At 59.0% G+C, this 56,926-nt stretch carries 52 protein-coding genes and 2 pseudogenes (1 of these 54 cut by a window edge); 35 read left to right on the forward strand and 19 right to left on the reverse strand.

All coding sequences use genetic code 11. The annotated features are described in order from the left end of the window. Positions 1-470, reverse strand: partial view of a bifunctional diguanylate cyclase/phosphodiesterase gene (locus tag AC07VR_RS02115; RefSeq protein WP_495010344.1) — the start only. It extends 1,819 nt beyond the left edge of the window; only the first 470 of its 2,289 coding nucleotides appear in the window; it begins with the start codon at positions 468-470; its stop codon lies beyond the left edge, outside the window. 443 nt (positions 471-913) lie between these two features. Then, complete coding sequence (rapA, locus tag AC07VR_RS02120; RefSeq protein WP_495010345.1) at positions 914-3,760, reverse strand: RNA polymerase-associated protein RapA; 2,847 nt, start codon at positions 3,758-3,760, stop codon at positions 914-916. A 220-nt stretch (positions 3,761-3,980) separates the two neighbouring features. On the opposite strand from rapA, the gene AC07VR_RS02125 reads away from it, so the two are divergent. The 3 genes from AC07VR_RS02125 to ccoM all read left to right on the forward strand — a co-directional run bounded on the left by AC07VR_RS02125 (position 3,981) and on the right by ccoM (position 4,977). Beyond that, the gene (locus AC07VR_RS02125) at positions 3,981-4,322 is read left to right on the forward strand and encodes an aspartate-semialdehyde dehydrogenase (RefSeq protein ID WP_494992649.1); all 342 of its coding nucleotides are present in this window, start codon (positions 3,981-3,983) and stop codon (positions 4,320-4,322) included. Between the two features lie 233 nt (positions 4,323-4,555). Continuing rightward, positions 4,556-4,717: a hypothetical protein gene (locus AC07VR_RS02130; protein WP_392886021.1), complete on the forward strand. Its 162-nt coding sequence runs from the start codon at positions 4,556-4,558 to the stop codon at positions 4,715-4,717. A gap of 143 nt (positions 4,718-4,860) precedes the next feature. Then, a complete protein-coding gene (gene ccoM, locus AC07VR_RS02135) occupies positions 4,861-4,977 on the forward strand; it encodes a cytochrome c oxidase subunit CcoM (protein WP_494992650.1) in 117 nt (38 codons plus the stop codon). Here the strand turns inward: ccoM and AC07VR_RS02140 are convergent. From AC07VR_RS02140 to AC07VR_RS02150, 3 genes are all read right to left on the reverse strand, one after another. Then, complete coding sequence (locus AC07VR_RS02140; RefSeq protein WP_495010377.1) at positions 4,940-5,119, reverse strand: hypothetical protein; 180 nt, start codon at positions 5,117-5,119, stop codon at positions 4,940-4,942. The genes ccoM and AC07VR_RS02140 overlap by 38 nt on opposite strands. 436 nt (positions 5,120-5,555) lie before the next feature. Beyond that, positions 5,556-7,031: an inorganic phosphate transporter gene (locus AC07VR_RS02145; protein ID WP_494992651.1), complete on the reverse strand. Its 1,476-nt coding sequence runs from the start codon at positions 7,029-7,031 to the stop codon at positions 5,556-5,558. 377 nt (positions 7,032-7,408) lie between these two features. Beyond that, on the reverse strand, positions 7,409-7,609 hold the full coding sequence (locus AC07VR_RS02150; protein WP_494992652.1) for a hypothetical protein: 201 nt from the start codon (positions 7,607-7,609) through the stop codon (positions 7,409-7,411). A gap of 717 nt (positions 7,610-8,326) precedes the next feature. Between AC07VR_RS02150 and pcaR the strand changes: the two genes are divergently transcribed. The 11 genes from pcaR to pcaC all read left to right on the forward strand — a co-directional run bounded on the left by pcaR (position 8,327) and on the right by pcaC (position 19,377). Continuing rightward, the gene (gene pcaR, locus AC07VR_RS02155) at positions 8,327-9,169 is read left to right on the forward strand and encodes a pca regulon transcriptional regulator PcaR (protein ID WP_494992653.1); all 843 of its coding nucleotides are present in this window, start codon (positions 8,327-8,329) and stop codon (positions 9,167-9,169) included. A gap of 307 nt (positions 9,170-9,476) precedes the next feature. After that, on the forward strand, positions 9,477-10,823 hold the full coding sequence (gene pcaK, locus AC07VR_RS02160; protein WP_494992654.1) for a 4-hydroxybenzoate transporter PcaK: 1,347 nt from the start codon (positions 9,477-9,479) through the stop codon (positions 10,821-10,823). Between the two features lie 297 nt (positions 10,824-11,120). Continuing rightward, positions 11,121-11,978, forward strand: coding sequence for a CoA transferase subunit A (locus tag AC07VR_RS02165; RefSeq protein WP_494992655.1), 858 nt, complete (start codon positions 11,121-11,123; stop codon positions 11,976-11,978). Continuing rightward, entirely contained in the window at positions 11,975-12,757 is a 783-nt protein-coding gene (locus tag AC07VR_RS02170; protein ID WP_495010376.1) for a CoA-transferase subunit beta, read from the forward strand. The genes AC07VR_RS02165 and AC07VR_RS02170 overlap by 4 nt, the downstream gene beginning before the upstream one ends. Beyond that, on the forward strand, positions 12,754-13,959 hold the full coding sequence (gene pcaF, locus AC07VR_RS02175; protein ID WP_494992777.1) for a 3-oxoadipyl-CoA thiolase: 1,206 nt from the start codon (positions 12,754-12,756) through the stop codon (positions 13,957-13,959). Before AC07VR_RS02170 ends, pcaF begins: the two co-directional genes overlap by 4 nt. Positions 13,960-13,997: 38 nt before the next feature. Beyond that, positions 13,998-14,702 (forward strand): protocatechuate 3,4-dioxygenase subunit beta, encoded by a 705-nt coding sequence (gene pcaH / locus AC07VR_RS02180; protein ID WP_494992656.1) that lies wholly within the window; start codon positions 13,998-14,000, stop codon positions 14,700-14,702. A 1-nt stretch (position 14,703) separates the two neighbouring features. Next, positions 14,704-15,270: a protocatechuate 3,4-dioxygenase subunit alpha gene (gene pcaG / locus AC07VR_RS02185; protein WP_495010346.1), complete on the forward strand. Its 567-nt coding sequence runs from the start codon at positions 14,704-14,706 to the stop codon at positions 15,268-15,270. A 183-nt stretch (positions 15,271-15,453) separates the two neighbouring features. Further along, positions 15,454-16,749, forward strand: a complete 1,296-nt coding sequence (locus tag AC07VR_RS02190; protein ID WP_494992658.1) for an MFS family transporter — start codon at positions 15,454-15,456, stop codon at positions 16,747-16,749. A 48-nt stretch (positions 16,750-16,797) separates the two neighbouring features. Beyond that, positions 16,798-18,162, forward strand: coding sequence for a 3-carboxy-cis,cis-muconate cycloisomerase (locus AC07VR_RS02195; protein WP_494992659.1), 1,365 nt, complete (start codon positions 16,798-16,800; stop codon positions 18,160-18,162). 11 nt (positions 18,163-18,173) lie between these two features. Further along, the gene (pcaD, locus tag AC07VR_RS02200) at positions 18,174-18,974 is read left to right on the forward strand and encodes a 3-oxoadipate enol-lactonase (protein ID WP_494992660.1); all 801 of its coding nucleotides are present in this window, start codon (positions 18,174-18,176) and stop codon (positions 18,972-18,974) included. Positions 18,975-18,984: 10 nt separating this feature from the next. Next, positions 18,985-19,377, forward strand: a complete 393-nt coding sequence (gene pcaC, locus AC07VR_RS02205; protein ID WP_150803589.1) for a 4-carboxymuconolactone decarboxylase — start codon at positions 18,985-18,987, stop codon at positions 19,375-19,377. A 133-nt stretch (positions 19,378-19,510) separates the two neighbouring features. Here the strand turns inward: pcaC and AC07VR_RS02210 are convergent, their stop codons facing one another. Together AC07VR_RS02210 and AC07VR_RS02215 are read right to left on the reverse strand one after the other, a co-directional pair. Next, complete coding sequence (locus tag AC07VR_RS02210) at positions 19,511-20,773, reverse strand: OprD family porin (protein ID WP_495010347.1); 1,263 nt, start codon at positions 20,771-20,773, stop codon at positions 19,511-19,513. Positions 20,774-21,127: 354 nt separating this feature from the next. Then, a complete protein-coding gene (locus tag AC07VR_RS02215) occupies positions 21,128-21,472 on the reverse strand; it encodes a pilin assembly protein (protein ID WP_494992662.1) in 345 nt (114 codons plus the stop codon). Positions 21,473-21,674: 202 nt separating this feature from the next. Between AC07VR_RS02215 and ppc the strand changes: the two genes are divergently transcribed. The 6 genes from ppc to AC07VR_RS02245 all read left to right on the forward strand — a co-directional run bounded on the left by ppc (position 21,675) and on the right by AC07VR_RS02245 (position 28,339). After that, positions 21,675-24,305: a phosphoenolpyruvate carboxylase gene (ppc, locus tag AC07VR_RS02220; RefSeq protein WP_495010348.1), complete on the forward strand. Its 2,631-nt coding sequence runs from the start codon at positions 21,675-21,677 to the stop codon at positions 24,303-24,305. 288 nt (positions 24,306-24,593) lie between these two features. Further along, positions 24,594-25,244 carry an adenylate kinase gene (gene adk, locus AC07VR_RS02225; protein ID WP_494992664.1) on the forward strand — a complete coding sequence of 217 codons (651 nt, stop codon included), beginning with the start codon at positions 24,594-24,596 and terminating at the stop codon, positions 25,242-25,244. 88 nt (positions 25,245-25,332) lie between these two features. Beyond that, positions 25,333-26,007, forward strand: coding sequence for a tRNA (adenosine(37)-N6)-threonylcarbamoyltransferase complex dimerization subunit type 1 TsaB (gene tsaB / locus AC07VR_RS02230; RefSeq protein WP_494992665.1), 675 nt, complete (start codon positions 25,333-25,335; stop codon positions 26,005-26,007). Between the two features lie 318 nt (positions 26,008-26,325). After that, on the forward strand, positions 26,326-26,625 hold the full coding sequence (locus tag AC07VR_RS02235) for a hypothetical protein (RefSeq protein WP_494992666.1): 300 nt from the start codon (positions 26,326-26,328) through the stop codon (positions 26,623-26,625). Then, positions 26,625-27,485 carry a DUF72 domain-containing protein gene (locus tag AC07VR_RS02240; protein ID WP_495010349.1) on the forward strand — a complete coding sequence of 287 codons (861 nt, stop codon included), beginning with the start codon at positions 26,625-26,627 and terminating at the stop codon, positions 27,483-27,485. Before AC07VR_RS02235 ends, AC07VR_RS02240 begins: the two co-directional genes overlap by 1 nt. Positions 27,486-27,517: 32 nt before the next feature. Continuing rightward, the gene (locus tag AC07VR_RS02245) at positions 27,518-28,339 is read left to right on the forward strand and encodes an isocitrate lyase/PEP mutase family protein (protein WP_495010350.1); all 822 of its coding nucleotides are present in this window, start codon (positions 27,518-27,520) and stop codon (positions 28,337-28,339) included. Between the two features lie 49 nt (positions 28,340-28,388). On the opposite strand, the gene AC07VR_RS02250 is transcribed toward AC07VR_RS02245, so the two are convergent. Continuing rightward, positions 28,389-29,009 (reverse strand): energy transducer TonB, encoded by a 621-nt coding sequence (locus AC07VR_RS02250; RefSeq protein WP_495010351.1) that lies wholly within the window; start codon positions 29,007-29,009, stop codon positions 28,389-28,391. 93 nt (positions 29,010-29,102) lie between these two features. On the opposite strand from AC07VR_RS02250, the gene AC07VR_RS02255 reads away from it, so the two are divergent. Next, positions 29,103-29,885 carry a class I SAM-dependent methyltransferase gene (locus AC07VR_RS02255; protein ID WP_494992670.1) on the forward strand — a complete coding sequence of 261 codons (783 nt, stop codon included), beginning with the start codon at positions 29,103-29,105 and terminating at the stop codon, positions 29,883-29,885. A gap of 147 nt (positions 29,886-30,032) precedes the next feature. On the opposite strand, the gene AC07VR_RS02260 is transcribed toward AC07VR_RS02255, so the two are convergent. Continuing rightward, complete coding sequence (locus AC07VR_RS02260; RefSeq protein ID WP_494992671.1) at positions 30,033-30,668, reverse strand: TetR/AcrR family transcriptional regulator; 636 nt, start codon at positions 30,666-30,668, stop codon at positions 30,033-30,035. Between the two features lie 94 nt (positions 30,669-30,762). Here AC07VR_RS02260 and AC07VR_RS02265 point away from each other — a divergent pair, with 94 nt between their 5' ends. The 3 genes from AC07VR_RS02265 (at position 30,763) to AC07VR_RS02275 (ending at position 36,529) form a co-directional block, all read left to right on the forward strand. Then, positions 30,763-31,863, forward strand: a complete 1,101-nt coding sequence (locus tag AC07VR_RS02265) for an efflux RND transporter periplasmic adaptor subunit (RefSeq protein WP_495010352.1) — start codon at positions 30,763-30,765, stop codon at positions 31,861-31,863. A 6-nt stretch (positions 31,864-31,869) separates the two neighbouring features. Then, positions 31,870-34,941, forward strand: coding sequence for an efflux RND transporter permease subunit (locus AC07VR_RS02270; RefSeq protein ID WP_495010353.1), 3,072 nt, complete (start codon positions 31,870-31,872; stop codon positions 34,939-34,941). Between the two features lie 232 nt (positions 34,942-35,173). Next, positions 35,174-36,529, forward strand: coding sequence for a Fic family protein (locus AC07VR_RS02275; protein ID WP_494992674.1), 1,356 nt, complete (start codon positions 35,174-35,176; stop codon positions 36,527-36,529). 94 nt (positions 36,530-36,623) lie between these two features. Here the strand turns inward: AC07VR_RS02275 and AC07VR_RS02280 are convergent, their stop codons facing one another. The 4 genes from AC07VR_RS02280 to AC07VR_RS02295 form a co-directional block, all read right to left on the reverse strand. Further along, a complete protein-coding gene (locus AC07VR_RS02280; protein WP_495010354.1) occupies positions 36,624-37,313 on the reverse strand; it encodes a DUF4197 domain-containing protein in 690 nt (229 codons plus the stop codon). Positions 37,314-37,340: 27 nt separating this feature from the next. Next, complete coding sequence (locus AC07VR_RS02285; protein WP_495010355.1) at positions 37,341-37,739, reverse strand: YbaY family lipoprotein; 399 nt, start codon at positions 37,737-37,739, stop codon at positions 37,341-37,343. 50 nt (positions 37,740-37,789) lie between these two features. Beyond that, positions 37,790-40,294 carry a glycerol-3-phosphate 1-O-acyltransferase PlsB gene (plsB, locus tag AC07VR_RS02290; protein ID WP_495010356.1) on the reverse strand — a complete coding sequence of 835 codons (2,505 nt, stop codon included), beginning with the start codon at positions 40,292-40,294 and terminating at the stop codon, positions 37,790-37,792. 241 nt (positions 40,295-40,535) lie between these two features. After that, a complete protein-coding gene (locus AC07VR_RS02295; RefSeq protein ID WP_494992678.1) occupies positions 40,536-40,913 on the reverse strand; it encodes a hypothetical protein in 378 nt (125 codons plus the stop codon). Between the two features lie 343 nt (positions 40,914-41,256). Between AC07VR_RS02295 and AC07VR_RS02300 the strand changes: the two genes are divergently transcribed. Further along, a complete protein-coding gene (locus AC07VR_RS02300; protein WP_494992679.1) occupies positions 41,257-42,201 on the forward strand; it encodes a YihY/virulence factor BrkB family protein in 945 nt (314 codons plus the stop codon). 2 nt (positions 42,202-42,203) lie between these two features. Then, positions 42,204-42,743 (forward strand): peptide deformylase, encoded by a 540-nt coding sequence (gene def / locus AC07VR_RS02305; RefSeq protein ID WP_494992680.1) that lies wholly within the window; start codon positions 42,204-42,206, stop codon positions 42,741-42,743. A gap of 55 nt (positions 42,744-42,798) precedes the next feature. Here def and AC07VR_RS02310 read toward each other — a convergent pair whose 3' ends face one another. Next, positions 42,799-43,248 carry a GNAT family N-acetyltransferase gene (locus AC07VR_RS02310; RefSeq protein WP_495010357.1) on the reverse strand — a complete coding sequence of 150 codons (450 nt, stop codon included), beginning with the start codon at positions 43,246-43,248 and terminating at the stop codon, positions 42,799-42,801. A 392-nt stretch (positions 43,249-43,640) separates the two neighbouring features. Between AC07VR_RS02310 and AC07VR_RS02315 the strand changes: the two genes are divergently transcribed. From AC07VR_RS02315 to AC07VR_RS02330, 4 genes are all read left to right on the forward strand, one after another. Continuing rightward, entirely contained in the window at positions 43,641-44,582 is a 942-nt protein-coding gene (locus tag AC07VR_RS02315) for a fatty acid desaturase (protein ID WP_495010358.1), read from the forward strand. Positions 44,583-44,774: 192 nt separating this feature from the next. Next, complete coding sequence (locus AC07VR_RS02320; protein ID WP_495010359.1) at positions 44,775-45,566, forward strand: phosphate/phosphite/phosphonate ABC transporter substrate-binding protein; 792 nt, start codon at positions 44,775-44,777, stop codon at positions 45,564-45,566. Between the two features lie 282 nt (positions 45,567-45,848). Next, positions 45,849-46,412: a sigma-70 family RNA polymerase sigma factor gene (locus AC07VR_RS02325; protein ID WP_495010360.1), complete on the forward strand. Its 564-nt coding sequence runs from the start codon at positions 45,849-45,851 to the stop codon at positions 46,410-46,412. Continuing rightward, entirely contained in the window at positions 46,409-47,422 is a 1,014-nt protein-coding gene (locus AC07VR_RS02330; RefSeq protein WP_495010361.1) for an ABC transporter substrate-binding protein, read from the forward strand. The genes AC07VR_RS02325 and AC07VR_RS02330 overlap by 4 nt, the downstream gene beginning before the upstream one ends. 260 nt (positions 47,423-47,682) lie before the next feature. On the opposite strand, the gene gstA is transcribed toward AC07VR_RS02330, so the two are convergent. Beyond that, the gene (gstA, locus tag AC07VR_RS02335) at positions 47,683-48,285 is read right to left on the reverse strand and encodes a glutathione transferase GstA (protein ID WP_495010362.1); all 603 of its coding nucleotides are present in this window, start codon (positions 48,283-48,285) and stop codon (positions 47,683-47,685) included. Between the two features lie 99 nt (positions 48,286-48,384). Here gstA and AC07VR_RS02340 point away from each other — a divergent pair, with 99 nt between their 5' ends. From AC07VR_RS02340 to AC07VR_RS02350, 3 genes and pseudogenes are all read left to right on the forward strand, one after another. Next, entirely contained in the window at positions 48,385-49,251 is an 867-nt protein-coding gene (locus AC07VR_RS02340; RefSeq protein ID WP_495010363.1) for a LysR family transcriptional regulator, read from the forward strand. A 540-nt stretch (positions 49,252-49,791) separates the two neighbouring features. After that, a pseudogene (locus AC07VR_RS02345) lies at positions 49,792-50,454 on the forward strand (PAS domain-containing protein); the annotation flags it as partial. Positions 50,455-50,577: 123 nt separating this feature from the next. Next, a pseudogene (locus tag AC07VR_RS02350) lies at positions 50,578-51,006 on the forward strand (methyl-accepting chemotaxis protein); the annotation flags it as partial. A 75-nt stretch (positions 51,007-51,081) separates the two neighbouring features. On the opposite strand, the gene AC07VR_RS02355 reads toward AC07VR_RS02350, so the two are convergent. From AC07VR_RS02355 to gntR, 4 genes are all read right to left on the reverse strand, one after another. Beyond that, a complete protein-coding gene (locus AC07VR_RS02355; protein ID WP_495010364.1) occupies positions 51,082-51,591 on the reverse strand; it encodes a hypothetical protein in 510 nt (169 codons plus the stop codon). Positions 51,592-51,798: 207 nt separating this feature from the next. Beyond that, positions 51,799-52,536: an NAD-dependent epimerase/dehydratase family protein gene (locus AC07VR_RS02360; RefSeq protein WP_495010365.1), complete on the reverse strand. Its 738-nt coding sequence runs from the start codon at positions 52,534-52,536 to the stop codon at positions 51,799-51,801. A 47-nt stretch (positions 52,537-52,583) separates the two neighbouring features. Beyond that, the gene (locus tag AC07VR_RS02365) at positions 52,584-53,216 is read right to left on the reverse strand and encodes a glutathione S-transferase family protein (RefSeq protein ID WP_495010366.1); all 633 of its coding nucleotides are present in this window, start codon (positions 53,214-53,216) and stop codon (positions 52,584-52,586) included. A gap of 140 nt (positions 53,217-53,356) precedes the next feature. Beyond that, positions 53,357-54,388, reverse strand: a complete 1,032-nt coding sequence (gene gntR, locus AC07VR_RS02370; RefSeq protein WP_494992691.1) for an HTH-type transcriptional regulator GntR — start codon at positions 54,386-54,388, stop codon at positions 53,357-53,359. Between the two features lie 213 nt (positions 54,389-54,601). Between gntR and AC07VR_RS02375 the strand changes: the two genes are divergently transcribed. Both AC07VR_RS02375 and AC07VR_RS02380 read left to right on the forward strand, forming a co-directional pair. Next, positions 54,602-55,135, forward strand: coding sequence for a gluconokinase (locus tag AC07VR_RS02375; protein WP_494992692.1), 534 nt, complete (start codon positions 54,602-54,604; stop codon positions 55,133-55,135). 84 nt (positions 55,136-55,219) lie between these two features. Then, the gene (locus AC07VR_RS02380; protein ID WP_495010367.1) at positions 55,220-56,572 is read left to right on the forward strand and encodes a GntP family permease; all 1,353 of its coding nucleotides are present in this window, start codon (positions 55,220-55,222) and stop codon (positions 56,570-56,572) included. Positions 56,573-56,926: the final 354 nt, after the last annotated feature.

Consider the following 56,926-nt stretch of genomic DNA (forward strand, 5'->3'; position numbering starts at 1 on the left):
TGGTAGTAGGCAGTCGCATTCGAGTTCATCGCTGCCATGCCTGTGTAGTGCATGGTGCTGATCCCCAGGCCCATCCACACCGACGCTTGCACGTACTGCCTGATACGCAGGTGCGCGTGACTGAGGGTATTCATCGCCAGCAACGATGCAATCAAGGCGATCAGTAGCGAGAAAAGGGTAATCGGCAGATCGTAATGGATTTCAATCGGTGCCTGGAACGCCAGCATGCTGATGAAGTGTGTGGCCCAGATACCACCGGCCAGACAGCATGTTCCGACCCCGCGCCAGAGTCGTTGGGAGGCGGGTTTTTCCACGTGGCCAACCCGTTCGGCCACGTCCACAACGGCGAAGCTGGCCGCACATGCGACCAGGTAAGCGAACAGCACCAGAAAGGGGTTATGAGTGCAATTAAGTACTACCTGTCCACTCTCTGGAAGCTCGGCAATAAAATGCAAACCAAGCCAATCCATAGCATGCCCCGTCACTGTGTCATCCCGCGTGAGTGCCATAGCCACTGGCGAATGCCTGGAGTATAGAGGGCGTGCACAGACCGCAAGCGGTAGTGGCACATTAATGTCAATGATTTTGTAATGGGCTCAAGAGCGTTTAGGAATAAGCCGGTGCGAGGCCTGCTGCGGCAGAAGCCGTTCCGGTTTCCCAGGCGCGGGTTGATCGGCCGATTCGCCGGGTGCTGGCGATCCCGACCTTTCTTTGGCTGGTGTCTTAGATCGTTCCCACGCTCCTGCGTGGGAATGCCGCCATGGACGCTCTGCGTCCGCTTTGGGGGTGACGCAGAGCGTCACGAGATGCATTCCCACGCAGAGAGTGGGAACGATCTACGGACGGTTTTTCACTGGTAATAAAAAGGCCCGCATTACGCGAGCCTGTTTTTTCGGGGGGAGAAGAGGGCTAATTAGCCCGCCACCAACACCCGAATCGCTTCCAGACGCAATGCCGCTTTGTCGAGCATGGCCAGGCCTTGCTCGCGTTGCCGGCGCAGGGCGACCAGCTCGCTGTCGCGCACAGTCGGGTTGACCGCTTGCAACGCGGTCAGACGCGCCAGTTCTTCGTCGGTATCGGCAGCCAGACGACGTTGCGCTTCAGCAACCCGTTCGGCGTGGCGAGGCGTGATCTTCTCTTCGCCAGCGTTGATCCTTGGCGTCAGCTGATCGCGCTGGGCCTGGACAAACTTGTTGGCGCTGGCTCGTGGCACGCTTTCCAACTGGTCGTTCAAGGTCTCGAAGGAAACCCGGGTCGACAAGTCATTGCCATTGGTATCGAGCAGGCAGCGCAGGGCGGCCGGGGGCAGGTAACGACCCAGTTGCAGCGAGCGTGGAGCAACCACTTCGCTGACGTAGAGCAGTTCCAGCAACACGGTGCCTGGTTTGAGCGCCTTGTTCTTGATCAGCGCGACAGCGGTGTTGCCCATCGAACCGGACAGCACCAGGTCCATGCCGCCTTGCACCATCGGGTGTTCCCAGGTAATGAACTGCATGTCTTCGCGAGACAGTGCCTGGTTGCGGTCGTAGGTGATGGTCACGCCTTCGTCGTCGCCCAGCGGGAAGCTGGCGTCGAGCATTTTTTCGCTTGGTTTGAGGATCAGGGCGTTTTCCGAATGGTCTTCGCTGTCGATGCCAAAGGCGTCGAACAGGGTTTCCATGTAGATCGGCAGGGCGAACTGATCGTCCTGTTCGAAGATCGCCTCGACCAGCGCATCACCTTCGCCGGCGCCACCGGAGTTGAGCTCCAGCAAACGGTCGCGACCGGTGTGCAGCTCGCTTTCCAGATGCTCACGAGCTGCGCGCGCTTCGTCGATCAGGACTTGCCATTCGCCGTCATCGGCGCTTTCGAGCAGCGGCAGCAGGCGCGGGCCGAACTGATGCTGCAGGGCGTTGCCGGTCGGGCAGGTATTGAGGAAGGCATTCAGCGCTTCGTGGTACCACTGGAACAAGCGCTCTTGCGGACTGGTTTCCAGGTATGGCACGTGCAGCTCGATGACGTGTTTCTGGCCGATCCGGTCCAGACGGCCGATCCGCTGTTCCAGCAGGTCCGGGTGCGACGGCAGATCGAACAGAACCAAATGATGGGAGAACTGGAAGTTGCGGCCTTCACTGCCTATTTCCGAACAGATCAGTACCTGAGCGCCGAACTCTTCATCGGCGAAGTAGGCCGCAGCGCGGTCACGCTCCAGGATATTCATGCCTTCGTGGAAGACCGTGGCCGGGATGCCGGAGCGCACGCGCAGGGCGTCTTCCAGGTCCATTGCGGTTTCGGCATGGGCGCAAATCACCAGTACTTTGGTGCGCTTGAGCATCTTCAACGTGTCGATCAGCCATTCGACCCGCGGGTCGAAGCGCCACCAGCGCTCTTCTTCGTTGGCGTCCGGCTGGGCCTGGAAGCTGACTTCCGGGTACAGCTCGGCGTGTTCGCCCAGCGGCAGCTCGAGGTATTCGTCCGGGCACGGCAGCGGGTATGGATGCAGCTTGCGCTCCGGGAAGCCCTGTACGGCGGCGCGGGTATTGCGAAACAGTACGCGGCCGGTGCCGTGGCGGTCCAGCAGCTCACGGACCAGACGGGCGCTGGCTTCAGCGTCTCCATCGTTGACGGCAGCGAGCAGGGCTTCACCTTCGTCGCCGAGGAATCCTTGAATGGTTTTGTGCGCGGCCGGGGACAAACGGCCATGATCCAGCAGCTCCTGAACGGCTTCGGCCACCGGGCGATAGTTATCGCTTTCGGCGCGGAACGCGTTCAGGTCATGGAAGCGGTTCGGATCGAGCAGGCGCAGACGAGCAAAGTGGCTGTCCTGACCCAGCTGCTCCGGGGTTGCGGTGAGCAGCAAAATGCCGGGAATGACTTCAGCCAGTTGCTCGACCAGTGCGTATTCCGGGCTGACCTGGTCTTCGTGCCAGACCAGATGGTGGGCTTCGTCGACTACCATCAGGTCCCAGCCGGCAGCGAACAGCGCGTCCTGAGCCTTCTCGTCTTCAACCAGCCACTCCAGCGCCACCAGCGCCAGTTGAGTGTCTTCGAACGGGTTGGCAGCATCGCTTTCGATAAAGCGTTCAGCATCGAACAGCGCAACCTGCAGGTTGAAGCGGCGTCGCATTTCCACCAGCCACTGGTGCTGAAGGTTTTCCGGAACCAGGATCAGCACACGATTGGCGCGGCCCGAGAGCAGTTGACGATGGATCACCAGACCGGCTTCGATGGTCTTGCCCAGGCCTACTTCGTCGGCCAGCAGAACCCGCGGCGCGATACGGTCAGCGACTTCACGGGCGATGTGCAGCTGGTGCGCGATCGGTTGCGCACGCACGCCACCCAGGCCCCAGAGCGACGATTGCAGCTGGCGGCTGGTGTGTTCGAGGGTGTGGTAACGCAGGGAGAACCACGCCAGCGGGTCAATTTGCCCGGCGAACAGCCGGTCGCTGGCCAGGCGGAACTGGATGAAGTTCGACAGTTGGGTTTCCGGCAGGGTAACCACTTCGTTCTGCGCGTTGAGCCCGTGGTAGACCAGCAGGCCGTCGAGGTCGTCGACTTCGCGCACGGTCATTTTCCAGCCTTCGAAGTGAGTGATCATGTCACCCGGCGAGAACCTCACGCGAGTGAGGGGCGCATTCCGAAGCGCATACTGACGAGTGTCGCCAGTGGCCGGATAGAGCACGGTCAGCAAGCGACCGTCCTGTGCCAGAACGGTGCCTAAACCTAGCTCGGCTTCGCTGTCACTAATCCAGCGTTGCCCCGGTTGATACTGCTGCGCCATGCTGCCTGACTCCCGCCTTGAAAAAGCCGACTATCTTAACGGATCGACGCCTTCAGAGCCAAAGGACTCTCATAAAAACTAATAAGCGTGGAAGGTAGCGCATTAAGGCATTCGCCGAGATGCAGGGCATGAGTGGCGACGACCGGGTCACAAGTTTGCGACCGATGGCTCAAGTCGTTACCCCGGCGGCCGACAGCCTGCTGACAGGAGACTATTAATTATGCTGCCACCGATGCTCCCCTTGAGTTCCGTGCCGATCACCTCTCAACAGGATCCTGTCCGGCCCAGACCGGATATTGCGCCTGTCGTGCCGGTGGAACCGAGCTCCAGTGAAAGCACCATCGACCTGCCGAAGCGCGATGCCGAGCATTCAGCTATGTTGTTGCGCGAAGAACAGCGGCGCCAGCAAGAGCGAAACAAGCGCCGCCGTGAAGCCGAAGAAGATTCTGACGAGCACTTGGCGGTGCCTGGCAATGAACTGAATGCGGACAACACCGTCCCCGTAGTGCCGTTGATGGACGAACAACCGCGTCAGGGTTTGTGGGTGGATGTCGAGGTTTGACCTGTTGCGCTTGGAGAGCAATCTGCCATTGATCATCCCGCTCGCCTGCCTGATATCGCAGGCGCGGGTCGAAAACATCTTGTCGACACATCTATTATTGAGCTCATGTCAATCTCTCGACTGGTCAGCGCCCGCATCACACCGCATTATTGGCAGACCCCGGCGTGCAGTGCGGTTATTGCGTCACTGCTGCGCCTGAATTCGACCGACAGCCAGACGATGCAATCAACGCCATGAGCCAAGACGACAAGCTGATAGACCTGAACTCCGAACGTGCCAAACGCGTGCATGACCTCAATGAAAAGCGTCTGAACGAAGTGCGCCAGGCATTCGAGCAGGCCATGCCGTTGGGGAAACCCAAGAAAAAGCCAAAAAACAAACCGAAGAAGCGTTGAAACACCCAGCATCCATTGATGCAGGTCATTTATTTCCCTCCTTTACGCCCTGTTTCGGGCGCTATTGATCCCGGTCAATTTTCTCCTGCGCCCGATTGGTTAACTTAGCCCCATCGCAACAGGGCAAGTGCAGGAGGCCAGTCATGTTTTTCGACAATGTAGTGATCGCCGGAGTGTCGACAGTCGGCCTCATGGTTCTGTTTTTTGCCGGTTTTGGATTTTTCATCTGGAAAGACGCACATAAGCGCAAAAAGCCTTAAGTCTTTCCGGTACACGAGCACGCAAGGCATTTTGGGCGACTTCGGTCGCCCTTTTTTTTTTGTGCGCGATACACCGATCAATGTAGAAGCCGAGCTTGCTCGCGGCGGCCTGACAGCCGGTCTGGCTCTTGCTGGTGTACATATCCATTTCTGCGGTAACAGCCACTTAGGGTTCCGCCCTTACGGCGGGTCACTTTGGAAAATCCGGAGTGCCGGCCCAGTCCAAAGTAACCAAAGCGCTCTTGCCCCTTTCGTTCGGTGCCTCGCCTAGGCTCGGCATACCCTCGCTCCGGTCCTGCTCCGTGGGCCCGCCGCCATCGGCCATCCATGGCCGGGGGCGGCTAACCCGGCATCCATGCCGGGTTGCCCACTGCGCAGAACCTCCTCTCGGCCTCTCGAGGGGGCGGTGCATCAAGATCAAAAGCGAGGCGGCCTGCCGGCCGGCCTGATCTCAAATGCACGCGCTCCCCTGTAGGAGCTGCCGCAGGCTGCGATTTTTCAGGGCTGAACACATTCCCATCGGCATAAAAAAAGGTGCGATCCAAACGGATCGCACCTTTTTTGCAGCAGGTTGAAAATCAGCTGCCGAGGACTTTCGAGGCCAGCCAGAACAAACCGGCCGACAGGGCCACCGTCGCAGGCAGGGTCAGGACCCAGGCCAGCAGGATGGTCTTCACCATTCCGCTTTGCAGACCGCTCTTGTTGGCGACCATGGTCCCGGCAACCCCTGAGGACAGCACATGGGTAGTCGACACTGGCAAGGCGAAGATGTTGGCCATGCCGATGGCGCAGGCAGTGGTGATTTGCGCCGACATGCCCTGGGCATAGGTCATGCCTTGCTTGCCGATCTTCTCACCAATGGTCAGCACCACACGTTTCCAGCCGATCATGGTGCCCAGGCCCAAGGCCAGTGCAACCGCGAGAATCACCCAGAAAGGTGCGTACTCGGTGGTGGCGGTCAGGTCTTTACGCAGTTTGTCCAGGTCGGCTTTTTCACGGGCATCGAGGCTCGGCAACTTGCCGACTTTCTTCGCCGTATCGTCCAGGCAAAGCAGGTAGCGGCGTACTTCGATGCGGCTTTCGGCCGGCAGCGAGTGATAGTCAGCGACACCTTTGAGAGTGCTCAGGAGGGCGGAAATGGTCGGTTCGGTCTGTTGCGGGTTGCAGCGGAATTCCCCCGGCAAGTCGTCTTTAACGCTTTTGCCCAGCGCCAGGAATTCCCCCAGAGAATCGCTGTTGCGCTGATAGAACTGGCTCAGGTGCAAAGTCGCGTCACGGGTGCGTTCGATCTGGTAAGTGGTGCTGCCCAGATCGAGAACGAACTGGCTCGGAACGATGCCGATCAGCACCAGCATGATCAGGCCTATGCCTTTTTGACCATCGTTGGAGCCGTGCACAAAACTTACAGCCATCGCGGAAACGACCAGTACCAGACGGTTCCAGAACGGCGGATGCTTCTTGTCATCGATCTGGCGGCGTTGGTCCGGGGTCTTGTGCATCTTTGACAGCGGACGCCACCATTTCAGACCTACCAGCACCAGGCCGGCCACGATGAAGCCGGCTACGGGCGAAAACACCAGCGATGAGCCGATATCAATCGCTTTCTGCCAGTTCACGCCATCCGCCAGCGGGATATCGTTGAGCAGTGCGTTTGCCACGCCCACACCGAGGATCGAACCGATCAGGGTATGCGAGCTGGAGGCCGGGATACCGAAGTACCAGGTGCCCAGGTTCCAGGTAATGGCGGCGGCGAGCAACGAGAACACCATCGCCAGCCCGTGGCCGGTGTTCACATTGATCAACAGCTCCACCGGCAGTAAGTGGACGATTGCATAGGCCACGCCGACCCCGCCCAGCAATACACCGAAGAAGTTGAATACACCGGAAAAGAATACTGCCAGATGGGGCGGCATGGCTTTGGTGTAGATGACAGTGGCCACCGCGTTAGCGGTGTCATGAAAGCCGTTGATGAACTCGAAGGCGAGGACAAAGGCCAGGGCGAGCAAGAGGCTCACAAGCACCCAAGCATCCAGTCCGCTGAATAAATCGATCATGAAGGTTTTCTGACCCGGTCGTAAGGGGGCGCGATTATGCCAGAAAACACTGGTAATCAATGCACTAGCTGCTCATCGGCAACATTCTTCAACGAATTAGTGTGTAGGAGGACCCTAAAACCGTGGTTTTTGCAGGGCTAGGCAAGCCATTGATTTTGTTGGCGATGATCGAATGGCTGGAGGTTTTCTTGAGTCAGTGAGAAGCCGAAAAAGTTATATGAAATTTCAGCTGGAGGGCTAGCCATGAGCCATTTGCCTCATCCGGTTGGGCTGAGGTGGCAACCGCTTGCTTGTAGCGAGCAGTATAGGGGCGACGATCCGGCCAGCTTTTATCTGGCAGGGACGTGACCAGCCCTGAAGGATTCAAGCCTGAGCGGTCATCGCTCTTCGGCTTTGAGTTCCTTTTCCATTTTCTGCAGTTCTTGAGTAAACGCCTGGTCGAGAATGCTGGCGCGTTTACGCCATGGCTTGCGTTCTGGTTCAGGCTGGGCGGCGTAGGTGGTGACCTCCCCGCCGTAAACATCCTTGTAACGTTGTTCCTGGCGCTCAAGTTCCGCGCGCAGTTCGTCTTTCGTCACATTGTTACCTAATCGAGTTGAGATAAATTCTGGTGATACGCAATACAACGTTGATGTTTATCAAATCCTGTCACAGATCCGGCCAATAAAGGTCTCGGCTTTGGCAGCGATCCGCTAAACAGCGTCCTTGTTGCATGCGGCCACGGCACCAGAGAAGAACAGCTGCCGTGAAACAGTTTTCTTTTTTTTTTTTGCAAGCGCCGCGGCTGATATTTGAATGAGCCGCCAGGCGGTTGCTACAGGATACGCCATGGGACCGTGCGTAGCCTGATGATTGAATCCGATGGCGTAGAGAAACCGCGCGCCACACAGAATGCATTATAACGGTCGATCTGAATAACACTATCGCCAAGAAGTTAAAAACCGTCAACTTTGTATGATGGTTTTGTTACTGGGAAGTTTTATCGGCAAGTGGACTCTTTGCTGGCGCAGTGTTGCTTTCTGTTTTCTGACGACAACAAAACGTACAAGTTGTAAGGGGGGCAAGAAGCTGGCTTCCAGGGGGGATGCCGGCTCATCCAGAAAGTGTGAGCTCCTGTAAATCAGCGGTTCCCGGCATGACTGTGCCTGAGAAGAAATCCGTCGCTTCGGCGATAGGGTGCAATTGCGATTATCGATTGATGGTTCGATAATCGCCCAACGTTGACTGCCCGTAGCTTGTATATGCACTGCGCAGCAGCCTGTAATAGAAGCCGATCCAGGTGAAAAGGACCTGAAATGAACGATCAATTGCGCAATTCTTTCGCTTCAGTGGCCCCGCCAATCGTTGCCTCACCGGCCAAGCGGATCCAGGCATTTACCGGCGACCCGGATTTCATGACCTCACTGGCGCGTGGTCTGGCTGTGGTGCAGGCCTTCCAGGAGCGCAAACGCCATCTGACCATTGCCCAGATCAGCCATCGCACGGAAATTCCCCGGGCGGCGGTGCGCCGTTGTCTGCATACCTTGATCAAGCTCGGTTATGCGACCACCGATGGGCGCACCTATTCGCTGTTGCCCAAGGTGCTGACCCTGGGCCACGCCTACCTGTCCTCGACGCCGCTGGCGGTTTCGGCCCAGCCTTATCTGGACCGCATGAGCGAGCAGCTTCATGAGGCCTGCAACATGGCCACGCTGGAGGGCGATGATATTTTGTATATCGCCCGCTCGGCAACGACTCAACGACTCATCTCCGTTGATCTGTCGGTGGGCGGACGTCTGCCGGCCTACTGTACCTCCATGGGACGGATCCTGCTGGCAGCGCTGGACGACGCTTCGCTTCACGACTATCTCGATCATGCCGAGTTGCAAGCCAAGACCAGTCGCACCTTGCACACCCCCGAAGCGCTGTTCGAATGTCTGCAACAGGTCCGTCAGCAAGGCTGGTGCATCGTCGATCAGGAGCTCGAGCAGGGCCTGCGTTCCATCGCCGTACCGGTGTACGACGCTTCCGGGCAAGTACTTGCCGCGTTGAACGTCAGCACCCACGCCGGACGCGTGAGCCGCAATGAGCTTGAACAGCGTTTTCTGCCTGGCCTGCTGAGCGCCAGTCGCGATCTGAGCGCGCAGTTGTTTGCCTAGGTTCTACAGGTCCGTATCTGTGCGTTTACCGAACAGATACGGGTTTGGCGAATTGACGCTGTTTCCCTTGCTTCATTAATGTCGCGGCAGCGTCATCCGGCGTTGTTGGTCATCTGCCATCAGCCGGACGACGACCCAATAATAATGAAGAGGCCACCCCCGCCATGAGCACTTTCTCCGCCTGCCGTTGCCTGCACCGGTTCTGCCTTCGAGCCCGGGTCGCCTGACTCCGGTATTGCTCCATTTGTGAAATCGCTGACCGTTGTCGGCATCTGTTCGCCTGCGCATCCTGTGTGGAATAAAAATAATGAATCAGCCTCAGTCTGCTGTAGGGAACTGCCTTGATGTGCAGTCCTTTATCAATACCCAACCGCTGTCTCGCTACCAGTGGCGGGTGGTGATCCTGTGTTTTCTGATTGTCTTTCTCGATGGCCTGGACACCGCGGCCATGGGCTTCATTGCGCCAGCGCTGTCGCAGGATTGGGGGATCGATCGCGCCAGCCTCGGCCCGGTGATGAGCGCTGCACTGATCGGCATGGTCTTCGGCGCTCTGGGCTCCGGCCCGCTGGCCGACCGCTTTGGTCGCAAAGTCGTTCTGGTGGGGGCGGTGCTGTTGTTCGGCGTGTTCAGTCTCGCATCGGCCTACAGCAGCAATGTTGACCAACTGTTGATACTGCGCTTTTTGACCGGGTTGGGATTGGGCGCGGGTATGCCGAATGCCACCACGCTACTGTCCGAATACACCCCCGAGCGGCACAAGTCGCTGTTGGTCACCAGCATGTTTTGCGGGTTCAACCTGGGCATGGCCGGTGGCGGTTTCATTTCGGCGAAACTGATTCCGGCGTTCGGCTGGCACAGCCTGCTGATGCTCGGCGGGATTTTGCCGTTAATTCTGACCGTGGTCCTGTTGCTCTGGCTGCCGGAGTCAGCGCGGTATCTGGTGGTGCGTAATCGCGGCACCGACAAAGTCCGCAACGCGCTGGCGCCAATCGATCCGGCCACCGTCGCTCAGGCCGCCAGCTTCAGCGTGCCAGAACAGAAAACCGTGAAAGCCCGCAATGTGTTCGCGGTGATTTTTTCCGGTACCTACAGCACTGGAACCTTGCTCTTATGGCTGACCTATTTCATGGGGCTGGTCATTGTCTATCTGTTGACCAGTTGGCTACCGACGCTGATGCGTGACAGCGGCGCGAGTATGGAGCAGGCCGCGTTCATCGGTGCGTTGTTCCAGTTTGGCGGAGTGCTCAGCGCGGTTGTCGTGGGCTGGGCGATGGACCGCTTCAACCCGCACAAAGTCATCGGCATTTTCTACTTGTTGGCCGGGGTCTTTGCCTACGCTGTTGGGCAGAGCCTGGGCAACATCGCACTGTTGGCGACCCTGGTGCTAGTCGCCGGCATGTGCGTCAACGGTGCCCAATCGGCGATGCCGTCGCTGGCAGCGCGCTTCTATCCGACCCAGGGTCGGGCGACCGGTGTGTCGTGGATGCTCGGTATCGGTCGTTTTGGCGCAATTCTCGGTGCCTGGATGGGCGCGACGCTGTTGGGCCTGGGCTGGAACTTCGAACAAGTGCTGACGGCACTGGTGATTCCGGCAGCGTTGGCGACGACGGCGGTGGTGATCAAGGGCATGGTCAGTCATGCGGATGCGACCTGACTGCAGGGTTTTTCAGATCGTTCCCACGCTCTGCGTGGGAATGTCGCCATGGACGCTCTGCGTCCGCCGTTATGTGACGCAGAGCGTCACGGGATGCATTCCCACGCAGAGCGTGGGAACGATCAATCTGATCAAACGCGTAACCGATAGCTAGGCAACAATATGTTCGATTATCGAACGCTTAGTCGATTATCGGATTGTTTGGCGTTTTTTAGAGGCTTAATCTTCAGTCACTCCGGCGCTGCTCATCGCGCCTTTTCTTCCACGTCGGTTTACTGAATTCGGGAGTCCACCCCCATGGCTGAAATCCTTTCGCTGCACGAAGCGGTGAAGCAATTCGTCAACGACGGCGATACCGTCGCGCTCGAAGGCTTCACTCACCTGATTCCAACGGCGGCAGGTCATGAAATCATTCGCCAGGGCAAGAAAGACCTGACCCTGGTGCGGATGACGCCTGACCTGATCTACGACCAGTTGATTGGGGCCGGTTGTGCTCGCAAGCTGATTTTCTCCTGGGGTGGTAACCCGGGCGTCGGTTCTCTGCATCGGTTGCGTGACGCGGTCGAGAAGCAGTGGCCGCATGCGCTGGAAATCGAAGAACACAGTCACGCCGACCTTGCCAATGCCTACGTTGCTGGCGCCTCCGGCCTGCCGTTCGCGGTATTACGGGCCTACGCCGGTTCCGACTTGCCGAAGGTCAACCCGCTGATTAAAAGCGTGACCTGCCCGTTCACCGGAGAAGTGCTGGCGGCGGTGCCTTCGGTGCGCCCGGACATCACGGTGATCCATGCCCAGAAAGCCGACCGTAAAGGCAACGTCCTGCTCTGGGGCATCCTCGGCGTGCAGAAAGAAGCGGCACTGGCGGCCAAACGCTGCATCGTCACCGTCGAAGAAATCGTCGACGACCTGAAGGCACCGATGAATGCCTGTGTCTTGCCGACTTGGGCCCTGAGCGCTGTGTGCCACGTGCCAGGCGGCGCACATCCGTCCTACGCCCACGGTTACAGCGAGCGTGACAACCGTTTCTACCAGGCCTGGGACCCGATTGCCCGCGACCGTGAAACCTTCACCGCCTGGATCAACGAATACATCCATGGCAGCGCTGACTTCAGCGAATTCCAGGCCAAACTGGCCCGCGCTTCGGAGGCTAAATAATGGCTTACACCACCAATGAAATGATGACCGTCGCCGCCGCCCGCCGTTTGAAGAACGGCTCTGTGTGCTTCGTCGGCATCGGTCTGCCTTCCAAAGCAGCCAACCTGGCGCGGTTGACCTCCTCGCCGGACGTGGTGCTGATCTACGAGTCTGGCCCGATTGGCGCTAAACCCACTGTACTGCCGCTGTCCATCGGTGATGGCGAGCTGGCGGAAACCGCTGATACCGTCGTGCCGACCGGTGAGATTTTTCGCTATTGGTTGCAGGGTGGGCGCATCGACGTTGGCTTTCTCGGTGCCGCGCAGGTTGACCGCTTCGGCAACATCAATACCACCGTGGTGGGCGACTATCACCAGCCAAAAGTCCGCCTGCCCGGTGCTGGCGGTGCGCCAGAAATCGCCGGTTCCGCGAAAAGCGTGCTGATCATCCTCAAGCAATCGGCCCGTTCGTTTGTCGACAAACTCGACTTCATTACCTCGGTCGGCCATGGCGAAGGCGGCGATTCGCGCAAACGCCTCGGCTTGCCGGGCGCCGGGCCGGTGGGGATCATTACCGACCTGTGCATCATGGAACCGGAAGCTGTCAGCCACGAATTCGTGGTCACCGCACTGCACCCTGGCGTGACCCGTGAGCAGGTGATCGCGGCTACCGGTTGGGCCATTCGCTTCGCCGATCAGGTTGAACACACCGCCGAACCGACCGAGGTCGAGCTGACCGCCTTGCGCGATCTTGAAGCGCGTACCGCAGCCGCCCACGGCCAAACACCGGGAGAAGCCTGATGCGCGAAGTCTTTATCTGTGACGCGATCCGTACCCCCATCGGCCGTTTCGGTGGTGGTCTGTCGGCCGTGCGCGCTGACGACCTGGCCGCCGTGCCGATCAAGGCGTTGATGGAACGCAACCCCTCGGTAGACTGGAGCGCGGTGGACGAAGTGTTTCTCGGCTGCGCCAACCAGGCTGGCGAAGACAACCGCAACGTCGCACGCATGGCCTTGCTGTTGGCCGGTTTGCCGGAGAGTATTCCGGGCGTGACGCTCAACCGTCTCTGCGCTTCGGGCATGGACGCCATCGGTACGGCCTTTCGGGCGATTGCCAGTGGCGAGATGGAGTTGGCGATTGCCGGTGGCGTCGAGTCGATGTCCCGCGCACCGTTCGTCATGGGCAAGGCTGATGCGGCCTTCTCGCGCAACATGAAACTGGAGGACACCACCATCGGCTGGCGCTTTATCAACCCGTTGATGAAGGCTCAATACGGCGTCGATGCGATGCCGCAGACCGGCGACAATGTCGCCGATGATTACCGGGTTTCCCGCGCCGATCAGGACGCCTTCGCCCTGCGCAGTCAGCAACGTACTGCGGCGGCACAAGCCGCCGGATTCTTCGCTGAAGAAATCGTCCCGGTGCGTATTGCCCACAAGAAGGGCGAGACTGTGGTCGAGCAGGACGAGCACCCACGTGCCGACACCTCGCTGGAAACCCTGAGCAAACTCAAACCGGTGAACGGTCCGGATAAAACCGTCACCGCGGGCAACGCTTCGGGTGTCAATGACGGTGCGGCGGCATTGATTCTGGCCTCGGCCGAAGCTGTAAAGAAACATGGTCTGACTGCTCGGGCCCGGGTGTTGGGCATGGCCAGTGCCGGTGTCGCACCACGGGTAATGGGCATCGGCCCGGTGCCGGCGGTGCGCAAATTGACCGAGCGCCTGGGTCTGGCCGTCAGCGATTTTGACGTGATCGAGCTCAATGAAGCCTTCGCCAGCCAGGGTTTGGCGGTGTTGCGTGAACTGGGTCTGGCCGATGACGCTGCGCAGGTCAACCCAAACGGCGGTGCTATCGCTTTGGGCCATCCGTTGGGCATGAGCGGTGCGCGATTGGTGCTGACGGCTTTGCATCATCTGGAAAAGACCGGCGGCAAAAAAGGCCTGGCGACCATGTGTGTCGGCGTGGGTCAGGGTCTGGCCTTGGCGATCGAGCGCGTTTGACAGGTCGCTGCTGACTTACAAGAAAAGAGGAATGATCGATGACTGACAAGCCTGGTTACCGTCGCCCCCAAGCGGGCACCCAGCCGGAGTATCTGCACCCGGCTTACAAATCCACCAACAGTCGCTCGCCGTCCAAACCGTTGGTGTTTTTGCCTCATTCGTTGTCGGAAATCACCGGCCCGACTATCGGTGCTGATTACCTGCAAGACCAGGATAACGACCTCACCGCCCAGCACCAGGGCGAGCCACTGGGTGAGCGGATCATCATTCACGGTCGCGTACTGGATGAAGATGGCCTGCCGGTGCCAGGGATCTTGCTGGAAATCTGGCAGGCCAATGCCGCCGGTCGCTACAACCATGAGCGCGATCTGCACGATGCACCGCTGGACCCGAACTTCACCGGCACCGGACGCACCGTCACCGACGCGGATGGCTGGTACCAGTTCCAGACCATCAAGCCTGGCGCCTACCCTTGGGGCAACCACCACAACGCGTGGCGCCCGGCGCATATCCATTTTTCGCTGTTCGGCCCGAGCATCCTCACCCGCCTGGTGACCCAGATGTATTTCCCCGGCGATCCGCTGCTGGCCTATGACCCGATCTACAACTGCGTACCCGATACCCGCGCCAAAGAGCGCTTGATCGCCAGCTTCGACCTGGAAAAAACCATCCCTTCCTATGCCCTCGGTTATCGCTGGGACATCGTTTTGCGCGGCCGCGAAGCCACGCCGATGGAGAAATAAGATGACGCTCAATGCGACCACTTCACACACCGTCGGCCCGTACTACCACATCGGTCTGACCTGGCTGAACCGTGAGGACATGACGACGCCCGAGACATTGGGCGAGCGCGTGGCGATCACCGGGCAGGTCGTCGATGGCAATGGCGATTTCGTCAATGACGCGATGCTGGAAGTCTGGCAAGCCAACGCTGCCGGCAAGTACGACCATGTCGAAGACGATCAGGACAAAGCCCTGGACCCGAATTTCGAAGGTTTTGGCCGGGTGCCGGTGGATGCCGAAGGGCGCTTCCGTTTCACCACCATCAAACCAGGCACGGTACCGGGCCTCAATGGCACGACCCAGGCGCCGCATCTGGTGGTGCTGGTGTTCGCTCGCGGGCTGGTCAAACACTTGCTGACGCGCATCTACTTCGACGGCGAACCGGCCAACGCAGCCGACCCGCTGCTCGAATGTGTCCCGGCAGAGCGTCGCCGTACGCTGCTGGCCAAGGCGGATGCGTCAGGCACTTATCAGTGGAACGTGATCCTGCAGGGGACGGATGCCGAGACGGTGTTTTTCGATTACTGAGTGATCGTTCCCACGCTCTGCGTGGGAATGCCGCCATGGACGCTCTGCGTCCGCTCTTGTAACGCAGAGCGTCACGGGAATGCATTCCCACGCGCGAGCGTGGGAACGATCTCTCAGCCAATACGGAATGGGGCTGTTGCAAAGTATGTCTAGACTCACACTGTCCCCAAAGAGTGAAAAACCATGACAACAATGACTAGCTACTACACGGGCGAAGAACGCAACAAAAGGATCTTTGCGATCATCGGTGCCTCTTCCGGTAACCTGGTCGAATGGTTCGACTTCTATGTCTACGCTTTTTGCGCGATCTATTTCGCTCCGGCATTTTTCCCGTCTGACGACCCCACGGTGCAGTTGCTCAATACCGCTGGCGTGTTTGCCGCCGGGTTCCTGATGCGTCCTATCGGCGGCTGGCTGTTCGGTCGAGTGGCTGACAAGCACGGGCGCAAGAATTCCCTGATGATCTCGGTGCTGATGATGTGTGCCGGTTCATTGGTCATCGCTTTTCTGCCGACTTACCACTCGATCGGCGCCTGGGCGCCAGCGTTGCTGCTGGTGGCTCGATTGTTTCAGGGGTTGTCGGTGGGCGGTGAATACGGCACCACCGCGACCTATATGAGTGAAGTCGCGCTCAAGGGACAGCGCGGCTTCTTCGCGTCATTTCAGTATGTGACCTTGATCGGCGGACAACTGTTGGCGGTCTCGGTGCTGGTGATCCTGCAGCAGATCCTCAACGAAGACGAACTGCGCGCCTACGGCTGGCGGATTCCGTTCGTGATCGGTGCGATTGCGGCGCTGATTTCTCTATTCCTGCGTCGCTCGTTGAAAGAGACCACCAGCAAGGAAATACGCGAAGACAAGGACGCTGGCAGCATCGCCGCGTTGTTCCGCAATCACACAGCGGCTTTTATTACAGTGCTCGGTTACACCGCCGGTGGCTCGCTGATTTTCTACACCTTCACGACCTATATGCAGAAGTACCTGGTCAACACCGCCGGTATGCAAGTCAAGACGGCCAGTTACATCATGACCGGCGCGCTCTTCCTTTATATGTGCATGCAGCCGTTTTTCGGCATGCTCGCCGATAAAATCGGCCGGCGTAACTCGATGCTCTGGTTCGGCGCGCTGGGCACGCTGTTCACCGTGCCGATTCTGTTGACCCTGAAGACTGTCACCAACCCGTTCCTGGCCTTTGTGCTGATCACCCTGGCGTTGTCGATTGTGAGTTTCTACACCTCCATCAGCGGATTGGTTAAAGCCGAAATGTTCCCGACCCAGGTTCGGGCGTTGGGAGTAGGGCTGGCGTATGCAGTGGCGAACGCGATTTTCGGTGGCTCGGCGGAATACGTTGCCCTGGGGTTGAAAACCCTGGGCATGGAAAACACCTTCTACTGGTATGTCACGTTGATGATGGCGGTGGCCTTCCTGTTCAGTTTGCGCCTGCCGAAACAGGCGGCTTATTTGCATCACGATCTTTGATCTGTCCGCGTGTGCCCGTTTCGGGTGCACGCCTCGAAGGGATTGTCTATGAGTGAACGACCGAGCAATCAATTGTTCGATGCCTATTTCACTGCCCGCGATATGCGTGAAGTGTTCTGCGATCAAGGCCGGGTTCAGGCCATGCTCGATTTCGAAGCCGCATTGGCCCGGGCCGAGGCGCGGGTTGGACTGATTCCTCAGTCCGCTGTCGCGCCGATTGAAGCGGCGTGCCGCGCTGAACATTACGACTTCTTCGCACTGGGAGAGGCGATTGCCACCGCGGGGAATTCGGCGATCCCGCTGGTCAAGGCATTGGGGAAACAGATCGCCGCCCATGACGCCGATGCTGAGCGTTATGTGCATTTGGGTGCCACCAGTCAGGACGTGATGGACACCGGTTTAGTGTTGCAGCTGCGCAGCGGCTTGCAGCTGATTGACCGCGAATTGGCGCTACTCGGCGAAATCCTGGTGGCCCAGGCCGAACGTTATGTCGCCACACCGCTGGCTGGGCGCACTTGGCTGCAACACGCGACGCCGGTGACCCTGGGCATGAAAATCGCCGGTTGGCTGGGGGCCGTGACCCGTAGCCGGCAACGTTTGCAGGAACTCAAGCCGCGCCTGCTGGTGCTGCAATTCGGCGGTGCTTCCGGGACCCTCGCGGCCCTGGGTGAGCAGGCCATGCCGATTGCCGAGGCGCTTGCGCAAGAGCTGCAGCTGACGCTACCGGAACAGCCTTGGCACACCCAGCGCGATCGTCTGGTGGAGTTCGGGGCGGTGCTGGGGCTGATCGCTGGCAGTTTGGGCAAGCTCGGTCGCGATATCAGTCTGTTGATGCAGACCGAGGCTGGCGAAGTGTTCGAACCGGCGGCGCCGGGCAAGGGCGGTTCATCGACCATGCCGCACAAACGCAATCCGGTGGGGGCTGCGGTGCTGATCGGTGCCGCGACTCGCGTGCCGGGTTTACTGGCGACGCTGTTCAGCGCAATGCCCCAGGAACATGAGCGCAGCCTGGGGCTGTGGCATGCCGAATGGGAAACCCTGCCGGAAATTTGCTGCCTGGTATCCGGTGCCTTGCAGCAAGCCTTGCTGGTGGCCGAAGGGTTGGAGGTCGATGCCAGGCGAATGGCGAAAAACCTCGACCTGACTCAGGGCCTGGTGCTGGCCGAAGCGGTGAGTATCGTCCTCGCCCAGCGTGTGGGCCGCGATAAGGCTCACCATCTGCTTGAACAATGCTGCAAACGGGCGGTAGCCGAGCAGCGTCATTTGCGCGCGGTGCTCGGCGATGAGCCGCAAGTGACCGCTGAGCTCTCGGCCGATGAACTTGATCGTCTGCTGGACCCTGCCCATTACCTCGGTCAGGCCCGTACCTGGGTCGAGCGAGCGGTGGCTGAACATTTTGCTTTGAGTGCCTGAAGGAGACTGCTGTGGGATTCGTACAACTCGCCGATGGCGAACTGAACTACCAACTCGATGGCCCGGAAGATGCGCCGGTGCTGGTGCTGTCCAACTCGCTGGGCACCGATCTGCACATGTGGGACATCCAGATCCCGGCCTTTGCCGAGCATTTCCGGGTGCTGCGTTTCGACACCCGCGGCCACGGTCGTTCGCTGGTCACGCCAGGGCCTTACAGCATCGAACTATTGGGCCATGATGTGTTGGCGCTGCTGGATGCGTTGCATATCGAGCGTGCGCATTTCTGTGGTTTGTCCATGGGCGGGCTGATTGGCCAGTGGCTGGGGATCAATGCCGGTGAGCGTCTGCGCAAACTGGTGGTGTGCAACACCGCAGCGAAAATCGGTGATCCTTCGGTGTGGAACCCACGGATCGAAACCGTGCTGCGCGACGGCCCGGCGGCGATGGTTGCTTTGCGCGATGCCTCGATTGCCCGCTGGTTCACTCCTGACTTCGCTGAGGCTAATGCGCAGCAGGCCAAACAGATCACCGACATGCTCGCCGCCACTTCACCGCAAGGCTATGCAGCCAACTGCGCGGCGGTGCGGGATGCCGATTTCCGCGAGCAGTTGTCGTCGATCAAGGTACCGACGCTGGTGATTTGCGGCACTGAAGATGCGGTTACGCCGCCGTCGGGCGGGCACTTTATTCAAGAGCAGGTGCAGGCTGCCGAATACGCCGAGTTCTATGCCGCGCACCTGTCCAACGTCCAGGCTGGCGCTGCGTTCAGTGACCGGGTATTGGCCTTTCTATTGGCCGAAAAGCGTATCTGAGGAGCTGCTCGTGGACGAGAAACAACGTTATGACGAAGGCCTGCAAGTGCGTCGCGCGGTCCTCGGCGATGCCCATGTCGACCGCAGCCTGAATGCGCTGACAGAGTTCAACTCGGAGTTTCAGGAAATGATCACCCGCCATGCCTGGGGTGATATCTGGACCCGCCCGGGCCTGCCTCGGCATACCCGCAGTCTGATCACCATCGCGATGCTGATCGGTATGAATCGCAATGAAGAACTCAAGCTGCATCTACGCGCCGCCGCGAGCAACGGCGTGACCCGCGCCGAGATCAAGGAAGTGCTGATGCAGAGCGCGATCTATTGCGGCATTCCAGCCGCCAACGCGACTTTTCATCTGGCTGAATCGGTGTGGGATGAGTTGGGGGTTGAATCGCGGGAATAGCCCGGGATTTGATTGAGCGGTAAATCGCTATCGCGGGCGAGCCTCGCTCCTACATGATCGGCATCGACACACGCCTGTGTGAACGAACGAATCCCTGTAGGAGCGAGGCTTGCCCGCGATAGCGTTTTGGGTCTTACAGCAGACTGATCGGATAGCTGACGATCACTCGGTTCTCGTCGAACTCGTTGTTACTGAAATCGCGACGGATGGTCGAGTTGCGCCATTTGAGGTTAAGGCTTTTCAGGGCTCCACTTTGCACGGTATAGCCCAGTTCGGTCTCGCGACCCCATTCCTTGCCATCGGTGATGGTCCCGGTATGCACATTGTCGCCGCTGATGTAGCGGTTCATCAGGGTCAGGCCGGGCACGCCGAGGGCGGCGAAGTTGTAGTCGTGGCGCAGCTGCCAGGACTTTTCCTTGGCGTTGTCGTAGCTTGAGTTGTAGCTGTCGTTGGCCAGGGTGCCACCGCTGGTGCCGTTGACCCGCATCCAGGCGTTGTCGCCGGTGACTTTCTGCAGACCGACATAGAAGGTGTTACCGCCGTATTTGGCCGAGAACAAACCGGACCAGGTCTTGTTGTCCAGATCGCCAGCCCGGGCGCTGCCGTCCTCCTTGCCGTAGAAGAAGCCCAGGTTGGCCCCCAGGGTCCAGTCGCCCAAGGGCTGAGTGTGCACCAGGTTGAGGTATTGCTGGCTGTAAATGTCCTTGAGTTCGGCGTTCCACAGACCGATCTGGGTGCGTTTTTCATTGAAGGTGTATTCGGCGCCTTCGAAGTTGAAGCGGTCCGAGGTGAATGCCGCTTTGCCGTTCATCGACATGTTGCTCATGCTGCTGTCGTCACGCGGGCTGTTGGCGCGGAACTGGCCGCCGTAGAGGGTCAGGCCGTCGATTTCCTTCGAGGTGATCTGGCCACCACGGAACGTCTGGGGCAACGAACGACCATCGTCCGAACGCAGGATCGGCAGTACCGGCATCCATTCGCCGACTTTCAGTTCGGTCTGGGAAAGCTTCGCCTTGAAGGCCACGCCCAGGCGGCCAAAGTCATCGGCCGGGCGGCCATCGTGATCGAGCGGCAGCAACTGCGTACCGCCGGTGCCGCGGCCGCCGTCGAGTTTCAGCGAGTACAGGCCGAGCACGTCCATGCCGAAACCGACGGTGCCCCGGGTGAACCCGGACTTGGCATCGAGGATGAAGCTCTGAGTCCACTCTTGGGCCATGCCCTGAGTCTTGGTCGGGTTGGTGAAGTTGCGATTGATGTAGAAATTGCGCAGGTTCAGGTTGACCTTGGCGTCTTCGAGAAAGCCGGATTCCTCGGCCATGACCGGCAATGCCGCGCTCGCCAGCGCTATGGCCAGCAGAGCGTGAGGAGTGGCTGGGAGGGAGGTGAATGGCTTCATGTGATCGGGCTCTCTAATTGTTAGGGGTGAAGCAGGGCGCTGCCGCAACGTCGGGTAGCAGACAAAAGTGTCGAACTGAAGGAACGGGTGGGGTGGATCAGCCGGAGCGGGCAGGGCGCAGGGTCATGGTGTCAAACCTGTTGTTATTGGTTTTTGTAGGTGCGGGGGAATGGTGCGTTGGATGGTTAGAGCGATTCAATTGGCTGTGGCGGGTTTTGGGCGATAATCGAACGGAAGAAAAATGGGCGCCAAGGCATAAAAATCCGGAATCCTCATGGGTGTCCGGACTTTTTGTTGTTCCCCCGGAACGGGTTCAGAAGTACCGACTTTCTCGACGGGGAAGGGGCGGCGTAATCAGTGTTTTTGCTTGTCTGTCCGCGCGGACAAATCGTGCAAATGGCGCTTTGATAACGCGAGAAAACGGGGGGTAGGGCCGATGTCTTCGTAGAGCGGATCACCTTCTTCGTCGGTGGCGACTACATGCGAGCCTTTGACGTAGGGAAAGCTCGCTTCGAGTTCTTCCAGCGCGGCGCCGATCAGTTCACCGAGCAGTTCTTCGGGTTGCCGTTTGGGGTACATCTCGGTAATCGCCGCCAGGCGTGCGGCGGCTTCTACGTCCAGACGGATCGTGTAGCCGGTCTTGGTCAAGCGACCTTTGGCATTTTCTTCCCAATGTTGGGCGAGCTCACGGATTTTCATAGCGACCTCTATGATCACCTGCTCGTGGCAGGCAGTGATGAGTGACCGGCGAGGGCCGGTGATCAGCCGTTGTACGGCATACATTCAGACTAGCTCTATCGCACAATGTTTGAAGTCGATTCGTCGCAGGCTTGTAAGAACGTGGCGCGAGCGGCACTCTTGAGCCTTCCGAGCCGCCCCGAGTCTGCTGGAGAACACGTAGATGACCGATATTGATGCGCGCTTGCGCGAAGATGTTCACCTGTTGGGTGAGCTGTTGGGCAACACTATCCGTGAACAGTACGGGGAGGGGTTTCTCGACAAGATCGAGCAAATTCGCAAGGGGGCCAAAGCGGATCGCCGTGGCTCGGCGGACGCCGAGCTGAGCGCCAGCCTGAACCAGTTGAGCGAGGATGAGTTGCTGCCGGTGGCGCGCGCGTTCAATCAGTTTCTGAACCTGGCCAACATTGCCGAGCAGTATCAGTTGATCCATCGGCGCGACGAGTCGCAACCGGCACCGTTCGAGTCGAGGGTGTTGCCAGAGTTGCTCGCACGTTTGCGCGCAGAAGGGCATGGCGCCGAGTCGCTGGCCCGACAGTTGGGGCGACTGGAAATCGAACTGGTGTTGACCGCGCATCCGACCGAAGTCGCGCGGCGCACCCTGATCCAGAAGTACGATGCCATCGCAGCCCAACTGGCGGCGCAGGATCACCGCGATCTGACCACCGCCGAGCGCGAGCAGATTCATCAGCGCTTGCAGCGGTTGATCGCTGAAGCCTGGCACACCGAAGAAATCCGCCGCACCCGACCGACCCCGGTAGATGAGGCCAAGTGGGGTTTTGCGGTGATCGAGCATTCGCTGTGGCAGGCGATCCCCAACTACATGCGCAAGGCTGACCAGGCGTTGCATGCTGCCACGGGCTTGCGTTTGCCGCTGGAAGCAGCGCCGATTCGCTTCGCGTCGTGGATGGGCGGCGACCGTGACGGTAACCCGAATGTCACGGCGCCGGTCACCCGCGAGGTGCTGCTGTTGTCGCGCTGGATGGCCGCCGACCTGTACCTGCGCGATATCGATCACCTGGCCGCCGAGCTGTCGATGCAGCAGGCCAGCGACGAATTACGCGCCAGGGCCGGGGAGAGTGCAGAACCTTATCGCGCGGTGCTCAAACAGTTGCGTGAGCGCCTGCGGGCGACCCGCAATTGGGCGCACGCGTCCCTGAACGGTGCGTCGGTGGCGGGCACCGACGTCTTGCAAAACAACCGTGAGCTGCTCGACCCGCTGGAACTCTGCTATCAGTCGCTGCATGAGTGCGGCATGGGCGTGATCGCCGATGGTCCGTTGCTCGATTGCTTGCGCCGGGCCGTGACCTTCGGGTTGTTCCTGGTGCGTCTGGACGTGCGCCAGGACTCCTCGCGGCATTCGGCGGCCATGACCGAAATCACCGACTACCTCGGGCTGGGGCGTTATGGCGACTGGGGCGAGGAGGAGCGCGTCGCCTTCTTGATGCGTGAACTGAGCAATCGGCGGCCATTGCTGCCGGCGCATTTCAAACCCTCGGGCGAGACGGCTGAAGTGCTGGCGACCTGCCGGGAAATCGCTGCCGCGCCTGCGGCCTCCCTTGGCTCCTATGTGATCTCCATGGCAGGCGCCGCGTCCGACGTGCTCGCGGTACAACTGCTGCTCAAAGAGGCCGGAGTGTTGCGGCCGATGCGTGTGGTGCCGTTGTTCGAAACCCTCGCTGACCTGGACAACGCCGGCCCGGTGATCGAGAAGCTGTTGCTCCTGCCGGGCTACCGCTCGCGGTTGCAGGGACCGCAGGAGGTGATGATCGGTTACTCCGATTCGGCCAAGGATGCCGGCACTACGGCGGCGGCCTGGGCGCAATATCGCGCGCAGGAGCGGCTGGTGGACATCTGCCGCGAGCAGCAAGTCGAGCTGTTGCTGTTTCATGGTCGTGGCGGCACCGTGGGGCGCGGCGGTGGCCCGGCCCATGCGGCGATTCTGTCGCAACCGCCGGGGTCGGTGGCCGGGCGTTTCCGCACCACCGAGCAAGGTGAAATGATTCGTTTCAAATTCGGTTTGCCAGACATCGCCGAGCAGAACCTCAATCTATACCTGGCTGCGGTACTGGAAGCCACCTTATTACCACCTCCGCCACCAGAACCGGCCTGGCGGGTGTTGATGGACGAATTGGCGGCAGATGGGGTCAGTGCCTATCGCGCAGTGGTGCGGGACAATCCCCAGTTCGTCGAGTATTTCCGCCAGTCGACACCGGAACAGGAGTTGGGCCGTTTGCCATTGGGCAGTCGTCCGGCTAAACGTCGCGCGGGGGGGATCGAAAGTTTGCGGGCGATCCCGTGGATCTTCGGCTGGACCCAGACGCGCTTGATGCTTCCTGCCTGGCTGGGTTGGGAAGCGGCCTTGAACAAAGCCCTGGAGCGTGGTGAAGGCGATCTGCTGGCGCAGATGCGTGAGCAGTGGCCATTCTTCCGCACGCGCATCGATATGCTGGAGATGGTCCTGGCCAAGGCCGACGCGGATATCGCCCGTTCTTATGACGAGCGATTGGTTGAGCCGCAATTGCTGCCTTTGGGTGCGCATTTACGCGACCTATTGTCGCAGGCCTGTGGCGTGGTGTTGGGTTTGACCGGCCAGTCGCAGCTACTTGCACATAGCCCTGAGACCCTTGAGTTCATCCGTCTGCGCAACACTTACCTGGACCCACTGCATCTATTACAGGCTGAATTGCTGGCGCGTTCCCGGCAACAGGACGCGGTGCAGGGCAGCCCGGTGGAGCAGGCGTTGCTGGTGTCTGTGGCGGGGATTGCCGCTGGTTTGCGCAATACCGGCTAAGGTTTTTTCGGCTGTGTCAGTGACTTGGCGCGTCACCCTGGCGCTCGCTTCGAGAGGAGTGAGCGCTGCTGCCAGGCGACAGTTTGTTATTGGGTTGCGACTTGGTACACCTCCTCGAAAGGGCAACATGAGCGTGGGTTGTTGCTACTTTCGGCGGCTTGTGTGGTCCGTGCCTGCTGTGTATCTTGATCAGCCTTTGGCCGTTTGGGCGGTCACGACCCTATTTTTGGGATTGGCCCCACGAGGCGAATCCGACGTTATCTAAATAAAAAATTGAGGAGCACATCGATGCGCGTAATTCTGCTGGGAGCTCCCGGGGCCGGTAAAGGTACTCAGGCTAAGTTCATCACCGAAAAATTCGGCATCCCGCAAATCTCCACCGGCGACATGCTGCGTGCTGCCGTCAAGGCCGGCACCGAGCTGGGCCTGATCGCCAAGAGCGTGATGGACAGCGGCGGCCTGGTGTCCGATGACCTGATCATCAATCTGGTCAAAGAGCGCATCAGTCAGGCTGACTGTGCCAACGGTTTCCTGTTCGACGGCTTCCCGCGCACCATTCCGCAGGCCGAAGCACTGGTCAAGGCCGGTGTCGAGCTGGATCACGTGGTTGAAATCGCCGTCGATGACGAAGAAATCGTTCAGCGTATCGCCGGTCGTCGTGTACACGAGGCCAGCGGCCGCGTTTACCACACCGTCTACAACCCGCCGAAAGTGGCTGGCATAGACGACGTCACTGGCGAAGAGCTGGTGCAGCGCAAAGACGACACTGAAGAAACCGTGCGTCATCGTCTGTCGGTCTACCATGCCCAGACCAAGCCGCTGGTGGACTTCTACCAGAAGCTCGCCGACGCTCAAGGCAAGCCGAAGTACAGCCACATCGCTGGCGTTGGCTCCGTTGAAGCGATCACTGGCAAGGTGCTTGAAGCGCTGAGCCGATAAGTCTGATTTTGCTTTACGTTCAACGGCCCGCTTGCGGGCCGTTGTTGTTTATACTGGCGCACTTTTTTTCACTCTGACGGAAACATCGATGAGCACCTTGCTGGCCCTGGACACCGCGACTGAAGCTTGCTCCGTTGCCTTGCTGCATGACGGCAAGGTCACGAGCCATTACGAGGTGATCCCGCGTCTGCATGCGCAGAAGCTTTTGCCGATGATCAGGGATCTGCTGGCCGAGGCGGGGACTACTTTGCAGGCGGTCGACGCAATTGCTTTTGGCCGTGGGCCGGGTGCGTTTACCGGTGTGCGGATCGCCATCGGCGTGGTTCAGGGCCTGGCCTTTGCTCTGGAGCGTCCGGTGTTGCCGGTCTCGAATCTGGCGGTGTTGGCTCAACGTGCATTTCGCGAGCATGGCGCAAGCCAGGTCGCTGCGGCCATCGATGCACGAATGGATGAGGTGTATTGGGGCTGCTACCGCGAAACGGCCGGCGAAATGCGCCTGGTCGGCGCTGAAGCGGTACTGCCACCCGAGGTGGCAGCCTTGCCGGCCGATGCCAATGGCGAGTGGTTTGGCGCGGGTACCGGTTGGGGTTATGCCGAGCGGATTGCGGTTAGCCTGACGGGGCAGGACGCGAGCATGCTGCCTCATGCCGAAGATTTGTTGACCCTGGCTCGTTTTGCCTGGGAGCGTGGTGAAGCGATTCCTGCTGACCAGGCGCAGCCGGTGTATCTGCGCGATAAAGTGGCGACGCCGAAAGCGCGGTAACAGCCAATAGGGTGGGCAAACTGTGCGATTTGTAGCAGCTGCCGCCAGGCTGCGTCCGGCCGCGCAGCGGTCGTAAATCCTGCTTCCACGGTTAACCTGAAAAACCGCGGTGCCTGATTTTACGAGCGCTGCGCGGCTGGACGCAGGCTTCGCCAGCTGCTACAGGGGATGTGTGAGCCTGCCAATCGTCAGGTTTGCCCAGCAATTTGCTCCCGCGTTTAAACCTTTTGCATTTTCTGTGCTCTAGTTATCACCAAGGCATTTGCTTAGTCGGCTAGGTGCCGCTAAATTGCCATCACTGATACCGAGCATGCATTTATGCGTATAGACGGCATTTCATCTCAGTCCTACCCCATCAAGCGCAAGCCTCGCAAAGGCAATGTGGTGGTGGACGACTCCCTTGAGGATGGCGAGATTGAACTTCAGTCCGATACGCCGCTCAGCGCACGCCCCCAAGCGTCGGCTGGTCGTACCAGCAATCTTCCCGCCCGCCAGCAAGACATGATTTTCCATCGCGCCATGAGCAAAAGCGTTGCCACAGCCTTGGCCAGCTACCTGACCACTGCCGGCTTTGTCGAGTGGGACATGGAAGTGCTGGGGCTCGATCTGCACATTTGATGCTGCTCCCTTATTACCTCGGTTGTCCTTCCTGGAGCGAAAACGCCTGGCGTGAGTACCTGTACCCGCAAAGCGCACGGCCGACGGAGTTTCTCGGTTTGTATTCCCAAGTGTTCAACGCCGTGGAAGGCAACACCACCTTCTATGCGCGTCCCGCTGTCACGACGGTGCAGCGCTGGGCCGAGACCATGCCCGAGCACTTTCGCTTCACCGCCAAATTCCCGGGAGACATCAGCCACGGCGGCGACCTGCGCGAGCAATTGACCGCCGCCGAAAGTTTCCTGCAATTGCTCAGCCCACTCGGTGCGCGCGTCTCACCGTTCTGGCTGCAATTGCCGGCAAGCTTTACACCGCAGCGTCTGGCGGAACTGGCGGGTTTTATCGATGGCCTGGAACGACCGCTGGCGGTTGAAGTGCGGCATCGGGAGTTTTTCGCCAAAGGCGATGCCGAACGGATGCTCAACCGGCTTTTGCTCGACCGTGGCGTCGAGCGCATTTGCCTCGATCCGCGAGCCTTGTTCACTTGCACCTCGAGCGATCCGTCGGTGCTGCATGCGCAATCGAAAAAGCCCCAGGTGCCGCCACGTCCGGCAGCCTTCACCCAGTTCCCGCAGGTACGCTTTATCGGTCATCCCGAGCTTGAGGCTAACGATCCGTTCCTGCTGCCATGGGTGGAGAAAATCGCGGTCTGGATCGAAGAGGGGCGCACGCCCTACATCTTTCTGCACACTGCCGATAATCGCCTGGCCGCCGAACTGGCGCGGCGTTTTCACACAAAGCTAATGGCACGTTTGCCTGGCTTGCCGGCGTTGCCTGAGCTATACAGAGAGCCCGCCGCGGAGCAACTCGGCTTGCTCTGAGGTGGACCAATCCCCTCTTCAGGAGCGAGCAAATGGATGCGCAAACCCTTCGTGCCCAGACTTTCAAGGCGCTTCATGAGCGTGACAGCGCTTTCGTGATTCCCAATCCATGGGACGCCGGTTCGGCAAAAATGCTCGCCAGTCTTGGCTATACGGCCTTGGCGAACACCAGTGCCGGTTTTGCATTTTCTCGAGGCCGTCCGGACGGTGCGTTGTCCCTGGACGACACCCTTGAAAACGTCCAGGCGATTGTTGGCGCAACGGATCTCCCGGTCGCGGTCGACCTGGAAAATGGCTTCTCCGACAGCTCTAAGGGTTGCGCCGAGACGATCCTGCGCGCGGCGGCTGCCGGTGTGGTCGGTGGCTCGATTGAAGATGCCACGGGCCATGAGGACGATCCCATCTATTCCTTTGTACATGCTGTCGAGCGGATCGAAGCGTCGGTTGCGGCGGCGCGCAGTCTGCCGTTCCCGTTCATGCTGACGGCCCGCGCGGAGAACCTCTTGCATGGCAAGCTTGACCTGCCGGACACCATTCGCCGCTTGCAGGCATTCGCCGAAGCAGGAGCCGATGTGCTTTATGCCCCGGGGCTGCGCACGCAAGAAGAGATCCTTGCAGTGGTCCGGGCCGTGGCGCCCAAACCGGTCAATGTGTTGATGTCCGGTGGTGTCCATCTCACGGTGGCGCAGTTGAGCGACATGGGGGTCAAACGTATCAGTGTCGGTTCTGCGCTGGCGCGTGCGGCCTATGGCGCGTTTTATACCGCCGCTCAGGAAGTTCACGGACGCGGTACCTTTGACTTTGCCGACCATGCCATGCCGTTCGGGCAGATCAATCAGCTGTTCAAAGGCTGATTAGCCAGCAGTTGTCGTGCAGTTTCTGACAGTGTCCGGGGCTTGAGTTTCAGGCGGCCAGGCGCAGGTTTTGCAGGATCAGCGGGCGTGCCCAGCCGTTATCGAAGTCGAATTGTTTCTGTTGTTCGGCAAGTTCTGCTGGCAGATACGGGATCGCCGGTTTGTCCAGCAGGTCGAGCTCGAACTCGGCAATCGGCAGGTGCAGCGGGCGGGGTTGCGGCGCCGGGCCGGGTTCGGGCAGTGGTTGGCCGGCGTTCAGCACGATTGGGCGAACCCAACCGCTCTCGAAGTCCTGTTGCTTTTGTTGCGCGGCGATTTCTTCCGGTGGGAACGGGATGGCCGGCTTGTCCGCCAGGTCCATTTCGAACTCGGCAATCGGCAGGAACAACGGCTCTGGCGGGCGGATCCGGGTGTCCTGAACATCGCAATGACGTTGCGTAACGATCTGCGTGAGCAGATCAGTGCCACCGCTTGGCTCGATCGGGCCATCAACCGCAACCAACGCTTTTTCGCCAGCAACACTCGTCGCATCGCCCACTTGGTCGGCTAATGCCCGGGCAAAGAAATCCTGCCACAGGTGACTGACGCCGCTCAGTGCTTGGGAGTTGCGCAGGCTGTAGTCGCCGTAGGGCGAGATAAAGCCTGTGATTGTGCTTTGAATGTCTGACATTTCTCTCGGTCGACGCTCAGCTCTGGCAAAATGCCTGATAGTTCTTTTATCGGCAGTTTTTGCCGATCATTAATTTTTTGAGCGTGTTTCCCCATGATTGAGCAACCAGCGGCCTGCCGCATCAAAGTCCAGGCGCTAGCCGGAGCGTCTGCTGCGCAAGCGGAGCAATGGGCCGAGCGACTCGGTTTGCCATTGCTGATGGACGATGCCGAGTTCGCATTACAGGTCACCGAGCAGGGCTTGCAGCTGCAACAGCTTGGCCCGGATGCACCGGGACCGGTACGGGTGGACTTCGTTGAGGGTGGTGCTGCCCATCGGCGGCTGTATGGCGGCGGCAGTGGCCAGATGATCGCCAAGGCAGTCGGTGTAGCCCAAGGCGTGCGCCCGCGGGTGCTGGATGCCACGGCAGGGCTTGGCAAGGATGCATTTGTGCTGGCCAGTCTGGGGTGCGAAATGAGTCTGATCGAGCGCCAGCCATTGATCGGCGCGTTACTGGAGGATGGTCTGGCCCGTGGGCTTCAGGACTTTGAGGTGGCGCCTATTGTCTCGCGCATGCACTTGCTCAAAGGCAACTCGATCGAGGTCATGCGCAACTGGGAAGGGGAGCCGCCGCAGGTGATCTATCTGGACCCGATGTTCCCGCATCGTGAGAAAACTGCACTGGTGAAGAAGGAAATGCGTTTGTTCCGACCGCTGGTCGGCGATGATCCTGATGCGCCGGCATTGCTTGAAGCCGCATTGGCGCTGGCCAGCCACCGAGTCGTCGTCAAGCGCCCGCGCAAGGCGCCTTGCATTGAAGGGCCGAAGCCCAGCCATGCTCTGGACGGTAAATCCAGCCGCTACGATATCTATCCGAAGAAAGCGCTCAAGGCGTAGGCGCCTGCTGATCGTTCCCACGCTCCTGCGTGGGAACGCCTCACTGGACGCTCTGCGTCCGCTCTAGAATGTGACGCGCAGCGTCACGGGCGGCATTCCCACGCAGAGCGTGGGAACGATCATCAGCAGGCGACAAAGAACTCTTGCTCAAACCCGATAAGCCCGCATAAACAACTCCACCACTTCCCGCACATGCGCCTCGGCGGCTTCATCGCTCAGGGGCGCGCCGCAGCCGTAGAGCAGGCGAAAATTCGCTGCGCCCTTGAGCAGACAGAAAAAATGCTCGGCGGCGTTGAGTGGTTTATCGATGCTCAAGGCGCCGACCTGATCGATCTTCGTCAATAGCCGTTCCATGCCCTGCAGCATGCGCTGCGGTCCGGCCTCGAAAAAAATCTGCGAGAGCTTCGGGTCCTGGCTGCCCAGGGCCATGATCAAACGGTGCAGGTTCACCGATTCGTCGCTGTTGATCAGCAAGTGAAAGCGGCGCGCGATGTTCAGCAGCACATTTTCGATTGGCATGCCGTCCGGCAGCTCGAAGAACAGCGTCGGCAGTTGCTCCTCGCACTTGGCGACCACGGCTGCGGAGAACAGCGTCTCCTTGTCGTTGAAGTGGCTGTAGACCGTGAGTTTCGATACACCGGCCGCTGCCGCGACCGCATCCATGCTGGTGTTCGCATAGCCATTGCTCAGAAACAGATTTTTCGCCGCATCGAGGATGGCCTGGCGCTTTGCCAGGTCTTTAGGGCGGCCGGGACCGCTGGGTGCAGCAAGAGTGTTAGACATTCTTCGCTTTTAATACTGGACTGGTGAGTTTGCTATTAATAACATACTGGTCAGTATAATTATTCAGAGCACCATTAGCGAAAGGTCCTTCACCATGTTCCGCCATGCCTTGTCCCTCGCGTTGCCAGTCAGCCTGGCCTTTTTGTTGTCTGCGTGCGGTCATGAAGAGCCAGCGCAAATCACCGTGCGTCCGGCCATGGTGGTTCAGCCAGAGCCTTCGGCCCAGGCAATGGACAGTTATCCCGGTGAAGTCCGCGCGCGTTACGAGCCGGATCTGGCGTTCCGTATCGGCGGCAAAGTCAGCCGACGACTGGTCGAAGAGGGTGAGCGGGTCAAGGCCAACCAGCCATTGGCAGAGCTCGATCCCCAGGACGTGCGCCTGCAACTGGAAGCGACTCGTGCGCAACTCGCAGCAGCCGAGGCCAATCTGAACCTGGTGCACGCCGAACGTGATCGTTACAAGACCTTGATGGACCGGCAGATGGTCAGCCGCTCGCAGTACGACAATTCAGAAAACCTGTACCGCGCTGGCGTTGCACGGCTCAAGCAGGTCAAGGCCGAGTTTGATGTTTCCAACAATCAGGCCAGCTACGCCGTACTGCGTGCACCACAGGATGGCGTGGTCGCCAGGCGCGCGGTCGAGGTCGGGCAAGTGGTGTCGGCCGGGCAGACGGTCTTCACCCTGGCCGCCGATGGCGAGCGGGAAGTGCTGATCAGCCTGCCGGAACAGAACGTTGGCCGCTTCAAGGTCGGTCAGGACGTTTCGGTGGAGCTGTGGACGCAACCGGGTCAGCAATTCGCCGGGCGTATTCGCGAACTGTCACCGGCCGCCGATCCAAAGTCCCGGACCTTTGCCGCCCGCATCACCTTCACCGCCGGTAAAGTTGCGGCCGAACTCGGCCAGAGTGCCCGGGTATTCATTCAGACCCCGGGTATCGTTCCGCTGTCGGTGCCGCTCTCGGCACTCACCGCAGAGAACGGCGCGACCTACGTCTGGGTCGTCGGCGCCAACAATACCCTCAAGCGTGCTCCGGTACGGGTCGGTGCATTCGGCGAAAAAACCGTGCCGGTCCTTGAAGGCCTGAACGCCAATGATTGGGTGGTGGCGGCGGGTGTGCACGTGCTTCACGAAGGCCAGCAAGTGCGTCCGGTGGATCGCTCCAATCGCGCGGTCAATCTGGCGGTCAAGGAGTAGTCCCCGATGGGTTTCAATCTTTCCGAATGGGCGCTGCGCAATCGCCAGATCGTGCTGTTCCTGATGCTGTTGCTGGCAGTCGTCGGCGCGTTGTCCTATACCAAGCTGGGCCAGAGCGAAGACCCGCCGTTCACCTTCAAGGCCATGGTGATTCGCACCAACTGGCCGGGTGCTACGGCTCAGGAAGTGTCGCGGCAAGTCACCGAGCGCATTGAAAAGAAGCTGATGGAAACCGGTGAGTACGAACGGATTGTCTCGTTCTCCCGCCCAGGCGAATCCCAGGTGACCTTCATGGCCCGGGACTCGATGCATTCCGCGCAGATCCCCGAGCTGTGGTACCAGGTCCGCAAAAAAATCAGCGATATCCGCCAGACCTTGCCGCCGGGTGTTCAGGGGCCGTTTTTCAACGATGAATTCGGCACCACCTTCGGCAATATCTACGCCTTGACCGGCAACGGTTTCGACTACGCGGTGCTCAAGGACTACGCCGATCGCGTCCAGATCCAGCTGCAACGGGTCAAGGATGTCGGCAAGGTCGATCTGTTGGGGCGCCAGGACGAGAAGATCTGGATCGAGCTGTCCAACGTCAAGCTGGCCACCCTCGGGCTGCCATTGGCCGCCGTACAGCAAGCCCTGGAAGAACAGAACGCGGTGTCCACCGCAGGCTTCTTCGAGACCTCAAGCGAACGCTTGCAATTGCGGGTCTCGGGGAGTTTTCAGACAGTACAAGAAATCAAGAACTTCCCGATCCGGGTCGGCGATCGCACATTCCATATCTCCGACGTCGCCGATGTTCACCGTGGCTTCAACGAGCCTGCGGCGCCGCGTATGCGCTTTATGGGCGACGACGCCATCGGCCTTGCTGTAGCGATGAAGGACGGCGGTGACATTCTGGTGTTGGGCAAGGCGCTGGAAGTCGAGTTTGCCCGCATCCAGAAGAATCTCCCGGCCGGAATGGAGTTGCGTAAAGTTTCCGATCAGCCGGCCGCGGTGAAAACCAGCGTCGGCGAATTCGTTCAGGTGTTGATCGAAGCGCTGGCGATTGTGTTGCTGGTGAGCTTCTTCTCCCTCGGTGTGCGCACCGGCATGGTGGTCGCCCTGGCGATTCCGCTGGTGCTGGCGATGACCTTCGCCACCATGTATTACCTGGGGATCGGCCTGCACAAGATTTCCCTTGGTGCGCTGGTACTGGCGTTGGGCTTGCTGGTGGACGACGCGATCATCGCCGTGGAAATGATGGCGATCAAAATGGAACAGGGCTACGACCGGCTCAAGGCCGCCAGCTATGCCTGGACCAGCACCGCGTTCCCGATGCTCACTGGTACGTTGATCACCGCCGCCGGGTTTCTGCCGATTGCCACTGCACAGTCGGGCACTGGCGAATACACCCGTTCGATCTTCCAGGTAGTGACCATCGCATTGCTGGCGTCGTGGATTGCCGCCGTGGTGTTCGTACCTTATCTCGGCGAAAAACTGCTGCCGGACCTGGCGAAGATTCATGCCGCCAAACACGGTACGGGCGACGCTCATCCAGACCCTTATGGCACGCCGTTCTATCAACGGGTACGGCGGCTGGTGGAATGGTGCGTGCGTCGGCGCAAAACCGTCATTGGCCTGACCATCGTGCTGTTCGTGGCATCGGTGGTGCTGTTTCGCTTCGTGCCGCAACAGTTCTTCCCGGCGTCCGGGCGACTGGAGTTGATGGTCGACCTGAAGCTGGCCGAAGGTGCCTCGCTGAGCAACACCGCCGATCAGGTCAAGCGTCTGGAAGGCCTGCTCAAGGACCGCGCCGGCATCGACAACTATGTGGCCTATGTCGGCACCGGTTCGCCGCGTTTCTATCTGCCGCTGGATCAGCAACTGCCGGCGGCGAGCTTTGCGCAATTTGTCGTGCTGGCCAAGTCCATTGAGGATCGCGAAAGCCTGCGCAGCTGGCTGATTGAAACCCTCAACGAAAAATTCCCGGCCCTGCGTTCACGGGTCACGCGACTGGAGAACGGTCCTCCGGTTGGTTACCCCGTGCAGTTCCGGGTCACTGGCGAGCACATCGAAGAAGTCCGTGCGCTGGCGCGCAAAGTCGCGGCCAAGGTGCGTGAGAATCCCCATGTGGTCAACGTGCATCTGGACTGGGAAGAGCCGAGCAAGGTCATCTACTTGAACATCGATCAGGAGCGCGCACGGGCGTTGGGCGTTAGCACGGCGAACCTGTCGAAGTTTCTGCAAAGCTCGCTCACAGGTGTAAACGTCAGCCAGTACCGCGAAGACAACGAGTTGATCGAGATTCTGTTGCGCGGCACGCCGCGTGAACGCACCGAACTGACCTTGCTACCAAGTCTCGCGGTGCCGACCGATAACGGTAAAAGCGTGGCCCTGTCGCAGATCGCGACGCTGGAATATGGCTTCGAAGAAGGCATTATCTGGCACCGCAACCGCTTGCCGAACGTGACGGTGCGTGCCGACATCTACGGGCAGGAGCAGCCAGCGAGCCTGGTCCAGCAAATCCTGCCGACCCTGGAACCGATTCGGGCGCAATTGCCGGACGGTTACTTGCTGGATGTCGGCGGAACGGTCGAAGACTCGGCCCGTGGGCAGAACTCGGTCAAGGCCGGCGTACCGTTGTTCATTGTCGTAGTGCTGACCTTGCTGATGCTGCAACTGCGCAGTTTCTCCCGCACCGCGATGGTGTTTCTCACCGCACCGCTGGGGTTGATTGGCGTCACGTTGTTCCTGTTGGTGTTCCGCCAGCCGTTCGGTTTCGTGGCGATGCTCGGCACCATCGCGCTGTCCGGGATGATCATGCGTAACTCGGTCATTCTGGTGGACCAGATCGAACAGGACATCGCTGCCGGACTGCGGCCATGGCAAGCGATCATCGAGGCCACAGTGCGACGCTTCCGGCCAATCGTACTGACTGCACTGGCCGCCGTATTGGCGATGATCCCGCTGTCACGCAGCGTGTTCTTCGGACCGATGGCGGTGGCGATCATGGGCGGGCTGATTGTGGCCACAGCGCTGACGCTGCTGTTTTTGCCGGCGCTGTATGCGGCGTGGTTCAGGGTGAAGAAAGAGCAGGTCTGATCAAGCGGCACACATTGTGATCATTCCCACGCTCTGCGTGGGAATGCTGCCATGGACGCTCCGCGTCCGCTCTGTATGTGACGCAGAGCGTCACGGGATGCATTCCCGCGCGGGAGTGGGAACGATCAATGCTTGATTCTGTGTTTTCATTGTCTCAATTTTTATAAATATTGAGACAGTGTTGTGTTTGTGCTGTACTCAGAACTCAGTTTTTGGTGTTTTTGAGACAGTAATGGTCAAAAGTCCTCCCGCAAACCCGGACAGCGTTTTCGATCTGTTGGGGACCTCGCCCTACAAAGAAAAACTGCCTGACTATCTGGCATTGCTCAAGCCGCTGGATGATCAGGGGCGATACCTGCCGTTTGACGAGCTGCGTTATCGCTGGGCGCCAGGCCTTGATGCAACGTTGTGCTGGGCACTTGTCAAGAAAGCCCGCTCTGCTCAATATTCCAGCCTTCTGCCGTTGGGTGAACCCACCCAATGGGGCAAGTTCATTCTGACGCCGCTAGCGCACAAGACTCTTTCGACTGTCGACCGCCAGGCGAGCACCGCTGCTCTGGAGTACATGACCAGCAGGATCGGTGAGCGAGCGCATTTCAACTATTTGCTCAATGATTTAATCGAAGACGAGGCCATCAGCAGCAGCCAGCTGGAAGGAGCGGCGACTACTACGTTGGTTGCCAAAGATATGCTCAAGCGCAACCGACTGCCGCGTACCCCGGATGAGCGGATGGTTATCGGCAACTACAAGATGATGATCTTTGCCTGGGACAAACGTCATGAGCCGCTGAGTGTCGAGCTGATCGCGCAGCTGCACCGGGTCGGTGTCGAGGGCATCGACGACGGACAATACTCACCGGGCGCTTTCAGGGTCAATGACGAGGTTGTCGTTCAGGACGGTGAAGGCAATACGGTCCATACACCGCCACCGGCAGCGGGTATTCAGGCCAGGCTCCACACATTGTCGAATTGGATCAATCAATCCCACAATGACCCCACGCGCAACGATTACCTTCATCCGCTGATCAAGGGGATTGCCCTGCATTTTGCCCTCGGTTACGAACACCCTTTTCGTGATGGCAATGGCCGTGTGGCGCGGGCGTTGTTTTATTGGTTCATGTTCAAGAATGACTTCTCGGCATTCCGCTACATCTCCATCAGCATTCTGTTACGTAATGCGCCGGTGAAATATGGCCGGTCTTATTTGCATACCGAAACGGATGATCTGGATCTGACCTATTTCATCGACTACCAGTGCTCGGTGATTGTCCGTGCAGTGACCGGATTCACATCGGCTTATCAGAAGAGTCTGGCGTATGCCGAAGGGTTTGATCGATGGCTGGAGGAGTCCGGGCTTTTCAAGCAATTGAGCGAAAAACAACGGACTGTGTTTCAGGTGGCCAAAAGCGGTATGGCCAAGGAGTTCACGGCAGTGAATGTGAAGGAAAATCTGGATTGCTCGTACAACACGGCTTCGGCCACGCTGAATGGATTGGTAGAACTGAAAATTTTCGAGAAAAAGAAGCGGGGGCGAGAGTGGGCTTTCTTTCTGCGTGACACGCAGGACATCAAAAAGGCTTGGGCGTAGGCGCTGGCGCAGGTTGCGATCTTTTCGAGGTTTGAAGATCAAAAGATCGCAGGCCGCGTCAGCACCTACGGGCCGCGTAATTGCTCTTCGCTTTCTACAACGAACCAAACACCTTCTTCGCCAGACTGGTGGCCGCTGCCGCCGGGTTCTGGCGGATGGCGGCTTCTTGCTTGCCGATCATTTCGAACAGGCCATTGAGTGCCTGCTCCGTTACATAACCTTCGATATTGGCATTTTTCGCGTCGAGCACACCGAGGGTCGCGGCTTGGCCGGCGAAGGAGTTGTATTGTTTGGCCAGGCCGACCTGATCGGTTGCATGCTTGACGATTGGCAGGAACTTGAGGCGAATTTGCTCGCGGCTGGTTTTGCTCAGGTATTGGGTCGCCGAATCCTTGCCGCCGCTGAGAATGCTTTTGGCATCGTCAACGCTCATCTTCTTCACGGCATCGACCAGCAACGCCTGGGCTTGCGGTACCGCAGCTTCAGCCGCTTTGTTCATGCTGGCTTCCAGTTCGTCGACCTGGGCGCCCATGCCGAACTGCTTCATTTTCTTGGCAACCTTGCCCAGGTTGCCCGGCAACTCGATCTTCACGTCCGGGTTGTTGCTGAAACCGCCCGGAGTGCCCAGTTGTTTGACGGCGATCTGTGCGCCTTGGGTTAATGCATCCTTGAGCCCTCCGGTGGCGTCTTTTTGCGAAAGATCACTCAGAGACAAGGCCAGCGCACTGGCGGAAATCAACAAGCCCGCACACAGGCCGGCGAAGCGAAGGGAAGGACGGAGCATGGCAGCTTCCTTAATCAAGAGAGGGAATTAACGTACTGCGTCGACGCGAATTTTCAACGGCTGTAGATCTTTGCCATTGAGTTGCACGCTGTGGTGTTCGGTTGTAATGAACCTTAGCTTGCCATCCACTTCAATGCGCGCACTGACCGAGTAGCGATGACCGGGTTTGACTTGCACCGGGTCATAGCTGAGGTGGAAGGGCAGAGGCACCTGGCCTTTGATCGGGCCACGCTGTTCGTCCACTACAACGGCAGGTGCGTCGGCGAGGGAAACATCCTGCAGGCTGACGCTCAGGATCGCCGTTGGCGGCAGGGCGATGCGTTGCAGGTAGAACACTTCGCCGTCGAGGCTGGCTTTGGGGGACGGTTGCAGGGTCTGGCAGGCTCCGAGCAGGGCAGTGATGGCAAGTAAAGAGAACTTTTTCATCGGGATCTCCATATCGATGGCGCCAGAAGAAGACTGGCGCCTGAAACAATCTAGTCGGTTTGCTGCGGGGCATCGAGCTGATCGGCCGCATCTTCACTGCGATGCAACGCTACCTGACGAATCGACAAGCGAATCTCCGCCGGCAATACACGCTTGGCCGCGCCTTCGGCCAGTTCGCCGAGCAGTTCGTGATAGCTCAGTTTGCCGGCCTCATCGCGACGTAGTACGTCGAGATCCAGCAGCGTTTGAATGAAGTGACGGAACAGGCTCTTGTCGAAGAATTCCGGCGCATTCAGGCCATGCAGGATCGACAGGCGCTGGGCCATGACGGTGCACAGGTCTTCCAGTTCTTCGGCGCTGATGCTGTTCTGGCCGCTGTTGAGCAGCAGCGAGATGGCCATGTAGAAGCGTTGCAGGGTCTGGGCGATGCTCCTGGACAACAAGGTCAGCAGCACAAAATGTCGCGAACTCGGTGCCGGGCGCAGATACAGCTCTTTCTCGAAGCGCAATAGACCTTGCTCGACGAACGCTTCCAGCCACTGATCGATCACTGCGTCCAGCTCTTCCAGCGACCAGCGGATGAACAGCTCCGATTGCAGGTACGGATACAGCGCGCGGGTGTAGCGCAGGATCTGCTCGCGACTCATGCGCGAGCTGCTCTGGAAGAAGCTCGCCAGCAGCGCCGGCAGGGCGAAGATATGCAGCACGTTGTTGCGGTAGTAGGTCATCAGGACGGCATTCTGCTCGTCCAGATAAAGGATCTTGCCCAAGGCGTCGCTCTGCTCGGAAAGCAGGTCCATGTCTTTCACATGCTTGATCAGCGCCCGGCCATCGCCTTCCGGCAACGTGGTATGCGGTGAATACGGCACGCGACGCAGCAACGCCAGATAGAGGTCGAGAACCCGGGCCATAGCGCGGTCGTCGAGGGCCAGCCGGCTGGTGGAAAGCAGCGCCAACGCCACCAGATTGACCGGGTTGATCGCTGCCGCTTCGTTCAAATGCCGGGCCACACGCTCGCCAAGACGGTTGGTGGTTTCGTTCAGCCAGGCCGGACGGAACTGCGGACCCAACTCCTGGGAGCGCCAGTCCGGTTGTTCCTGATCGAGGAACTCCGCCAGTTTGATCGGTTCGCCAAAGTTGACCGCAACCTGGCCGAATCGCTGCTTGAGCGCGCCGATGACCTTGAAGATGTCGAAGATCGATTCTTTTTTCTTGGTCGCTCCGCGCAACTCACCGAGGTAGGTCCGGCCTTCGAGAACCCGCTCGTAACCGATGTACACCGGGATGAAGACAATCGGCATCCGCGACGAACGCAGAAAGCTGCGCAGGGTGATGGCGAGCATCCCGGTCTTGGGTTGCAGCATGCGCCCGGTACGCGAACGCCCGCCTTCGACGAAGTACTCCACCGGAAAACCTTTGGTGAAGAGGGTGTGCAGGTATTCGTTGAACACTGAGGTGTAGAGCGGGTTGCCCTTGAAGGTGCGGCGCATGAAAAACGCCCCGCCACGGCGCAGCAGGCCGCCGATCACCGGCATGTTCAGGTTGATCCCGGCGGCGACGTGCGGCGGGGTCAGGCCGTTGCGAAACAGCAGATAGGACAGCAGCAGATAGTCGATATGGCTGCGGTGGCACGGCACATAGATCACTTCGTGACCCTGGGCGACGGCTTGCACGCCTTCGATGTGGTTGACCTTGATGCCGTCGTAGATCTTGTTCCAGAACCAGCTCAGCACTACTTCGAGAAAGCGGATCGCGGTAAAGGTGTAGTCCGAAGCGATTTCATTGCCATAGTGCAGCGCTTGAGCCTTGGCTTTCTCCGGGGAGATGTTCTCGCGTTCGGCTTCTTCGAGGATCGCCTGCTTGACCAACGGCTGATTCAGCAGGCCTTTGACCAGATTGCGCCGGTGGGAAATGTCCGGGCCGATCACCGCCGCTTTCAGGTTGCGAAAGTGCACCCGCAGGATGCGCTGGGCCATGCGCACGGTGCGTTCGTGGCCTTTATTGTGTTCGATCAGTTCGCGCAGATGGATGGGCGCGGAGAACTGCACGCGGGTCTTGCGTCCCAGAATCATGATGCTCAACAGGCGGCGCAGACGCCCGGTGACGGCCCAGCTGTCGGCGAACAGCAGCTTCCAGGGGCTCGATTCGCTGTCCGGGGATTGGCCCCAGAATACGCTGACCGGGATGATTTGCGCGTCTTGTGCGGCGTTCTGGCTCAAGGCGCTGACCAGTCGGGTCAGTACCGGCGGCGCGCCGCGCTTGTCCTGGCGGCCAAGCCAGTCGGGTTCCGGCGTCAGGTAGAAGAATGCGGCAGGTTCCAGCAGATTGCCCACCGATGCCGGCAACACCGGGCGCGGCAGACCGGCCTTGCCGCATTCAGTGTCGAGCACGGCCAGATCGGTCAGCGATGGGTTTTGCAGGACGTAGAACACCGGACGACTGCGGTCGAGTTTGAGGGTGAAGGACGACTGATTGATCGTCTCCGAGCGAACCCAGAGGTACAACAGTCGGCGCAAGGCGCCAAACACAAGACGGCGGAACGGGGAGCGGGTCATACGGCTTCTGCATGAGTTAAAAAAACCGAGCAGGTGCTCGGGGCCGGTAGTGTGCCGTATTCACCGAAAATCGGCAAAAAAGCGGGAAAGCAAACTTCAATCGAGGGTTTTTATACCGGTCTTGCACTTGATCCCGTTTACCGCAGTATCCGGATCCTGTGTGACAGGCATAAAAAAATCCGGAATCTTTGGCGGATTCCGGATTTTTCGGTGGCTTGTATGGCGTTGGAAACTTTGGCGGTTACAGCAAAAACTTCGCGAAATTCACGCCTGTACCGGCCGGGCGCACGTCTTCAAGGAAGGCGTCCTTGTCGGCGCTCAACTCCAGGCTCACGGTAGATTTGCGTTTGCCCTGGTTGCGCACCACCAGGCCTTCCATTTTCTCGCGCAGGAACACCGTCGGCACTTTCAAGTGCAGCAACTGATCGGTGCTTGGGGTGTGCAGCAACAAGTGAATCCACTCGTACTGACCGATGGCCAGGCGGCTGAGGGGAATATCGAACCACCAGATGTTCTTGTTGCGGTTCAGTTCGGTGAAGTGGCAGTTATTGACGCCCAGCACGGCACCGCCGAGTTCCTGGTTTCTGCGGGCAATGGCCTGCGCTTTATTGAGTTTCATAACATTCCTACGGGTTGGATCTTCAGCGCCACGGCCTGAATACGTTGCGCATTCTCGGGGGTTGAGGGGTAAACATAAAGCCAAACCTGCGCGCGGCGATGAAATGACGTAATGAAAACAGATGAAACTCTGCGCAATGGCTGCGGGTCAATCTTTACGCCATGACGCTTGGTCTCTGTTTCCAATGGTAGAAACACCTTGAGTAGCGCCGGCGATGTTTGTGTCGGGCATTGGCGGTCAAACAACGAATTTGTTTCGAAGCGGTCAACTAAGCTACTTTGATGTAGAAAATGGCCTCTGAGTCGCCACCGACTTCAACCCTTATGCGGCGAAAGGAGACGCTATGATTTTTCCGGATTTGAAAGGCTTGCCCCTGCATCGCGTGATGATGCGCACGGTGACGGAGTTCATTAACGACGAGATGTCGACTTATGCTTCGGCACTTGCCTATCAGATGCTGTTCTCGATGTTTCCCTTCCTGCTGTTTCTCATCGCCCTGATCGGTTTCCTGCACCTGCCGGACTTCTTCTCCTGGCTGCGTCTGCAATCGGAACTGGTGCTGCCGCCCCAGGCCCTTGAACAAGTGAACCCGGTGATCGACCAGCTCCAGCAATCCAAGGGCGGGCTGCTCTCGGTGGGTATCGTGATCGCGCTGTGGACTGCGTCCGCCGGCGTGCGGCTGATGATGAGCGCCATGAACGCCGCTTACGACGTGGTCGAAGGGCGCCCGATATGGAAGCGCTTCCCGCTGTCGATTTTCTACACCATCGGCATCGCCGGGATGCTCCTGGTCGCCGCCGCGTTGATGGTCATGGGCCCGAAAGTGATGGGCTGGCTGGCGGGGCAAATCGGCATGGAGGACTTTGTCGTCACAATCTGGACCATTCTGCGCTGGCCGTTGGTCGTCTTGCTGCTGATGGTCTCCGTGGCATTGATGTATTACGCCATGCCGGACGTGAAACAGAAATTCCGCTTGATCACCCCGGGATCGGTGCTGGCGGTGGTGGTGTGGATCATCGCCTCTCTGGGTTTTGGCTATTACGTGAAAACCTTCACCGATTACAACGCCATGTATGGCAGTATCGGTGCGATCATCGTGTTGCTGCTGTACTTCTATATTTCTGCGGCGGTGCTCTTGCTCGGCGCGGAAATGAACGCGACGATCGATCACATGTCGACCCAAGGCAAGCAACCTGGCGAGAAGGACTTCAACGGGGACGACGAAAAACAACACGTTTCGGGATTGGGACGGGATCACTCGCTCAAGCCGACCACTGACGAAGCCTGAACATGATCCGTGAAATTCTGAAAATGGGTGATGAGCGCCTGCTGCGCATTGCCCCGCCGGTGCCGTCCGGGATGTTCGACAGCCCGGAACTCTGGCAGTTGATCGATGACATGTTCCAGACCATGGAACATGTGGGTGGCGTTGGCCTGGCCGCGCCGCAGATTGGCGTCGACCTGCAACTGGTGATCTTCGGCTTCGAGCACAGTGAACGCTATCCGGAGGCGGAAGCCGTACCGCAGACCATTCTGATCAATCCGCTGATTACACCCTTGGGTCCGATGCTCGAAGAAGGCTTCGAAGGCTGTCTGTCGGTGCCGGGTTTACGCGGTGCGGTGGAACGTTATCAGCAGATTCGCTATGAAGGTTTCGACCCCAAGGGTGAGCCGATCGTGCGCATCGCCTCAGGTTTCCATGCGCGTGTCGTGCAACACGAATGCGATCACCTGGTCGGCCGGTTGTACCCATCGCGGATCAGCGATTTCAGCAAGTTTGGTTTTATCGAGGTGATGTTCCCGGATATGGATCCTGCAGCGGACGAGTAGGAGCGAGCGGTGCGGCGATCCGACTTGCCCGCGATGGGCGCTACGCTTATCTCGGCTATTCCCCGGATTGACGAAGCACAACATCAGTCGATCCGGCTCCGAACCAACCCATGGCGATCAGGGGTTTGCTGCGAGCGTAGCGAGCCAGACGATCGGTCAGGGACTGCGGCAGCTGCGGACCTAGGGAAAATCCCAGCCCCTCGTAGAACGGTTGCAGATCCGGATGGCAGAACAGCCAGACCGGCCCATCAACGTGCGCCATGGCATGTTCGACCAACTGCGTGGCAATCCTTTGGCCCCGGCCTGCCGGATCGACAAACAACCCGGTCAACCAATGCCCTTGGGCAACCGCTGTCAGGCACAACCCAGCGATGATTTCCCCCCGCCTGGCTACCCATAATTGCCCTTCGCTGGCAGCGCGCATCGGCGAATTGTGCGTTCGATAGAACTTGTTCAGCAGAGGGCGCAGCGGCTCGGCAAGCAGGCTGAAATGTAGGTCTGGCATGGTTTGAGATAAGGTCTATGAAAAGCTATGAAGGGCGCAGAAGGGTAAAAAATTATAAATCGCTGAAATAAAACGCTGCTGCGCAATAGGTGTTATACCTCATGTTACATCCCATATGAGTGGAGCGTGCATCATGGCCAAAGGCATGGAATCAAAGAAAGCAGCAAAGAAAAAACCAGCAAAAACCGCCGATGAAAAACGCGCAGACAAAAGAGCCAAGAAGGTCGGCGTGTTCGGCCACTGAGCCATCTTCAACGGAGCCCGGCAATCGGGCTCCGCTTTCACTTCTAAGTAAATAACCAATCGATCTACAAGATTTCCCTGCGCTAATGCACAGAAGGGGATGAAGCCGACGTTCGTCTGTTGGCTGGGTCCCTGCTCTGAGCCAAGCCATGTCCAATTATCTTGATCACGCCCAACAAAAAGAAATCGATACCCTGCGTCTTAGCCTGACAGGGCGGACGGAATGGCCGACCTGGCTGTTGCTGGTTGGCGTCTACGGCGCCTGGTTTGGCGTGCTGCTGGCCAGCCCGGCGCTGGGGTTGTGGCTGAGCACAGCGCTGCTGATTCCCATCGTGGTGCTGTGGATGTCGGTGCAGCACGAACTGTTGCATGGGCATCCAACGCGTTTTACCTGGCTGAATAAAATTCTCGGTTATGCGCCGTTGGCGGTTTGGTATCCCTACACGCTGTACCGCGACAGCCATTTGCTGCACCACCGTGACGAAGACCTGACGTTGCCCGGTCGCGACCCGGAAAGCCGTTACCTGAGCCGACACCAATGGCAGGCCAGCTCGCAGTTCGAGCGCAGCCTGCACTGGCTGAACAAGACCGTGCTCGGTCGTCTGTTATTGGGAGCACCGCTGGCATTGCTGGCGCTGGCGAGGGAAGAGTTGCAGCGCTTGCGTCGAGGCCAGCGAGAGGCTTGGCTGATGTGGCTGACCCATGGCGCGCTGACCCTGCTGATGCTGGGTTTTATCGCCCGTTACAGCGTGGTGCCGGTCTGGCATTACCTGTTGCTGATCAGCGTGCCGGCGTTGTCGGTGGCGATGATCCGTTCCTGCTATGAACACCGTCCGTATGCACAAGCCGAGCAACGCACGGTGATCAATGAAGCGGCGTGGCCCTGGACCTGGCTGTTTCTCAATCTGAATCTGCATCTGGTGCATCACGACCTGCCGGGGTTGCCCTGGTATTACTTGCCCAGGGTGTACCGTGCCCGGCGCGCACAATGGTTGGCGCGCAGTGGCGGATTTCTGGTGCGAGGTTATGGTGAGCTGTTTCGTCGACATGGGCTGGCGGCGGTAGACAGCCCGGAGCATCCGTTTGATTGATTTTGATTGCGAGACGCAAATCTCCCGTAGCAGCTGGCGAAGCCTGCGTTCGGCCGCGCAGCGGTCGTAAAATGGACTATCGCATTTTTCAGAAAAACCGAGCTGTTCGATATGCGACCGCTGCGCGGCCGGACGCAGCCTGGCGGCAGCTGCTACGGGATGCTGTGCCGCATTGGAAATAGGAGCCTGACAATGCCCACCTGCTACGCAGAACTACCGATGTACGTCGCACCCGAGCAGGTGCGCCAGGCCAACGAACAATGGCTGACCCGTATTCTGGAACGGCTCGGCGTTGCCCGTCGCAGTGCCGAAGGTCTGGAGCTGATGCAGCTCTGGCTCGCCCCGCAATTGCTGTTGACCCAAACCTGTGGTTATCCGCTGATGACTGCTCTGCGCGGGCGGGTTCGGGTTATTGGCCGACCTTGCTTTGACCTGCCGGACAGCTGCTGCGGCAACCATTGCAGCCTGCTGCTGACCCGTGCCGATGAGCCGCGCCAGACCTTGCCGGAGCTGTTTGGCAGTCATGGCGTGATCAATGGCGAGGACTCCAACAGCGGCATGAACCTGCTGCGCCACCGGCTTGCACCGCTGCAACAGGACGGCCGGTTTTTCTCCCATGTCTCCGTCAGCGGCAGCCACCGTGAGAGCCTGCGCTGGTTGCGTGAGCGCAAGGCTGATCTGGCGGCCATCGACAGTGTCACCTTTGCCTATCTGGCGCGTTATGCCGAAGAAGAAGTCTCGGGATTGCGGGTGGTGGCGCGCAGTGCGTTCAGCCCGACCTTGCCGTATATCGGTGTCGCAGGGCTGACTGATGAACAGGCCGAGCGTATTCGTGAAGTGATGAATCTGACTTTGCGGGAGTTGCCCGACGTGGCTGAAACCCTTGGGTTGCGGGAAGTGTTGCCGGCATCTGAAGGCGACTACCAGGTTCTTCTCGACTATCAGCAAGAGGCTGAAGAGCTTGGTCTGGCTCGCCTGCGTTGATTGTTTTGAGATTTTTCGCGGGCAAGTCGGATCGCCGCCCGCTCGCTCCTACAAAAGCAGCGCCAATCCCCATCATGGTGTGATCGACCTGTAGGAGCGAGCGGGCGGCGATCCGACTTGCCCGCGATGACGATGGATCAGGCGATAAACATCCCATGCTTATAAATTCCATAAAGATATATAAAAATACTTTTTAAGTATTATTAAAGAATAAAGCTCCTTGATAGGATCGCGTCACCGGAACACCGGACATACAGCGCAACCATTTCTATTGGAGCCTTCATGTCCGGCGCCGACACTTCTCACCGCGAATACGTGGGCGGATTGTTCCGCAATCATTACCAATGGCTGTGCGCACGATTGCGCCGCCATCTGGGTTCCAGCGCCAATGCCGAAGACATTGCCGCCGACACCTTCGTCCAACTCCTGAGCACACCGGGGCTGATCCCGATTCATCAGCCGCGGGCGCTGCTGACCACCATTGCCCAGCGCTTGATGTACCAGTTCTGGCGTCGTCGCGACCTGGAGCGCAATCACCTCGATGCCTTGCAGGATGAACAGTCCCAAGGGGGGTCGCCTCAGGATCTGGCGCAGGTACTCGAAGCCTTGCACGGCATTGACCATCAGCTCAAGCGCTTGCCGGCCAAGGTCCGTGCCGCTTTCTTGCTGGCGCGGGTCAATGGGCTGACTTATCCCCAGGTCGCTGCGCAACTCGGGATTTCCCAGCGTTCGGTGAGTGATTACATGACCCGCTCAAGCGCCGCCTGTGCGCCTTGGGATGTCGCGAACGACCTTAGCGCCAACCAGCCATTACTTCGACAACCATCCCTACAGAGGTCCGCATGAGATCGATCAAAACCCTGCTTGGCAGCTCGCTGCTGGCGCTGAGCCTGCTGGCGCAACAGGCGCCTGCCGCCGAGAAACCCGTGCCGATCCATTTCGGTGATATCACTTGGGAAAGCGGCAGCCTGATCACCGAGATCCTGCGTTTGATCGTCGAGAAGGGCTATGACTACCCGACCGACACGCTGCCGGGCAGTACCGTCAGCCTGGAAGCGGCGCTGGCCAGGAACGATATTCAGGTGATCGGTGAAGAATGGGCCGGGCGCAGTCCGGCCTGGATCAAGGCGCAATCGGAGGGCAAGGTGTTCGGCCTCGGTGATACCGTCAAAGGTGCCACAGAGGGCTGGTGGGTCCCGGAATACGTGATCAAGGGCGACCCGGAACGGGGCATCAAACCTTTGGCTCCGGAGCTGAAATCCGTTGCCGATCTGGCGCGCTATAAAGATGTATTCCGCGACCCCGAGGACCCGACCCGCGGGCGCTTCCTCAACAGCCCGACCGGTTGGACCTCGGAGATCGTCAACAGCCAGAAACTCAAGGCCTACGAGCTGAGTGATAGCTTCGTCAACTTCCGCACCGGCTCCGGCGCGGCGCTGGACGCCGAGGTCGCCTCATCGATCCGTCGCGGCAAACCGGTATTGTTCTACTACTGGTCGCCGACGCCGCTGCTGGGTCGCTTCAAACTGGTGAAACTCGAAGAACCGGCGTTCGATGCCCAGGCCTGGAAAACCCTGGCCGATGCCAACAACCCGCACCCCAAGGGCACTCGCTCGATGCCCGCCAACCTGGCCATTGGTGTGTCCGCGCCGTTCAAAGCCCAATACCCGGACCTGGTGTCGTTTTTCGAGAAAGTCGACCTGCCAATCGATCTGCTGAACCAGACCCTCGGCCAGATGAGCGAGAAACGTCAGCAACCGAGACAGGTTGCCGCAGCGTTTCTGAAGGATCAGCCGCAGGTCTGGCAGGGCTGGGTGCCTGCAGAGGTGGCGACACGGGTGAGTGGGAGTTTGTAAAGGGATTCGATTATTTGCCTGATGTTTCAAGGGTGCCTGAGACATCGCATTCGCGGGCAAGCCCTAATGTTGTTCAGTTAAGGAAGTTGTAGGAGCGAGCTTGCTCCGGGCGGCGTTCCGACGATGGACTTAAGTGCGCCGCGTTTAGCCAGTAAACACGCGTTATCGTTAACGACCATCGCGAGCAAGCTCGCTCCTACAGTGGACCACATTCGCTTAACTGAACAACATTAGGGCTTGCCCGCGATCAATCTAAAGGCTTACGCCATCTCCGCGGCTAACGCCGCTTTAACTGTCGGACGTGAATCAATCCGCGCCTGGAAGCGCTCCAGCGCCGGCCATCGCCCCAGGTCGATGGCAAAGAGCCGCGTCCAGCGCAGCACGCTGAACAGGTACGCATCGGCGACGCTGAACTGCTCGCCGAGCAGGTAATCCTGTTGTGCCAGCGCTTGGGTCAGCACGGCGAAACGCTTGAACAGTTTCTCCCGCAAGATCGCCTTCACTTGATCGGGAATCGAGTTGTTGAACAACAGGCCCAACCCGCCATGGATCTCGCTGGAGACGAAGTTCAACCATTCCTGCAAGCGCACTCTTTCCCACGTTCCGTTAGCGGGTGCCAGGCCGGTCTGTGGCTTGAGGTCGGCGAGGTATTGCAGGATGGCCGGGCCTTCGGTCAGTACCTGTGCGTTATCCAGCTGTAACGCCGCGACGTAACCTTTGGGGTTGATGGCGAGAAAGTCGGCACCGTCGGCGGTCTTCTTGGTGGTGTTGTCGACGCGGATCAGTTCGAACGGTTGATCCAGTTCACGCAGGACAATGTGTGGCGCCAACGAGCAGGCCTGGGGTGAGAAATACAACTTCATGGAGAGGACTCTTCTGGACGGTTTTGATCAGTGTCATAGTCGTTGCCATCATTCGTAAAATGACTCTTTCAGAATGCAGCCATAAGGACAGCTACTGCCATGATGAATCTGATGCATTGGCGCATGCTGGTGGCGGTGGCGGATGCCGGCAATATCACCCGCGCCGCCGAGCGCGTCGGCATGACCCAGTCCGGCGCCAGCCAGGCACTGGCGTTGCTCGAAGACATGCTCGGGGTGCAGTTGTTCACCCGGGAAAACCGCCAGGCCCGGCCGACTGCGATTGGTCTGCAAGTGATCGAGCAAGCGCGGTTGATGCTCTCGGCGCTGGAGACCATTCGTACCACTGTTGATGCCGCGAAAGACATCCAGCGCGGCACGATCCGCCTGGCCAGTTTTCCCATGGTTCTGGCCACCTTCCTGCCGCCGTTGCTGCGCCAGTTCAATCAGCTTTACCCCGGTATTCAGGTGGTGGCGCTGGAGGTCAGTGATGACGAGGTCGAAGCCCTGCTCAGTACCGGGCTGGTGGACGTGGGGGTGGTGTTGAATCCGCCTGCTGAACGTAGCGCCGGGTTGTTGGGACGCGATAGCTGGGTTGCCGTATTGCCCATCAGCCATCCCCTGGCGCGGCGCCCGCATGAGGCCGGCGTATCGTTGGCAGAGTTGACCGCGCAGCCTTTCGTGCTCGCCACCGGTGGCTGTTCGGTCAACGCTCGCAGCCTGGCGGCGGATGCCGGTCTGGAGCTGCTCGACGTACGGGTTGAAGTGCGCGAGTGGAGCAGTGCGTTCACGCTGGTGCGGGAAAATGTCGGTGTGACGCTGGTGCCGGAAATGACCCTGCCAGATGATCGCAAGGGGCTGCGCGTCGTCCCGTTGACCCTACCGGTTTATCGAGAGTTCGCGCTGGCGGTGTCGCAGGACAGGGAACCGTCAGCGGCGGTGCAAGCGTTGTTGGAGATGCTGCACTAGCGGTCATGAATTCAGTCAGCGACTTCGATGTCGGAAAGAATTTGAATGATGGCACATTAGTGGCCTTGCATCCGTTCAGTAGCTGTCTATGCTCAGCCGTGACAAATCATGTCGACCGCTATGTGAAGGGTTCCTCAGGCTGCAACCGTGATCTAGCGTCAAGAGTGCGCAACTCAAGGCACCCTTGTTAAAAGGAATGTTTTTTAAATGGAATTACTTGTCAACGTTAGGTTGGGCCCGACACCGGGCCGTCAAGAAAAGGATGGCTTGATAAGAGCGTTGCCGTACGGACACTCCGATTAAACATCATTTATCACCTGACACTTATCCCTCCTTCAGGGATACGTTTGCGTGTTCTGTGGAAAGTTGTAGTGGGTTCAGTGAAAGACTTGGAACTTCCGTCAATCAAAAGACAGCGCTGAAGGTGATACCACCATGTTTAATTTACATCGCAAGGCTGACCTGCTTGAAATTGAACGATTTACCTGCGCGCTGAACGAGGCGAATGCCAAGTTGGCAGCGGTCAGTCGTTCGATGGCAATGATCGAGTTCGCTCCTGACGGTATCGTGCTCGATGCCAACGAAAACTTCTGTAACGTCATGGGTTATACCGTCGAGGAAGTTCGCGGCAAACATCACCGGATCTTCTGCGAAGAAGAGTTCTATCGCAGCGAAGCCTACGCCAGGCTCTGGCGCGACCTGGGCCGTGGTGAGCCGATCACTGGCACTTTTTTACGGTTGAGCAAGAGCGGTAAAGAGATCTGGCTCGAGGCCAGTTACCTGCCGATCCTGGGCCCCGACCGGCAAGTGAAAAGTGTGATCAAAGTGGCGTCGGATATTTGCGCGCGGGCCCAAAGGGAGCACGAAAATCAGAACCTGATCGATGCCATTGGCCGCTCCATGGCGGTGATTGAATTCACCCCGGAAGGCCGGGTCATTCATGCAAACGAGAACTTCCTGAAAACCATGCACTACTCGCTCGGCGAGGTGGTCGGCCAGCATCACAGTCTGTTCTGTCAGCGGGCCGAAAGTGAGTCACAGAACTACAGAGCATTCTGGGCCTCGCTCAATCGCGGCGAATATCACTCCCATCGCTTCGAACGGGTCGACAAGTATGGCCACACGGTATTTCTTGAAGCCTCGTACAACCCGATTTTCGACGCCAAGGGGCGCTTGTGCAAAGTGGTCAAGTTCGCCAGTGATATTACCGGGCAGATGACCACTTTGCAGACCGCTGCCGAATCCGCTCATAGCACCTCCGTTCAGAACGATGCCTGTGCCCGGAAGGGCTCGCAGGTGGTGCAGCAGACGGTTCAGATCATCGAAGAAATCTCCAGGGACCTCAACGAAGCCGCCCTCAGTATCGACGCGGTGAGTAAACAATCCGAGATCATCGGCAGCATCGTTCAGACCATTCGCGGGATTGCCGATCAGACCAACCTGCTGGCCCTGAACGCGGCCATCGAGGCGGCGCGGGCAGGGGAACATGGACGAGGTTTCGCGGTGGTCGCCGATGAGGTGCGCAGCCTGGCTGCACGCACCAGTCAGGCGACCCTGGAGATCGTCGAGGTGGTGCGCAAGAACCATGACCTGTCACTGAACGCGGTCTCGAGCATGCAATCGAGTTTGAGCCGTACCGGGCTCGGCGTGGAACTGGCCAATGAGGCTGGCGAAGCGATTCTGGAAATCCAGCAAGGCTCGCGGCACGTGGTGGATGCGATCAGTCAGTTCAACTCGACACTGCAGATCAGTTAAACCGTTCAGCCATTGAAAAGGGTTCCCTTCCAGGCGTCGCCGCCTGAAAGGGAACCCTTTTCAGTTCGAGACGACTTAAAGCGCAGCCAGAAACGTGTCGGCCACTTGTTTGTCGGTGGTGCTGTTGCCTTTCTCGACCTGTGCCACCTTCATCTTGTCTTCGACGCGTTGGGCAATTTCCTTGCCGATCGCCAATTGTTTTTCAGGCGACATGTTTTTCAAGTCGTTCTCGGTAATCCCCATTTCTTTCAGAATGCTGTCGCGCATCTGCTGCTCAGGGGTTTTGCTCATGTAATTCTTGAAATCGGTACTCGCCGTACTGTCCGTGGCGGTCGTCGCATTCGGTGTGCTGGTGGCCGGCGCAGTGCTTTGCAGCAGTACGCGGGTTTTGGCGAACGCAGCGTCGACATTGTCGCTCACCGTGTTACTGGTTTGTTGCGTTGCGCTGGACGTCTGACTGTTCGTGGCATTTTGTGCGTTCTGCATCAAACCGCTGTAGAGCGCGCTGGCGGCAGCCGTGGTCGGGTCCATATCGGACCGGTGGGTAGGCTGAACGATCGAAGCTTTTTGTGCGTTGACCAACATGATTCGAGCACCTGAATGATTGCTATCGACAGGTTATGAGCAAGTTGCATGCCGATACGGCCATGCCCCGATTTTGCGGGGGATGGCAGCATCATGCCTGCCAAGGGGGAACACAGAGCGGCCAAACCTTGCCACTTTTGACCGCTTTTCTAGACAAAAAACCACAGCCGGAAGCTCGGGCGGCGAAGCGGCCTAACGGCAGAACATTTAATACTCAATCGGCAAATCAAACATCTGGAACGCGTCGTCCACCGGCTGATAGCCCAATACCCGGGTGGTTTCGCTCAGGTCCAGACGCTTGAAGCGGTTGTTGGAAATACCGTGGGCGATCAGGTGCCTTACCCCTTCGACGTCTACCGAGCGTTGCAACAATTGCACGGCGTCTCTTGGGCTGAGCCAGGCGCTCAGGTCACGGGCGTTGGTCAGTTCGTGGCGATCCGGGAACTCAAAAGCACCGATGCGCAGGGCGATGGTCGAAAGGTCGTGTTTGGCGGCGTAAAAGGCGCACAAGGCTTCGCCATAACATTTGCTCACGCCATACAGGTTGGCCGGCATGACTTGCATGCCCGGCGTGATCTGTCGGTCCACCGGGTAGCCTTCGATGGTCTGCGCGCTGCTGGCGAAGATCAGGCGCTTGCAGCCCGCCGCCACGGCGGCTTCAAACAGGTAGGTGATGGCCAGGATATTGTTGGGCAGCAGTTCATCGAAGGATGCGCTGGCGTGGGGAATGCCGGCCAGGTGAACGATCACATCGATGCCTTCGAGCACCGAAATGAGGGCTTCTTTGTCTGTCAGCTCCAGGCTCACGAATCGATGGGCACCGATCGCGAAGTCTGGAGCAACGCGATCTGTGAGGGTGAAGTTATAACGGTCCTGCGAAGCTTCGAAAAATGTCTTGCCGATCCTGCCGCAGGCGCCTGTCAGCAGTACGTTGAGTCCTTTCATGGATGCCACCTTGTATGAGTTATCGGCGTGGTTGAACGGCTTTGTGCTCAAGGCAGGCCATTACGGCCGTGCTCGCGGAAACCTGAGCGCGCGCTGAGTTTTTCGTAGTAGTCGATCACCGCCGGATAGTTCGCACGCTCCATTGGCGTCATCAACCAGCGGTTGACCGACAAGCCGATGCCGATATCAGCCAGCGTAAACTCAGGACCGGCCACATAGGCGCCGGTCACGGTCAGCCGTTGCTCGAGAATGCCCATTTTCTCGTTCCAGCCGCGAACGCCTGCGGCGATTCGCTGCGGATCCTGGAAGTCCGGGTTTTGTCGCACTAGAGCGACGAAGGCATAGCTCCAGGATGGATTGAGCTCGGTGGCTTGCCAATCCATCCATTGTTCGACGCGCGCCCGCGCAGCGGGTTCGATCGGCAACAGGTCGGTGTTCCGTTGTTTGCCGACGAGGTATCGGCAGATGGTGTTGGACTCCCAAAGCACGCCTGCCTCGTCGACGATGACCGGCACCTGGGCATTGGGATTGAGCTGGAGAAACTCCGGCGTGTGGGTCGAGGCAAAGCCGCTGCCCCAGTCTTCGCGTTCGTAGGTCAAGCCCAGCTCATGGCAGGTCCACAAGACTTTTCGGACGTTGATCGAAGAGGCTTTACCTAGAATTCTGAGTGCGGTTCCCATTGAGCTTCCCTGCCTGTGGTGATTTAGCCTAGGGAATCTAGCAGTTTTCGGGAAGGGGGTAACCGTAGATATTCACCTGGGTTCTGATGCTGAAACGGCAGGCACGGCAAATTTCTTGAACCGTGTCGCCGACCGTGCCGCTAAGTACTCTCGCGTACCATCAACTCAAACCCCATGTCCTGCACCGGTTTGGCCACGGTATTGCCAGCCATCAGGGTCAGCATCTGCTCGGCGGCGCGGCGGCCAATGGCTTCTCGCGGGGTGCTGATGCTACTCAGGCGCGGCACCATGTGAGCCGAGGCGGGCAGGTCGTTGAAGCCGAGGACCGCCACTTGCTGCGGGATTTTGATGCCGCAGCGCATGGCTTCGAGCAGGGCGCCGTGGGCCAGGTCATCGTTGCCGAAGAAGATCGCGTCGACCTGCGGATGGCTGGCCATCAATTGCAGAAATAACTCGCCACCCAGACCGACCGACGACGGGCGCGGGGTCAGGATTTCCAGGTCGGGGTCATACAAACCGGCTTTTTGCAGCGCACGGCGGAAGCCTTCGCCACGCAGCAGGGTGCGTTGGTCGAGTTGCGCGCCGATGTAGGCCAGCCGTCTGCGACCGCGTGAAATCAAATGCTCGGCCGCGGTCTCGCCGGCGCTCAGTTGCGAGAAACCGACGCAGTTGAGCCCGGCACCGGGGTCCAGGTCCATCATGTAGACACAGGGAACGTTGCTCGCCTCGATCATCCGCCGGGCGCTTTCGGTGCGATCAAACCCTGTCAGCAAAAGGCCGCGCGGTTGGTAGGCCATGTAATTGCGCAGCAGGTTTTCTTCTTCGTCGCGCGAGTAGTGGTAGTTGCCGATCAACACTTCGAAGCCTTTGGGCCGCAAGACGGTGTGAATGGCTTCCAGAGTTTCGATGAACAGCAGGTTGGACAGCGACGGCACCAAAACGACCACCGAATGGCTCTGCGCCGAGGCCAGGGCGCGGGCGGCGGGGTTGACCACGTAGTTCAGCTCGAGCGCGGCCTGCTGGACCTTTTCCACCAGTTCGGTGGCCACGCTGCTGACGCCGCGCAACGCTCTGGAAGCAGTGATCGGACTGACGCCGGCCAGGCGCGCGACTTCGTTGAGGGTCGGGCGTCCCGTGGTGCGGGTATTTTTATCGTTTTTGGAGGAGGTCATCGGACGGCTTGCCAAACAAAATTCAAGGCACTAAGGTAGCGCTGTCTCGATGCCGCTGCAAATGCTTGAGTGTGGCTTGCCTGATCCCACTCTCCCAGCGTCGATACAGCACATGCTGCAACCCATAAAAATACAAGAAGGCGTCGGTAGAATCTATTTTTGCACTAGAGTTTTACTTGCAAAGGTAGCGCTGTCTGCGCGCTGAGGTGTTACATGAGTCAACCCATCACCGCCCTGGTCATCATGGGCGTCGCCGGCTGCGGCAAAACGTGCGTCAGCGAGGCCTTGTGCCGACTCAGCGGCGCTACGGCCATTGAAGGTGACAGTTTCCACCCTGCCGCCAACATCGAAAAAATGAGCGCAGGCATTCCCCTGACAGACGAAGACCGTGCCGGCTGGCTCGACAGTCTGTGCGATGAGCTGCGCCGCGCCGTCGCTGCAGGTCAGCGTCCGGTACTGACCTGCTCGGCCCTTAAATTGCGTTATCGCGAACGGTTGCGTAGCGCCGTGCCGGGCCTGGGTTTCGTTTTTCTCGAGCTGACCCCTGAGGTCGCAGAGCAACGGGTCTCCCATCGCCCCGGTCATTTCATGCCCTCGACCCTGATCGACAGCCAGTTCGCCACCCTCGAATCGCCTGTCGGCGAACCGTTGACCCTGGCCCTGGATGCCTCCACGCAAAATGTCGATTACCTGGCCGAGCATGCCTATGCCTGGTGGCTCCAGCGTGGCCTGGAATCCATCGACTGATGCCTGGCTCGAAAAGATAGCGCTGTCCTAGTCGGCAGTCGTTTAAAAACCGTTTTAATAAAAACAACAAACAGGAGTTACCCCATGTTTGGCATGTCCCACGAGACCTATCTGCTGCTCGATGCAGTGGTCACCATCATCGGTCTGATCGTATTGATCACCCGGTTCAAGCTGCATCCGTTCATTGCGCTGATCATTGCTGCCGGCTTCCTCGGGCTGACCTCGGGCATGCCGGTGGACAAAATCATCAAGGCATTCCAGGACGGCTTCGGCGGCGTTCTCGGTTTCGTCGGCATCATCCTGGCGCTGGGCACCATGCTCGGCAAAATGATGGCCGAGTCGGGTGGGGCGGATCAGATCGCCCGTACTCTGATTCAGGCATTCGGCAAGGAACGCGTGCAATGGGCAATGATGTGCGCGGCCTTTCTGGTCGGTATTCCGTTGTTCTTCGAAATCGGCTTTGTGCTGCTGATTCCGCTGGTGTTCATCGTTGCCCGGCGTACCGGCGTGTCGATGATCAAGATTGGTATCCCGCTGCTGGCGGGGCTGTCCGTGGTTCACGGTCTGGTACCGCCGCACCCGGGTCCGTTGCTGGCCATCGGCGTGTTTGGCGCAGACATTGGCAAAACCATTCTCTACGGCCTGATCGTCGCTCTGCCGACCGCCATCATTGCCGGCCCCCTGTACGGCTCCTTTATCTCCAAATACATCCCGGGCCACCCGAATCAGCAGCTGGTGGATCAACTGGCCCATGAGCCGGAAGCCTCCACGCTGCCAAGCTTCGGCATCACCCTGATCACCGTGCTGCTGCCGGTGTTCCTGATGTTGCTCAAGACCTTTGCCGATGTGGCGCTGCCCGAAGGTCACGGCGTACGCAACTGGATGGACATGATCGGCCACCCGATCGCTGCCTTGCTGCTGGCCTTGCTGCTGTCGCTGTATACCTTCGGCTACAAGCGCGGTTTCGATTCGAAGAGAATACTCAAACTGCTCGACGCCAGCCTCGCGCCGACCGCAGCGATCATTCTGATCATTGGTGCTGGCGGTGGCTTCAAGCAGATGCTGGTGACCAGCGGTGTGGGCGATGTGATCGGCCATATGGCGGTGAATGCGCAGATCTCGCCGATTTTGCTGGCGTGGCTGGTGGCTGCGGTGATTCGCGTCGCTACAGGTTCAGCCACCGTCGCGACCATTACCGGTGCAGGCATTGTGGTGCCAGTGGTGGGGATGATTCCGGGCGTCAATCGTGAATTGCTGGTGCTGGCAACGGGGGCGGGCTCGTTGATTCTGTCTCACGTCAACGATGCGGGTTTCTGGCTGGTGAAGCAGTACTTCAACATGACCGTCGCCGAAACCTTCAAGACCTGGACGGCGATGGAGACCATCCTGTCCATCGTGGCGCTGATCTTCATCATGCTGCTGTCGTTGGTGGTCTGACCGAACACCCGTAGATACCGTCTTAACCCTCACCGGGCAAGCGCAAGTTTCGGGTCAAATGGTTGGCCCGACGTCGGACACGGCGAGACGATTACGCTCCATCTGCAGCATTTCCTGAAGGTCATCCAGGCGACGAACCATCGCCTTCACCTGCCGGCATTTCATCCACCGCACCGACATAAACCAATAACAACAGGTTCGACCCCATGACCCAGCGCCCTGCCAACTCCGGCTGATCCAGCCCGCTCGTTCCTTCAGTTCGACACTTTTGTCCGCAACCCGACGTTGCGGCAGCGCCCTGCTTCACCCCTAACAATTAGAGAGCCCGATCACATGAAGCCATTCACCTCCCTC

The organism is Pseudomonas sp. GW821-FHT02H09 (assembly GCF_059421425.1).

Bases quoted from the DNA above. Each gene is read 5' to 3' on its own strand.
- pcaK (WP_494992654.1), top strand. From the start codon at position 9,477: ATGAATCAGCCTCAGTCTGCTGTAGGGAACTGCCTTGATGTGCAGTCC.
- AC07VR_RS02330 (WP_495010361.1), top strand. From the start codon at position 46,409: ATGAGATCGATCAAAACCCTGCTTGGCAGCTCGCTGCTGGCGCTGAGC.
- AC07VR_RS02380 (WP_495010367.1), top strand. From the start codon at position 55,220: ATGTTTGGCATGTCCCACGAGACCTATCTGCTGCTCGATGCAGTGGTC.
- AC07VR_RS02375 (WP_494992692.1), top strand. From the start codon at position 54,602: ATGAGTCAACCCATCACCGCCCTGGTCATCATGGGCGTCGCCGGCTGC.
- ppc (WP_495010348.1), top strand. From the start codon at position 21,675: ATGACCGATATTGATGCGCGCTTGCGCGAAGATGTTCACCTGTTGGGT.
- AC07VR_RS02270 (WP_495010353.1), top strand. From the start codon at position 31,870: ATGGGTTTCAATCTTTCCGAATGGGCGCTGCGCAATCGCCAGATCGTG.
- AC07VR_RS02210 (WP_495010347.1), bottom strand. From the start codon at position 20,773: ATGAAGCCATTCACCTCCCTCCCAGCCACTCCTCACGCTCTGCTGGCC.
- pcaH (WP_494992656.1), top strand. From the start codon at position 13,998: ATGACTGACAAGCCTGGTTACCGTCGCCCCCAAGCGGGCACCCAGCCG.
- AC07VR_RS02265 (WP_495010352.1), top strand. From the start codon at position 30,763: ATGTTCCGCCATGCCTTGTCCCTCGCGTTGCCAGTCAGCCTGGCCTTT.
- AC07VR_RS02245 (WP_495010350.1), top strand. From the start codon at position 27,518: ATGGATGCGCAAACCCTTCGTGCCCAGACTTTCAAGGCGCTTCATGAG.
- AC07VR_RS02285 (WP_495010355.1), bottom strand. From the start codon at position 37,739: ATGAAAAAGTTCTCTTTACTTGCCATCACTGCCCTGCTCGGAGCCTGC.
- pcaR (WP_494992653.1), top strand. From the start codon at position 8,327: ATGAACGATCAATTGCGCAATTCTTTCGCTTCAGTGGCCCCGCCAATC.
- pcaG (WP_495010346.1), top strand. From the start codon at position 14,704: ATGACGCTCAATGCGACCACTTCACACACCGTCGGCCCGTACTACCAC.
- tsaB (WP_494992665.1), top strand. From the start codon at position 25,333: ATGAGCACCTTGCTGGCCCTGGACACCGCGACTGAAGCTTGCTCCGTT.
- AC07VR_RS02255 (WP_494992670.1), top strand. From the start codon at position 29,103: ATGATTGAGCAACCAGCGGCCTGCCGCATCAAAGTCCAGGCGCTAGCC.
- AC07VR_RS02215 (WP_494992662.1), bottom strand. From the start codon at position 21,472: ATGAAAATCCGTGAGCTCGCCCAACATTGGGAAGAAAATGCCAAAGGT.
- AC07VR_RS02360 (WP_495010365.1), bottom strand. From the start codon at position 52,536: ATGAAAGGACTCAACGTACTGCTGACAGGCGCCTGCGGCAGGATCGGC.
- AC07VR_RS02300 (WP_494992679.1), top strand. From the start codon at position 41,257: ATGATTTTTCCGGATTTGAAAGGCTTGCCCCTGCATCGCGTGATGATG.
- ccoM (WP_494992650.1), top strand. From the start codon at position 4,861: ATGTTTTTCGACAATGTAGTGATCGCCGGAGTGTCGACAGTCGGCCTC.
- AC07VR_RS02125 (WP_494992649.1), top strand. From the start codon at position 3,981: ATGCTGCCACCGATGCTCCCCTTGAGTTCCGTGCCGATCACCTCTCAA.
- rapA (WP_495010345.1), bottom strand. From the start codon at position 3,760: ATGGCGCAGCAGTATCAACCGGGGCAACGCTGGATTAGTGACAGCGAA.
- adk (WP_494992664.1), top strand. From the start codon at position 24,594: ATGCGCGTAATTCTGCTGGGAGCTCCCGGGGCCGGTAAAGGTACTCAG.
- AC07VR_RS02355 (WP_495010364.1), bottom strand. From the start codon at position 51,591: ATGTTGGTCAACGCACAAAAAGCTTCGATCGTTCAGCCTACCCACCGG.
- AC07VR_RS02320 (WP_495010359.1), top strand. From the start codon at position 44,775: ATGCCCACCTGCTACGCAGAACTACCGATGTACGTCGCACCCGAGCAG.
- AC07VR_RS02165 (WP_494992655.1), top strand. From the start codon at position 11,121: ATGGCTGAAATCCTTTCGCTGCACGAAGCGGTGAAGCAATTCGTCAAC.
- AC07VR_RS02260 (WP_494992671.1), bottom strand. From the start codon at position 30,668: ATGTCTAACACTCTTGCTGCACCCAGCGGTCCCGGCCGCCCTAAAGAC.
- AC07VR_RS02275 (WP_494992674.1), top strand. From the start codon at position 35,174: ATGGTCAAAAGTCCTCCCGCAAACCCGGACAGCGTTTTCGATCTGTTG.
- AC07VR_RS02280 (WP_495010354.1), bottom strand. From the start codon at position 37,313: ATGCTCCGTCCTTCCCTTCGCTTCGCCGGCCTGTGTGCGGGCTTGTTG.
- gntR (WP_494992691.1), bottom strand. From the start codon at position 54,388: ATGACCTCCTCCAAAAACGATAAAAATACCCGCACCACGGGACGCCCG.
- AC07VR_RS02130 (WP_392886021.1), top strand. From the start codon at position 4,556: ATGAGCCAAGACGACAAGCTGATAGACCTGAACTCCGAACGTGCCAAA.
- plsB (WP_495010356.1), bottom strand. From the start codon at position 40,294: ATGACCCGCTCCCCGTTCCGCCGTCTTGTGTTTGGCGCCTTGCGCCGA.
- AC07VR_RS02340 (WP_495010363.1), top strand. From the start codon at position 48,385: ATGATGAATCTGATGCATTGGCGCATGCTGGTGGCGGTGGCGGATGCC.
- AC07VR_RS02315 (WP_495010358.1), top strand. From the start codon at position 43,641: ATGTCCAATTATCTTGATCACGCCCAACAAAAAGAAATCGATACCCTG.
- def (WP_494992680.1), top strand. From the start codon at position 42,204: ATGATCCGTGAAATTCTGAAAATGGGTGATGAGCGCCTGCTGCGCATT.
- AC07VR_RS02295 (WP_494992678.1), bottom strand. From the start codon at position 40,913: ATGAAACTCAATAAAGCGCAGGCCATTGCCCGCAGAAACCAGGAACTC.
- AC07VR_RS02190 (WP_494992658.1), top strand. From the start codon at position 15,454: ATGACAACAATGACTAGCTACTACACGGGCGAAGAACGCAACAAAAGG.
- AC07VR_RS02145 (WP_494992651.1), bottom strand. From the start codon at position 7,031: ATGATCGATTTATTCAGCGGACTGGATGCTTGGGTGCTTGTGAGCCTC.
- AC07VR_RS02140 (WP_495010377.1), bottom strand. From the start codon at position 5,119: ATGTACACCAGCAAGAGCCAGACCGGCTGTCAGGCCGCCGCGAGCAAG.
- AC07VR_RS02310 (WP_495010357.1), bottom strand. From the start codon at position 43,248: ATGCCAGACCTACATTTCAGCCTGCTTGCCGAGCCGCTGCGCCCTCTG.
- AC07VR_RS02365 (WP_495010366.1), bottom strand. From the start codon at position 53,216: ATGGGAACCGCACTCAGAATTCTAGGTAAAGCCTCTTCGATCAACGTC.
- AC07VR_RS02240 (WP_495010349.1), top strand. From the start codon at position 26,625: ATGCTGCTCCCTTATTACCTCGGTTGTCCTTCCTGGAGCGAAAACGCC.
- AC07VR_RS02195 (WP_494992659.1), top strand. From the start codon at position 16,798: ATGAGTGAACGACCGAGCAATCAATTGTTCGATGCCTATTTCACTGCC.
- AC07VR_RS02235 (WP_494992666.1), top strand. From the start codon at position 26,326: ATGCGTATAGACGGCATTTCATCTCAGTCCTACCCCATCAAGCGCAAG.
- AC07VR_RS02250 (WP_495010351.1), bottom strand. From the start codon at position 29,009: ATGTCAGACATTCAAAGCACAATCACAGGCTTTATCTCGCCCTACGGC.
- gstA (WP_495010362.1), bottom strand. From the start codon at position 48,285: ATGAAGTTGTATTTCTCACCCCAGGCCTGCTCGTTGGCGCCACACATT.
- AC07VR_RS02325 (WP_495010360.1), top strand. From the start codon at position 45,849: ATGTCCGGCGCCGACACTTCTCACCGCGAATACGTGGGCGGATTGTTC.